Origin of the sequence: Janthinobacterium sp. LPB2021202312-11-4 (assembly GCF_037049705.1) — a bacterium.
Classification (GTDB): domain Bacteria; phylum Pseudomonadota; class Gammaproteobacteria; order Pseudomonadales; family Pseudomonadaceae; genus Aquipseudomonas.
Genome location: NZ_JBAGKV010000004.1, coordinates 1 through 57,671, shown reverse-complemented (window position 1 = coordinate 57,671; position 57,671 = coordinate 1). Strand labels below are relative to the sequence as shown.

Annotated in this window: 53 protein-coding genes (1 of these 53 running past the window's edge); 7 read left to right on the top strand and 46 right to left on the bottom strand. The window is 60.2% G+C overall.

Annotation, left to right across the window (positions count from 1 at the left end; translation table 11 throughout):
- The 42 genes from V5E99_RS05700 to V5E99_RS05495 all read right to left on the bottom strand — a co-directional run.
- Positions 1–110 carry the 5' portion of an ATP-binding SpoIIE family protein phosphatase gene (locus V5E99_RS05700; RefSeq protein ID WP_499801553.1) on the bottom strand. It extends 1,597 nt beyond the left edge of the window, so 110 of the gene's 1,707 nt are visible here — the first part of the coding sequence; its start codon is at positions 108–110; the stop codon falls past the left edge of the window.
- A 5-nt stretch (positions 111–115) separates the two neighbouring features.
- Positions 116–421 (bottom strand): STAS domain-containing protein, encoded by a 306-nt coding sequence (locus V5E99_RS05695; protein ID WP_499801552.1) that lies wholly within the window; start codon positions 419–421, stop codon positions 116–118.
- 177 nt (positions 422–598) lie between these two features.
- A complete protein-coding gene (gene fliJ, locus V5E99_RS05690; protein WP_499801551.1) occupies positions 599–1,048 on the bottom strand; it encodes a flagellar export protein FliJ in 450 nt (149 codons plus the stop codon).
- 6 nt (positions 1,049–1,054) lie between these two features.
- On the bottom strand, positions 1,055–2,413 hold the full coding sequence (fliI, locus tag V5E99_RS05685; protein WP_499801550.1) for a flagellar protein export ATPase FliI: 1,359 nt from the start codon (positions 2,411–2,413) through the stop codon (positions 1,055–1,057).
- Positions 2,403–3,233: a flagellar assembly protein FliH gene (gene fliH / locus V5E99_RS05680; protein WP_499801549.1), complete on the bottom strand. Its 831-nt coding sequence runs from the start codon at positions 3,231–3,233 to the stop codon at positions 2,403–2,405. The genes fliI and fliH overlap by 11 nt, the downstream gene beginning before the upstream one ends.
- A 7-nt stretch (positions 3,234–3,240) precedes the next feature.
- Complete coding sequence (gene fliG / locus V5E99_RS05675; RefSeq protein WP_092271459.1) at positions 3,241–4,260, bottom strand: flagellar motor switch protein FliG; 1,020 nt, start codon at positions 4,258–4,260, stop codon at positions 3,241–3,243.
- Positions 4,253–6,040 (bottom strand): flagellar basal-body MS-ring/collar protein FliF, encoded by a 1,788-nt coding sequence (fliF, locus tag V5E99_RS05670; RefSeq protein WP_499801548.1) that lies wholly within the window; start codon positions 6,038–6,040, stop codon positions 4,253–4,255. Before fliF ends, fliG begins: the two co-directional genes overlap by 8 nt.
- A 15-nt stretch (positions 6,041–6,055) precedes the next feature.
- Positions 6,056–6,385: a flagellar hook-basal body complex protein FliE gene (gene fliE, locus V5E99_RS05665; protein ID WP_054049322.1), complete on the bottom strand. Its 330-nt coding sequence runs from the start codon at positions 6,383–6,385 to the stop codon at positions 6,056–6,058.
- A 240-nt stretch (positions 6,386–6,625) separates the two neighbouring features.
- Positions 6,626–8,005, bottom strand: a complete 1,380-nt coding sequence (locus tag V5E99_RS05660) for a sigma-54-dependent transcriptional regulator (protein ID WP_499801547.1) — start codon at positions 8,003–8,005, stop codon at positions 6,626–6,628.
- 5 nt (positions 8,006–8,010) lie between these two features.
- Entirely contained in the window at positions 8,011–9,222 is a 1,212-nt protein-coding gene (locus V5E99_RS05655) for a sensor histidine kinase (RefSeq protein ID WP_499801546.1), read from the bottom strand.
- Positions 9,223–9,332: 110 nt separating this feature from the next.
- The gene (locus V5E99_RS05650) at positions 9,333–10,808 is read right to left on the bottom strand and encodes a sigma-54 dependent transcriptional regulator (RefSeq protein ID WP_499801545.1); all 1,476 of its coding nucleotides are present in this window, start codon (positions 10,806–10,808) and stop codon (positions 9,333–9,335) included.
- A gap of 169 nt (positions 10,809–10,977) precedes the next feature.
- Complete coding sequence (gene fliT, locus V5E99_RS05645) at positions 10,978–11,274, bottom strand: flagellar protein FliT (RefSeq protein ID WP_499801544.1); 297 nt, start codon at positions 11,272–11,274, stop codon at positions 10,978–10,980.
- Between the two features lie 10 nt (positions 11,275–11,284).
- Positions 11,285–11,680, bottom strand: coding sequence for a flagellar export chaperone FliS (gene fliS, locus V5E99_RS05640; RefSeq protein ID WP_499801543.1), 396 nt, complete (start codon positions 11,678–11,680; stop codon positions 11,285–11,287).
- Between the two features lie 131 nt (positions 11,681–11,811).
- Positions 11,812–13,233 (bottom strand): flagellar filament capping protein FliD, encoded by a 1,422-nt coding sequence (fliD, locus tag V5E99_RS05635; protein WP_499801542.1) that lies wholly within the window; start codon positions 13,231–13,233, stop codon positions 11,812–11,814.
- A gap of 82 nt (positions 13,234–13,315) precedes the next feature.
- On the bottom strand, positions 13,316–13,714 hold the full coding sequence (locus V5E99_RS05630) for a flagellar protein FlaG (RefSeq protein ID WP_499801541.1): 399 nt from the start codon (positions 13,712–13,714) through the stop codon (positions 13,316–13,318).
- 73 nt (positions 13,715–13,787) lie between these two features.
- Positions 13,788–14,639: a flagellin domain-containing protein gene (locus V5E99_RS05625; RefSeq protein WP_208671845.1), complete on the bottom strand. Its 852-nt coding sequence runs from the start codon at positions 14,637–14,639 to the stop codon at positions 13,788–13,790.
- Between the two features lie 243 nt (positions 14,640–14,882).
- A complete protein-coding gene (locus tag V5E99_RS05620) occupies positions 14,883–15,149 on the bottom strand; it encodes a DUF8042 domain-containing protein (RefSeq protein ID WP_499801540.1) in 267 nt (88 codons plus the stop codon).
- Entirely contained in the window at positions 15,146–16,438 is a 1,293-nt protein-coding gene (locus V5E99_RS05615) for a motility associated factor glycosyltransferase family protein (RefSeq protein ID WP_499801539.1), read from the bottom strand. The genes V5E99_RS05620 and V5E99_RS05615 overlap by 4 nt, the downstream gene beginning before the upstream one ends.
- Before the next feature lie 204 nt (positions 16,439–16,642).
- Positions 16,643–17,569, bottom strand: a complete 927-nt coding sequence (locus V5E99_RS05610) for a ketoacyl-ACP synthase III (RefSeq protein WP_499801538.1) — start codon at positions 17,567–17,569, stop codon at positions 16,643–16,645.
- Positions 17,570–17,798: 229 nt separating this feature from the next.
- Positions 17,799–18,851 carry a pseudaminic acid synthase gene (gene pseI, locus V5E99_RS05605; RefSeq protein WP_499801537.1) on the bottom strand — a complete coding sequence of 351 codons (1,053 nt, stop codon included), beginning with the start codon at positions 18,849–18,851 and terminating at the stop codon, positions 17,799–17,801.
- Positions 18,844–20,349, bottom strand: coding sequence for a UDP-2,4-diacetamido-2,4,6-trideoxy-beta-L-altropyranose hydrolase (gene pseG / locus V5E99_RS05600; RefSeq protein ID WP_499801536.1), 1,506 nt, complete (start codon positions 20,347–20,349; stop codon positions 18,844–18,846). The genes pseI and pseG overlap by 8 nt, the downstream gene beginning before the upstream one ends.
- Positions 20,346–21,053, bottom strand: a complete 708-nt coding sequence (gene pseF, locus V5E99_RS05595) for a pseudaminic acid cytidylyltransferase (protein WP_499801535.1) — start codon at positions 21,051–21,053, stop codon at positions 20,346–20,348. Before pseF ends, pseG begins: the two co-directional genes overlap by 4 nt.
- On the bottom strand, positions 21,050–21,670 hold the full coding sequence (locus V5E99_RS05590; RefSeq protein WP_499801534.1) for a pseudaminic acid biosynthesis-associated methylase: 621 nt from the start codon (positions 21,668–21,670) through the stop codon (positions 21,050–21,052). The genes pseF and V5E99_RS05590 overlap by 4 nt, the downstream gene beginning before the upstream one ends.
- A gap of 160 nt (positions 21,671–21,830) precedes the next feature.
- Positions 21,831–22,988 (bottom strand): UDP-4-amino-4,6-dideoxy-N-acetyl-beta-L-altrosamine transaminase, encoded by a 1,158-nt coding sequence (gene pseC / locus V5E99_RS05585; RefSeq protein WP_499801533.1) that lies wholly within the window; start codon positions 22,986–22,988, stop codon positions 21,831–21,833.
- A complete protein-coding gene (pseB, locus tag V5E99_RS05580; protein ID WP_499801532.1) occupies positions 22,985–23,986 on the bottom strand; it encodes a UDP-N-acetylglucosamine 4,6-dehydratase (inverting) in 1,002 nt (333 codons plus the stop codon). The genes pseC and pseB overlap by 4 nt, the downstream gene beginning before the upstream one ends.
- Before the next feature lie 30 nt (positions 23,987–24,016).
- The gene (locus V5E99_RS05575) at positions 24,017–26,944 is read right to left on the bottom strand and encodes a glycosyltransferase family 2 protein (protein ID WP_499801531.1); all 2,928 of its coding nucleotides are present in this window, start codon (positions 26,942–26,944) and stop codon (positions 24,017–24,019) included.
- Between the two features lie 51 nt (positions 26,945–26,995).
- Complete coding sequence (locus V5E99_RS05570) at positions 26,996–27,724, bottom strand: cephalosporin hydroxylase family protein (protein WP_499801530.1); 729 nt, start codon at positions 27,722–27,724, stop codon at positions 26,996–26,998.
- 30 nt (positions 27,725–27,754) lie between these two features.
- The gene (locus V5E99_RS05565; protein ID WP_499801529.1) at positions 27,755–28,420 is read right to left on the bottom strand and encodes an acetyltransferase; all 666 of its coding nucleotides are present in this window, start codon (positions 28,418–28,420) and stop codon (positions 27,755–27,757) included.
- Complete coding sequence (locus V5E99_RS05560) at positions 28,417–29,538, bottom strand: DegT/DnrJ/EryC1/StrS family aminotransferase (RefSeq protein ID WP_499801528.1); 1,122 nt, start codon at positions 29,536–29,538, stop codon at positions 28,417–28,419. The genes V5E99_RS05565 and V5E99_RS05560 overlap by 4 nt, the downstream gene beginning before the upstream one ends.
- The gene (locus V5E99_RS05555; protein WP_499801527.1) at positions 29,535–30,761 is read right to left on the bottom strand and encodes a methyltransferase domain-containing protein; all 1,227 of its coding nucleotides are present in this window, start codon (positions 30,759–30,761) and stop codon (positions 29,535–29,537) included. Before V5E99_RS05555 ends, V5E99_RS05560 begins: the two co-directional genes overlap by 4 nt.
- Positions 30,758–31,318: a dTDP-4-dehydrorhamnose 3,5-epimerase family protein gene (locus tag V5E99_RS05550; protein ID WP_499801526.1), complete on the bottom strand. Its 561-nt coding sequence runs from the start codon at positions 31,316–31,318 to the stop codon at positions 30,758–30,760. The genes V5E99_RS05555 and V5E99_RS05550 overlap by 4 nt, the downstream gene beginning before the upstream one ends.
- Positions 31,315–32,397, bottom strand: a complete 1,083-nt coding sequence (gene rfbG, locus V5E99_RS05545) for a CDP-glucose 4,6-dehydratase (protein ID WP_499801525.1) — start codon at positions 32,395–32,397, stop codon at positions 31,315–31,317. The genes V5E99_RS05550 and rfbG overlap by 4 nt, the downstream gene beginning before the upstream one ends.
- Positions 32,379–33,152, bottom strand: a complete 774-nt coding sequence (gene rfbF / locus V5E99_RS05540; protein WP_499801524.1) for a glucose-1-phosphate cytidylyltransferase — start codon at positions 33,150–33,152, stop codon at positions 32,379–32,381. The genes rfbG and rfbF overlap by 19 nt, the downstream gene beginning before the upstream one ends.
- A 252-nt stretch (positions 33,153–33,404) precedes the next feature.
- Positions 33,405–37,001: a glycosyltransferase gene (locus tag V5E99_RS05535; protein WP_499801523.1), complete on the bottom strand. Its 3,597-nt coding sequence runs from the start codon at positions 36,999–37,001 to the stop codon at positions 33,405–33,407.
- Between the two features lie 116 nt (positions 37,002–37,117).
- The gene (locus V5E99_RS05530) at positions 37,118–38,698 is read right to left on the bottom strand and encodes a flagellar hook-associated protein 3 (protein WP_499801522.1); all 1,581 of its coding nucleotides are present in this window, start codon (positions 38,696–38,698) and stop codon (positions 37,118–37,120) included.
- 13 nt (positions 38,699–38,711) lie between these two features.
- Entirely contained in the window at positions 38,712–40,754 is a 2,043-nt protein-coding gene (gene flgK / locus V5E99_RS05525; protein WP_499801521.1) for a flagellar hook-associated protein FlgK, read from the bottom strand.
- 24 nt (positions 40,755–40,778) lie between these two features.
- Positions 40,779–42,092 carry a flagellar assembly peptidoglycan hydrolase FlgJ gene (gene flgJ / locus V5E99_RS05520; RefSeq protein ID WP_499801520.1) on the bottom strand — a complete coding sequence of 438 codons (1,314 nt, stop codon included), beginning with the start codon at positions 42,090–42,092 and terminating at the stop codon, positions 40,779–40,781.
- 11 nt (positions 42,093–42,103) lie between these two features.
- Positions 42,104–43,219: a flagellar basal body P-ring protein FlgI gene (locus V5E99_RS05515; protein ID WP_499801519.1), complete on the bottom strand. Its 1,116-nt coding sequence runs from the start codon at positions 43,217–43,219 to the stop codon at positions 42,104–42,106.
- Positions 43,220–43,915 carry a flagellar basal body L-ring protein FlgH gene (gene flgH, locus V5E99_RS05510; protein WP_499801518.1) on the bottom strand — a complete coding sequence of 232 codons (696 nt, stop codon included), beginning with the start codon at positions 43,913–43,915 and terminating at the stop codon, positions 43,220–43,222.
- Between the two features lie 52 nt (positions 43,916–43,967).
- A complete protein-coding gene (gene flgG, locus V5E99_RS05505) occupies positions 43,968–44,753 on the bottom strand; it encodes a flagellar basal-body rod protein FlgG (RefSeq protein ID WP_499801517.1) in 786 nt (261 codons plus the stop codon).
- 46 nt (positions 44,754–44,799) lie between these two features.
- Positions 44,800–45,540 (bottom strand): flagellar basal body rod protein FlgF, encoded by a 741-nt coding sequence (locus tag V5E99_RS05500; RefSeq protein ID WP_499801516.1) that lies wholly within the window; start codon positions 45,538–45,540, stop codon positions 44,800–44,802.
- A 298-nt stretch (positions 45,541–45,838) separates the two neighbouring features.
- Entirely contained in the window at positions 45,839–47,398 is a 1,560-nt protein-coding gene (locus V5E99_RS05495) for a sigma-54-dependent transcriptional regulator (protein ID WP_499801515.1), read from the bottom strand.
- Positions 47,399–47,801: 403 nt separating this feature from the next.
- Between V5E99_RS05495 and phhA the strand changes: the two genes are divergently transcribed.
- From phhA to V5E99_RS05465, 6 genes are all read left to right on the top strand, one after another.
- The gene (gene phhA, locus V5E99_RS05490) at positions 47,802–48,593 is read left to right on the top strand and encodes a phenylalanine 4-monooxygenase (RefSeq protein ID WP_499801514.1); all 792 of its coding nucleotides are present in this window, start codon (positions 47,802–47,804) and stop codon (positions 48,591–48,593) included.
- A 101-nt stretch (positions 48,594–48,694) separates the two neighbouring features.
- Positions 48,695–49,051, top strand: coding sequence for a 4a-hydroxytetrahydrobiopterin dehydratase (locus tag V5E99_RS05485; protein ID WP_123509107.1), 357 nt, complete (start codon positions 48,695–48,697; stop codon positions 49,049–49,051).
- The gene (locus V5E99_RS05480; RefSeq protein ID WP_499801513.1) at positions 49,051–50,247 is read left to right on the top strand and encodes an amino acid aminotransferase; all 1,197 of its coding nucleotides are present in this window, start codon (positions 49,051–49,053) and stop codon (positions 50,245–50,247) included. The genes V5E99_RS05485 and V5E99_RS05480 overlap by 1 nt, the downstream gene beginning before the upstream one ends.
- A gap of 217 nt (positions 50,248–50,464) precedes the next feature.
- On the top strand, positions 50,465–50,596 hold the full coding sequence (locus V5E99_RS05475) for a hypothetical protein (protein ID WP_499801512.1): 132 nt from the start codon (positions 50,465–50,467) through the stop codon (positions 50,594–50,596).
- Between the two features lie 74 nt (positions 50,597–50,670).
- On the top strand, positions 50,671–50,853 hold the full coding sequence (locus V5E99_RS05470) for a hypothetical protein (protein WP_499801511.1): 183 nt from the start codon (positions 50,671–50,673) through the stop codon (positions 50,851–50,853).
- A gap of 103 nt (positions 50,854–50,956) precedes the next feature.
- Complete coding sequence (locus V5E99_RS05465; protein WP_499801510.1) at positions 50,957–52,156, top strand: MFS transporter; 1,200 nt, start codon at positions 50,957–50,959, stop codon at positions 52,154–52,156.
- Here the strand turns inward: V5E99_RS05465 and arfB are convergent.
- From arfB to V5E99_RS05450, 3 genes are all read right to left on the bottom strand, one after another.
- On the bottom strand, positions 52,153–52,566 hold the full coding sequence (gene arfB, locus V5E99_RS05460) for an alternative ribosome rescue aminoacyl-tRNA hydrolase ArfB (protein ID WP_007920134.1): 414 nt from the start codon (positions 52,564–52,566) through the stop codon (positions 52,153–52,155). The genes V5E99_RS05465 and arfB overlap by 4 nt on opposite strands.
- Positions 52,567–52,985: 419 nt before the next feature.
- Positions 52,986–53,675, bottom strand: a complete 690-nt coding sequence (locus tag V5E99_RS05455; RefSeq protein WP_499801509.1) for a DUF4225 domain-containing protein — start codon at positions 53,673–53,675, stop codon at positions 52,986–52,988.
- Entirely contained in the window at positions 53,668–54,168 is a 501-nt protein-coding gene (locus V5E99_RS05450) for an Hcp family type VI secretion system effector (protein WP_499801508.1), read from the bottom strand. Before V5E99_RS05450 ends, V5E99_RS05455 begins: the two co-directional genes overlap by 8 nt.
- A 267-nt stretch (positions 54,169–54,435) precedes the next feature.
- Here V5E99_RS05450 and V5E99_RS05445 point away from each other — a divergent pair, with 267 nt between their 5' ends.
- A complete protein-coding gene (locus V5E99_RS05445) occupies positions 54,436–55,278 on the top strand; it encodes an alpha/beta fold hydrolase (RefSeq protein WP_499801507.1) in 843 nt (280 codons plus the stop codon).
- 60 nt (positions 55,279–55,338) lie between these two features.
- On the opposite strand, the gene V5E99_RS05440 is transcribed toward V5E99_RS05445, so the two are convergent.
- A complete protein-coding gene (locus V5E99_RS05440) occupies positions 55,339–56,751 on the bottom strand; it encodes an amino acid permease (RefSeq protein ID WP_499801506.1) in 1,413 nt (470 codons plus the stop codon).
- Positions 56,752–57,671: the final 920 nt, after the last annotated feature.

The window sequence follows — 57,671 nt, the reverse complement described above, 5'->3', positions numbered from 1 at the left end:
GCCGTCAATACAGCATGGCCCTGACGGCGGACGATGCTCGACAGCAGCATGCGATCGGCCGCACTGTCTTCGGCGATCAGGATCGTCAGCGATTCGAACGACGACTGCACGGCGATCAAGCCACGTCGAAGATTTGTTCAAAGTTGGAGATCGCAAGAATCTTGCGCACATCGGCGTTGGCGTGGGTCAGCCTGATCTCGGCGTTCTCGCCACCGGCGTGATCGCGCAACAGCAACAACATGCCGAGCGCCGAACTGTCGAGGTACGTGGCGTCGCGCAGATTCACTTCGAAGGATTCGGGTTTTGGCTGAAGATTTTCGTAGGACTCACGAAATTCCTGATGCTTGGCAAAATCGAATCGTCCCTTGATCGAAATCGTCAGCTTTTGCCCATTTTGGGAGACTTCAGTAACGACTGACATTTAACGGCTTCCTTGTCATTGAACAACGTGTGTACAAGGTTTAGCACCTGCCGGGGAAGGCGGCAAGGCGGGAAACAGATCAAAAGATCGCAGCCTTCGGCAGCTCCTGCATTGGCCGAGTCGAAACCCGATTCCGTAGGAGCTGCCGAAGGCTGCGATCTTTTTCATATACAACGCTTAATAAGGATCATGCCGCGGCAACCGCTGGGACAGTTCATCCAGCAACTTCTGTTCACGCCGGTCTTCGAGCTTGCGCGCCTCGTCCATGTAGCGCTGGACCAGTTTGCGCAGGCCTTCGACCCGGGCAAACGCCTGCTGCCAGGATTCACGCGCCTTGTTCAGATTGTTTTGATGCCAGACCAGGCTTTGTCGCTGCTGATCGATGGCCGTGCCCAGTTGCGCCAGAAAGCCCTGATACCCCAGCAACCACTGGCCGGAAACGCCGCTGCTGCCGCGCACGATCCATTGTTCCTGGTAGTCGAGGCGAAAGGCTTCAAGGTCGGCAAGCTTGCTCTCGGCCAAGCGAACCTGGCCCTGAAAGTGGCCGAGGCGCTGGACCGCCGCTTTCTCAGCCTTTTCAGCCATTTCGACCACCGGTGCCAGACGCCCTGCGCGACTCTGGGCCATGACCGGTTAACCGCCGGCCGCAGGAGCGAAAATCGTGCCGAGGTAGGCTTCGCTTTCGCCCAGGCTGATGCTGTCGTTCAACCCCTGGCGCAGGTAACGGACCAATTGCGGTTGCAGGGAAATCGCCAGGTCGGTTTCCCGATCGCCACCGGCCACGTAGGCGCCGACGCTGATCAAGTCGCGACTCTGCTGATAACGCGACCACAACTGCTTGAAATACTGGGCGCGCATCATGTGTTCCGGCGTGACCACCGACGGCATCACTCGGCTGATCGACGCTTCGATGTCGATGGCCGGGTAGTGCCCTTCCTCGGCCAGGCGCCGGGACAACACGATGTGCCCGTCGAGCACCCCTCGCGCGGCGTCGGCAATCGGGTCCTGCTGGTCATCGCCTTCGGACAGCACGGTGTAGAACGCCGTGATCGAACCGCCGCCCTTCTCCGCGTTACCGGCCCGCTCCACCAGTTTTGGCAACTTGGCGAACACCGATGGCGGATAGCCTTTGGTCGCTGGCGGTTCGCCGATGGCCAGGGCGATTTCCCGCTGGGCCTGGGCAAAACGGGTCAGGGAATCCATGAGCAACAGGACATTTTTGCCCTTGTCGCGAAAATACTCTGCGATGCGCGTGCAATACATTGCGGCGCGCAGACGCATCAGCGGCGCATCGTCCGCCGGGGACGCGACCACCACCGAACGCTTGAGCCCTTCTTCACCGAGGATGTGCTCGATGAATTCCTTAACTTCGCGACCCCGCTCACCGATCAGCCCGACGACGATAATGTCGGCCTCGGTGAAGCGGGTCATCATGCCCAACAGCACCGATTTACCGACACCGGTACCGGCGAACAGCCCCAGACGCTGGCCGCGACCGACCGTCAACAAACCGTTGATGCAGCGAATGCCCACATCCAGCGGCTGGCTGATCGGGTCGCGCTTGAGCGGGTTGATCGTCGGGCCGTCCATCGGCACCCAGTCTTCGGCTTTCATCCCGCCCTTGCCGTCGAGCGCGCGACCGGCGCCGTCAAGCACCCGGCCGAGCATGCTCATGCCCATCGGCAACCGACCGGTATCGGCCAGCGGCACCACGCGGGCGCCCGGCGCGATGCCGGCGACGCTGCCGACCGGCATCAGAAAGACTTTGCTGCCGGAGAAGCCCATGACTTCGGCTTCGACCTGCACCGGGTGATAGCTGTCGTCGTTGATGACCATGCAGCGGCTGCCCATGGCGGCGCGCAAGCCTTCGGCTTCGAGGGTCAGGCCGACCATGCGCAGCAGGCGACCTTCCAGGATCGGCGCGCCTTCCAGTTCCGTGGCCTCGGCGTAGCCGCTCAGGCGCTTGGCGAAACTGGTGCGATCAAGGCGCATCGTCTGCGTCCGGGTCTTTGGCGATGGCTGGTTCTGGCTCTGGTTGCGGCTCGACCGCAGGCTTGGCCTCGACCGGCAATTCCAGGCTCAAGTCCGGCGCTGGCGGGTGCAAGGCTTGTTCGTGCAACTGATCGAAGAGCTTGTCCATGACCCGCGCCACGCGGGTTTCGACGGTGGCATCAATCCGGCTGTGCTCGGTTTCTACCCGGCAACCGCCAGGCAACAGTGCCTCGTCCTCGACGATACGCCAGGTTTCTTCATGGCGCTCGCGCAGGGCTTTGACCTGTTCGAAATCCTGCGGATTGATGTACAGCCGCACATTGCCCACGCCCAGCGGCAACAGCTTGAGCGCTTCGCGCATGACGCTTTCGATTTGCGACGAATCGATGGCCAGTTCGCGCTGGATCACCTGTTTGGTGATGTGTTGCACGAGATCGACCAGGGACTTTTCGATTTGCGAATCTTGCTCGGCGATGGGCTCGAACAAGTGGCCCATCAACTGTTCCAGGCTCGCGATCTTGGCGGTCAGGGCCACTTCGGCTTCCTGACGAACCTTGAGTGTGGTGCTGTGGAAACCTTCTTTCTCGCCGGTGGCGAAGCCCTCGTTGTAGGCCTCCTGGCGGATGCTTTCGAGTTCTTCGAGGGTCAGTGGCTGGACTTCGTCCAGCGGCACTTCTTCCATTTCCGGCGGTTCGGGCTCCGGTTCCGGCTCGGGTTCGGGCACATGCGGGTCGAAGCTGGGCAACGACCACACATCAAAACCACTGACCCCTTTGCCACGGATCAGGTCGGTGTTGGACTCATCATGTTTGGACGACATAGTGACCTTAGATCATCTCTTCGCCGCCCTTCCCGCCGAGAACGATTTCTCCGGCTTCGGCCATACGGCGGGCAATGGTGAGGATTTCTTTCTGTGCGGTTTCCACGTCGCTGACACGCACCGGGCCTTTGGCCTCGAGGTCGTCGCGCAACAGTTCGGCCGCTCGTTTGGACATGTTCTTGAAGATCTTCTCTTTGACGCCTTCGTCCGAACCCTTGAGGGCCAGCACCAGCACGTCGGAGGACACTTCGCGCAGCAAGGCCTGAATCCCGCGGTCGTCGACATCGGACAGGTTGTTGAACACGAACATGAGGTCTTCGATCTGACCGGACAGGTCTTCGTCGACTTCGCGGATCGAGTCCATCAACTGGCCTTCGATCGAGCTGTCGAGGAAGTTCATGATGTCGGCCGCACGCTTGATGCCACCCAGGGTGGTGCGCGAAGCGTTCGAGTTGCCGGAGAACTGCTTCTCGAGAATCTGGTTGAGTTCTTTCAGGGCCGCAGGCTGCACGGTGTTCAGCGAGGAGACCCGCAGAATGATGTCCAGACGCACCTTGTGGTCGAAGTTGCCGAGCACTTCACCGGCCTGGTCCGGGTCGAGATACGCCACGACGATCGCCTGGATCTGCGGGTGCTCGAAACGGATCACGTCGGCGACGGCGCGCGGTTCCATCCACTTGAGGCTGTCGAGGCCGCTGGTGTTGCCGCCCAGCAGGATGCGATCGATCAGGCCGTTGGCCTTGTCTTCGCCCAATGCCTGGGTGAGCATTTTGCGCACGTAGTCGTCGGAACCGACGCCCAGGCTGGTCTGGTCGCCGACGATGTCGACAAACTCGCTCATGACCTGCTCGACCTGCTCGCGGTGCACGTTGCCCATTTGCGCCATGGCCACACCCACACGCTGGACCTCTTTGGGCCCCATGTGGCGCAGTACTTGGGCGGCATCGGTCGAACCCAGGGACAGCAGCAGAATCGCGGCTTTATCGACCCGGGACAGTTTGGCGACAGCGGCTCGGTTATCACTCATCTGCGTTAATCCACTCTTTCACGACCTGGGCCACGCGACCCGGGTCTTCTGCCACCAAACTTTTGATTGCATTCAACTGTGCGTCATAGCCTTCGCTCGGGCTCGGCAACAGGATGCTTTGCGGGCCGCCGAGGCTGACGCGGTCGTTGGCCAGGTCGCCGTCCAGGCCGCCCATGCCACCCAACTCGACGTCGCTGCCCAAGCCGGCAAGCTGTTTGCCTTTGCCGCCACCGGTGATGTTGTTGAGCACCGGACGCAGCACGCCGAACACCAGCACCAGGATGAACAACACACCCAGCACTTGCTTGACGATGTCCCAGAACCAAGGCTGGGAGTAGAACGGAATATCGGCAATCACTTCACCGCGTTCGGCGGAGAACGGCATGTTGATCACGCTGACGCTGTCGCCACGGCTGGCGTCGAAACCGACGGCGTCCTGAACCAGGCGAGTGAAGCGCGCCAATTCGTCGGCGCTCCACGGTGCGCGAGTGGTTTCACCGTTGGCCGCATTGATCTTGACCTGGTCATCCACCACCACCGACACCGACAGGCGATTCAAACGACCCTGTTGCTGTTTGGTGTGACTGATGGAGCGATCAAGCTCGAAGTTCTTGGTGGATTGTTGACGCTTGTCCGCCGGGTACGGTGCCAGCATCGGCTGGCCGGTGGCCGGGTCCATGATTTGCTGACCGTTGGCATCGAGCAACGGCTGACCTGGCTGCACCATGCCGGCCGACGCAGTAGCGCCACCAGTGGTTTGCGGCGCCGAGGCCGGCGACGGTGGCTGGTTGCTCAGGGCACCCGGCACACCTTGCGGGCCATTGCTGGCGGTACGTTGTTCGTTGACCGACTGCTCGCTGCGCAACGCCGGTTGATCCGGGTTGAACTGCTCGGAGGTCGATTCGACGGCGCTGAAGTCCACGTCGGCCGAGACTTCGGCTTTATAGCGGTCGTTGCCCAGCACCGGTTGCAGGATGTTGTGCACACGCTGGGTCAGCATGCTTTCCATGCGACGGCTGTAATCGAACTGCTTGCCGGCCATGGTCAGTTCGGAGTTTTCCGCCTGGTCGGACAGCAGGTTGCCCTTCTGGTCGACGACGGTGATTTGCGACTTGCTCAGTTCGGGAACGCTGGTGGCCACCAGGTTGATGATCGCCAATACCTGGCCAGGCTCCAGGGAGCGGCCGGAATACAGTTCAACCAGAATCGATGCACTTGGCTTGCGCTCATCGCGCACAAATACCGAGCTTTTCGGAATCGCCAGGTGCACGCGGGCACCCTTGACGTTGTTCAGGCTGGAGATGGTGCGCGCCAATTCGCCTTCGAGGCCGCGACGGTAACGGGTCGCTTCCATGAACTGGCTGGTCCCCAACCCCTGGTCCTTGTCGAGGATTTCAAAACCGATGTTGCCGTCGCTGGGAGTGACACCAGCGGCCGCGAGCTTGAGCCGCGCGCGCGACACATCATCGGCCTTGACCAGCAAGGCACCGGAGTTGGGTTCAACGGTGTAAGGGATGTCAGCGGCGGCCAGGGTTTCCATGACCTGCTTGGCGTCCATACCGGCAAGGCTGCCGTACAGAGGCCGGTAATCCGGCTGCTGCGACCACAACACCACGGCAAAGCCAATCGCCACACTGGCAGCCAGGCCGACCAACAGGCCCACCTGACGCAACATGGTCATCTCGGAGAGGTTTTCCAGGAAGGACAACCCGAACAGCGGCGGTTTGCCGTCTATCGGAGTGGCCTTGGCCGGGACATTATCGGCGACTGCTTCTGCCATGACTCAATCTCGTCCTTAAACCGGCATCTGCATGATGTCTTGGTAAGCCTGAACCAGTTTGTTACGCACCTGGGTCAACGCCTGGAAAGACACGCTGGCCTTCTGCGAGGAAATCATCACATCCGTCAGATCAACGCCGCTCTTGCCAATTTCAAAGGCACTGGACAGCTGATTCGACGCCTGTTGGGTGTCGTTCACTTTATTGACGGCCTGACCGAGCATGTCAGCAAAGCTGCTACCGCCCAATTCAGGGACTGCGGCAGTCGATTTCGGCGCAGACATGGCATCCATTTGCATGGAGCGCATATCCAACATCAATCGATTAAATTCAATACCTTGGCTCATGGACTACTCTCTCTGGCGACCCGCAATTTTTTGACACTCACTCGGCGGGTAATGAGGTGTTAGCAACAAGGGTGCCAGCTCCGTGGCCTTGCTTCACAAAAGCCGCTCCGGGCCATGTTTTACTGCAAACCCAGTGTGGGAGCGGGCTTGCTCGCGAAGGCGGTGTGACAGGTACATAAATGCTGTCTGACACGACCTCTTCGCGAGCAAGCGCGCTCCCACATTTGTTTGCGTCAACTTTCAGGTGGCGAACAGATACGCTTCCACATCCATGCCGGCGTCGCGCATCTGCGCCAGTTTGTAGCGCAAGGTGCGCGGGCTGATGCCCAGGCGCTCGGCGGCCTCTTTGCGACGGCCGCGCTCGGAGCGCAAGGTGTCGATGATCATCTGGAATTCGTGACGGCGCAGGTCATCACCCAAGGCGTTGGCCGATTCGGCCTCAACCTCCACCGCCCGCACCGGCGTCAATGCAGGTAACGGTGCACAGGCAACCGGCCCGGACAGGCAAAAATCCTGGGGTTGGATCAAACCGCCCTGCTGCAGAATCAATGCACGCTGAATCGCGTTATCGAGCTCGCGCACATTGCCCGGCCACGGATAAGCGATCAGACAGGCCTGCGCCTCGGGGGACAGTCTGGCTGCGGCATGCTTCATTTTATTGACGTGCTTGGCCAAAAGACGCTCGGCCAGCGGCAGGATGTCGGCGGTGCGCTCACGCAACGGACGCCAGGCCAGCGGAAAAACCGACAGCCGATAGTAAAGGTCTTCACGAAACCGCCCCGCCGCCACTTCCCCGGCCAGATCACGGTTGGTGGTCGCCACCACCCGAATGTCGAGGCTGATCGGTTTACGCGCGCCTACGCGCTCGACTTCGCGCTCCTGCAACACACGCAGCAACTTGGCTTGCAGGCCCATGGGCATTTCGGAAATTTCGTCGAGCAGGATGGTCCCGCCGTCGGCCTGTTCAAACTTGCCGGCCTGGGCCGCGATGGCGCCAGTGAACGAGCCTTTCTCATGGCCGAACAGCGTGGCTTCCAGCATGTTGTCAGGGATCGCCGCGCAGTTGATCGCAATGAACGGCTGACTGGCGCGATGGGAATGCTGATGAATGTAACGCGCCAGCACTTCCTTGCCGGTGCCCGACTCGCCGGAAATCAACACCGTGGAATCGCTGCGCGCCACTCGCGCGGCCAGTTCGAGCAATTGCGCACTGGCCGGCTCGAAGGCAATCGGCCCCTCGTTGTCGGTCGCACCGAGACTGCCCAATGCGTGACGCGCCACCAGATCGAGCAAAGCCTTCGGCTCGAACGGCTTGACCAGATAGTCCGCCGCGCCTTGGCGCATGGCATCGACCGCCCGCTCCACCGCGCCATGAGCTGTCATCAGCAACACCGGCAATTGTGGCTGCCGCGCCCGGAGCAATCCGAGCAACTGATGACCATCCATGCCCGGCATGTTGACATCACTGACCACCAGGCTGAACGACTCACCACCGACCGCCGCCAACGCTTCTTCCGCCGAACCGACGGCCTTGTAATCGTGTCCCGCGAGCAGCAGCGTATCGGCCAGCGCTTCGCGTAACGCGCGGTCATCCTCGACCAGTAAAACCTTGATTGCCATGCCTCTCACTCCGCATCCGATGCGCTGGAAAACAACGGCAGGGACACCAGCGCACAGGTGCCGCGACCGAGCCGCGAGCGCAACTGCAATTCTCCCTGATGCGCACGGGCCACTGCCTTGACCACGGTCAGGCCCAGGCCAGTGCCGGTGGTCTTGGTGGTGAAAAACGGCTCACCCAGACGCGCCAGTACGGCCTCTTCGATGCCGCTGCCGCTGTCGCTCACGCACAGGCGCAGGTTGTTGCCACGGTTGTAGAGGTGAACCTTCAGGCGAACCGCGCCGCCGCTGGCCTGAATCGCGTTCTCGATCAGGTTCAGAATCGCCCCGACCAGGGTGTCGCGATTGCACAGCAACTCCCCGGAATGACTGTCGCACTGCCAACGGATCGGCAGTTCCTGAACATGGGTCAGCGCCGCCGCTTGCAGCGATTGCATCAGCTCACTGGGGGTCATGCGATTGGTCAGCGGCAACTCGCCGCGCGCAAACACCAGCATGTCGCGCACTTGGTGCTCCAATTCGTGCAGACGCTCTTTCAAACGACCGGCAAAGCGCTGCTGGGTCGCTACCGGCAGCTCCTGCTCAGTCAAATGACTGGCGTACAGCAACGCGGCGGACAGTGGCGTGCGGATCTGATGGGCCAGGGATGCCACCATGCGCCCCAGGGACGACAGGCGTTCATGACGGGCCAGTTGATCTTGCAGGTGACGGGTTTCGGTCAGGTCGTTGAGCAAGACCAATTGACCGGGCTCGGCATCCAGCGAGCGAGTGGCGATCGACAGGCGCCGACCGTCCTTGAGGGAAATTTCGTGACCGTCATCTTCACGGGGGGCAAAGCAGCGGGCAATCACCTGGCGCCACAGTTCGCCTTCGAGAGGCAGACCGAGCAACTCGCAGGCCGCCGGATTGGCTTCGCGCACCATGCCCTGGGCGTCGATGACGATGACGCCGCCGGGTAACAGATCAAGGAGGTTTTGCAGGCGGTTGGCCAGGCGTTCTTTTTCCGCCAGTTCCTGCATGCGCTGAGCGCTGACAACGGCCAGCTCGCCCTTGAGCTCGGTGACCCGGGCTTCGAGCATGCTGTAGGAGTCAGTCAATTGGCTCGACATCTGGTTGAACAGGGCAAACGCCTGCTCGAGGCCAAGCCGGCTTGCCTGCTCTACGGACGACGGTTGCCCCGAAGCGTCAGGGACAGGAGACATCTGGGCGGCTTGGGGCATCGTGCTCTCTCGCTTGGCTGACCGTCAGTGAAACGGAACGTTGCAAGAGATGTAGCAATACCCGTGCCTAAAAAAAAACCCTTATAAATGAAGCCCTTGAAAAACAGGCGTCAATCATCCGCCTGTTCATCACCGTCACGACGACTCATGCCGTACTTGCGCATCTTCTCCACCAGGGTGGTGCGACGAATACGCAGACGTTCGGCGGCACGGGCAACGATGCCATTGGCATCATCCAGCGCCTGCTGAATCAGCCCCTGCTCCAGACCACCGAGGTAGTCCTTCAGGTCCAGGCCTTCCGGCGGCAGCAGTGCGTTGGCGGAGAAGTCCGGGGTATGCCCGTTGATGGCCACCCGCTCTTCAAGATCGCTGCGCAGGCTGTCAACCAGTTGCTCGTCTTCATCATCGACGTAGCGGAATTTCTTCGGCAACTCGACCACGCCGATCACCCCGTACGGGTGCATGATCGCCATGCGCTCCACCAGGTTGGCCAGCTCGCGGACGTTGCCCGGCCAGCCGTGACGGCACAGCGACATGATCGCGGCCGAGTTGAAACGGATCGAACCCCGCTTTTCGTGCTCCATGCGCGAGATCAACTCGTTCATCAGCAACGGGATGTCTTCGACACGCTCGCGCAGCGGCGCCATCTCGATCGGGAACACGTTCAGGCGATAGTAGAGGTCTTCGCGGAAAGTGCCGATCTCGATCATGCTTTCGAGATTCTTGTGGGTCGCGGCAATGATGCGCACATCGACGCTTTGGGTCTTGTTGCTGCCCACGCGCTCGAAAGTGCGTTCCTGCAGGACGCGCAGCAGCTTGACCTGCATCGGCAGCGGCATATCGCCGATTTCATCGAGGAACAGCGTGCCGCCGTTGGCCAGTTCGAAACGCCCGGCACGACTGGTGATCGCCCCGGTGAACGCTCCTTTTTCGTGGCCGAACAGTTCACTTTCCAGCAACTCGGCCGGGATCGCCCCGCAGTTGACCGGAACGAACGGCGCATCACGACGCTTGGAGTGGTAGTGCAGGTTACGCGCGACCACTTCCTTGCCGGTGCCGGACTCGCCGAGGATCAGCACGCTGGCGTCGGTATCCGCCACTTGCTGCATCATCTGGCGCACGTGCTGAATCGCCCGGCTGGTGCCGACGAGGCTGCGGAACAGATTGGGTTCACGGTGACGGCCGCGCTCGCGGGCCTGGTCGTACATCTCGCGATAGACCTGGGCACGGTGCAGGGAGTCGAGCAATTTGCTGTAGCTGGGCGGCATTTCGAGGGTTGAAAGCACTCGACGACGCTGGTCGTCCGGCAGGTCAACGGAAGAATTATCGCCCATTAACAAAACCGGAAGGAACTCATCCCAGGTTGAGAGTGTCTTTAGCAAGCCTAAAAGCGCGCCAGGAGCATTGACCGTCCCGACCAACACGCAAATGACTTCACGACTTGATGCCAAAGAGCCGACCGCCTGCTGCCAGTCATGGCTGCCGCAGGGTAAATTTTCTTCGCCGAGAAAATTTAAAATCACCGCCAAATCGCGGCGACGGACGCTATCGTCATCAATCAGCAGAATTTTGGTTTCACGCCACATGCAATAGCAACTTCCCTAGTCAACTCAATGCCCGAAATGAGGGGGCAAGCTAGACGCTTGCAGACATGTTATGCCTGTAGACGCCTGAAATCTGGAACCAGCCACTAGTTAAGTCAAAAAACCGTGCACAGTCAAATTTATGGCGCACTATGTTTGGATTAACCGGGGATTAACCAAACAGATGGTAAACCTTTGCGGCGTTCTGTGCTTGATGGATCTGAGACATCTCGTCGACTATCGCTTGTCTCTCGCCCATCGCCACCTCAAGAAGCTGCTTGTAAACCCCCAGCAACTCCTCAAGATTGTCACGCAACGCCGCCTCGTCCAACGAAGCCTCACTCAAGACATCTTCCATGCAGGAACGGCAATCCAGGTCCAGTTGACCGATTGCCTCCCAGTTGCGCTCGGCCAGTGCCCCGACCAACGCCTCACGGGTTTGTTCGATTCGCTGCAATACAAGACTCATGGTGATCTCCTTAGAACTGAGGGCCTGGCGCGGCAATGGCATCCCAGCCTTCTTTGACCGTACGAAGCAAACCAGCGACTTCGTCGAGAATCCGCGGATCACTCTTGATGTTCGCCTCAGCGAGACGCTTCATCATGTAAGCGTAGAGACGATCAAGCTCACCAACGGTTTCAGCAGCCTTTTCAAGATCAAGGCCTTCACGCAAACCGCCGATAATCCCGATTGCCTTGCCGATCGACGTTCCTTTACCCGGAATGTCCTTGCGCTCCATGGCGCCTTTGGCCTGGGCGATGCGATCCAGGCCACCTTCCATCAGCATTTGCACCAGACGGTGCGGGCTGGCCTCGGACGTCTGGGCTTGCGCCCCCACCTTCTGGTATTGCCGAAGGGCTAACATCGGATTCATGTTTTACCTCTTTGCCACTCAATGACTCGTATGACCAGTGTATCGCCTGCGAGCCTGAAAACTTTAGACCAGAAGACAAAAACCCGGCGCACGCCGAAAAGCGGAGCCGGGTTTTTGTCGCCAGCCCATGACTACTTGGCGGACTGCTGAGCGTTCAAGGACGCAAAGAAGCCGGTGATGTTGCTGGCGGTGGCCTTCATCTGGCCGACCAACAGGTCCATCGCGTTGTACTTGGCGGTCAGGGACGCCGTCAGGTTGGTCACCCGCAGGTCCAGCGCCGTCTGCTGAGTGCTCAGATCCTTCTGGACCTTGCTCAGGCTGGTGTTGCGCTGATCGAGGATGCCACCGGTCTGGGAATAAGGGGTGATCGCGGCAGACATGCGCGCTAGCAGACCATTCTTGGTATCAGTCCCCGTAAACAGGTTCTGTACCGAGCTGCTCATCCCCGGGGTCGCCATGGCCTTGGCATACTTCGTCGCATCAATGGTCAGTGCACCGGTCTTCTGATCGGTCTGAACACCCAACTGCGACAGCACCGACAGTTGACCGCCCGCACCCGGAGCCACCAGTTCATTGCGCACGGCAGTGATCAGGTTGCGCGGCAGGGAATCACCCGTCATCGCCGCCGAGATGGTCGGGTTGCCGTCCTCATCCAGGCTTGGCTTGGTCAGCGTGGTCAGGGTATTGATCACGGTGTTGTAGGCATCAACGAACGACTGCAGTGAGGTTTTCAGGCCGTCTGAGTTGGTGCCGACGGTGACCGTAACCGGCGACGTATTGGCCGCGACCAGGGTCATGTTGAGACCACCAACCGCCTGGCTGATCGTGTTGCTTTTGCTGGTGACGGTCAAACCATCGATCGTGACTTTTGCATCCGTCGCCAAACCACCGATGTTGCCAGAGGCCCCGGCCGCTGGAGTGCTGCCCAGGCTATTGGTCCCATCGATTTCCAGGCCGGCAATACCGCTGACGCTCAGATCCGAGCCCGCGCCCGTCACCGTGGAACCAATCACCAGTCGCGAACCATTGGAGTCGGTCACGATGTTGGCGGTGATGCCTTTGCCTTGCAGCGTGGTGTTGATCGCGTCACGAGTGGTCTGCAGGGTTGCGCCCGCAGCAATGGTCACCGGGTAATCAATACCATTTTGACTGATTTTCAATGTACCAGTCGGAATGGAACTGGTAGGGCCGCCGGCAAACGCCGCACTGGCCACTTTCGAACCGGTTGCCAGGTTGTTCACGACAACGCTGTAGCTACCGTTCACCGCCGTGTTATCCGAGGTGACGGTCAATGTCGTCGGCGCGCTTGAAGTCGCGGTAAAACCCGAAAACGACGGCGCATCACGCTTGCCGAGGTTGGTCATGGCAGTCTGGAACGCGGCCAGGGCCGATTTCAACGAACCGGTAGCAGAAATCTTGGCCGTGTTGATAGTCGTCTGATTGGTGATCAGCGTCTGCTTGGCCGATTTGTCGGAGTTGACCAGCGCGGTCACGATCGCACCGATGTCGAGACCGGACCCTAGACCCGAACCCGGTAGAATTGGACTTGCCATGTGCATCTCCCTATCTGTGTGTCGCCGGTCTTTTGACCACTAAGCGCGGACAATGATCGTACAAACACGTTTCATGCCAGTGTCAGGCCTTGGCATCGAACAAAACGTTACTGGCATTGTGCAGGCTTTCAGCCAGTTTCATGGCTTCAGCCGAAGGAATCTGTCGAATCACTTCACCGGACTCGCTGGCAATCACCTTGACGATGACCTTGCCCGACGTTTCATCGATGGAAAATTCGAGGTTACGCTTGACCGATTGAACGAACTTTTCGATCTCCTGAACGGCCATTTTCAACTTATCCGACTTATCCGAGTTATCCGAGTTATCCGAAGTGTTCGAACTGTCCGAATCCGAGCTTTTGGCGGTTGCCGTGACAGCCTGGAGACTTTCAGTGCGAGGCGTTTCCGCCGGCTTATCGGTAGTACTGACCGCCGGTTTCGCGGCCGGGTAAGACAAGTTCAGCTTTACGCTCATGTCCATGACCATCACCTCTTAAAACGGAAAAAGCGAGAGAGCACGCAAGCGCACTCCCCCGCCAAAACTCAACCCGATATTACTGAAGCAGCTTCAGTACAGCGGATGGCAGCTGGTTAGCCTGGGCCAGAACAGCGGTGGAAGCTTGTTGCAGAGTTTGCTGTTTGGTCAGGTTAGCGGTTTCTGCGGCGAAGTCGGTATCTTGTACGCGACCTTGAGCAGCAGTAACGTTTTCAGTGATGTTTTGCAGGTTGGAGATGGTGCTGGTCAGACGGTTCTGCGAAGCACCCAGGTTTGCACGGGTTGCACCGATGGAAGCGATTGCAGCGTCGATTGCGGTGATCGCGTTATCGATGTTGCTCATGGCCGCGGCACTGGTAGCACCGGTCAGAACTGCAGTACCGCTACCAACCGACAGGCTGACGGCGTCGAACTTGGAGCTCAGGGTCAGGTCGATGTGGTTGGCAGTACCAGTGTTCGAACCCACTTGCAGGGTCATGGTGCCAGCCGAACCGTCCAGCAGTTGCTTGCCGTTCAGGTTGGTCGAAGCCGCGATACGGGTCAATTCGTCAGACATCTGAGCGAATTCAGCGTTGGTTGCGGTCTGGTCAGCAGTGCCGTTGGTGCCGTTACGTGCTTGTACAGCCAGTTCACGCATACGTTGCAGAATGTTGGTCGATTCTTGCAGAGCGCCTTCAGCGGTCTGAGCCATCGAGATACCGTCGTTGGCGTTTTTAACCGCTACGTTCTGGCCGCGGATCTGGCTGGACATACGGTTGGAGATCTGCAGGCCGGCAGCGTCATCTTTAGCGCTGTTGATTTTCAGGCCGGAAGACAGACGAGACATCGAAGTCGACAGAGCGTCGGAAGCGCGGTTCAGGTTTTTCTGAACGTTCAACGACGTGGTGTTGGTGTTTACTGTTAAAGCCATGACGAATTCCTCGTTGGTTGGGTACTGCGGCTTCCGGCCCTGGCAACCGCCGGGTATGGCCTAGAGAACCTTCGTAATAGTTATCGTCGGGAATGCAGGTTGCTTGAGGGCTTTTTTGAAAAATATTGCCATCACACTGCCACCCCCTAGAAAACAAAGGCTTAGCGCCCTGCTCCCCGCGAAAAAATGACGTCATAAAACCGTCCGACACCCAAACATCCCAACCAGAGCGATCACTGGCCCTCAGGTCTGAACGCTTTGCAGCAAATCAATCAGCTCGTATTCCATAAAGTCGGCAAGCCCCAGCCAATCCTGACGCTCTTGGCAGGCCAGCATCTGCGTCAGTAGCTGCGCCCAGTGCAACTGGACGTCTTGAGGTACCGTTGCCAATAGCTGCTGCGCTTCATCGAAGAGGTCAACCATGGTCAACGCCGCCTCGACATCACGCCCCAGGCGAAACAACCCTGCGCACCGTCGGCACCCATTGACGCATTGCTCAAGCGCACTCACTGCACGAACTCCTGATTGAACTGCGTGCCGGCGATCATCGCGCCCGCCCGACTGCTGTTGAAGAACGGCACCTCAGGGTGCCCGGCGATGTAACGCTCCAGCTCACACAAATAGCTGCGAAAATTCAGCTGCGTCCTGACCCGCTCGCCATGCCCGTCGCGCACCCAGTGCCGCGCAAGATTCACCCCGGGCCCCAGATCACCGTCCTCCCAACCGGCGTGAGTCTTGTTCATCGGGAAGGCAAAATCGGCGCCAAACAGGGTGATGCGCCCTGCTCCCATCTTTACAGCCAGGTCCACGGCGGGATGGATCACACTGCCGCCCACGTACAACTGCGCCCTGGCGTGCTGGCGGCGCAACGAGGCGTAGATCGGACTGGCCGAGTAACCGCCATAGCGCTTGCCCTTCCAGGCCTTCAACACCTGTGGATCGCTCATGGGCAGGTACACCAGCGGGATACCGTCGGAGTCCTCAAAGGGCAAGTGCCGCAAGCTGATGCGCTGATCGATGCTCACCACCAGGTCAGGCTTGATCCCGTGTTCGCGCAATGGTCGATAGGCCGTGTCGACAGAGATGAAAAAAGGCCGCTGCGCCTGCCCACGGATCGCCGCCAATTGCTCGAAATGGTTTTCAAGGCTTGGTCCGGTGCCAATCACATAGATGTCCCGCCCCGCGCACGTACCGAACAACTGCGCGACATCGTCGTCGGCCAGCAGCACTTCGAGGCTGTCCTGCAAACGCTGGAGAATCACCGGCGACTGCGGATCGAATTCACGGTTGTTGAAACTCAGGTGCACTTCGCTGACCAGCCGATCACGAATCTTCGCGTTGAAATCGTCCGCCAGCACCATCTCGGAGGGCAGCGCGAAAAACGGTGTATAGATGTCCGCTTGATCGCCGGCATACAGCAATTCAACTCGGGGATCGTCGAGCCATTGCCGCTGATCGAGCAACTGCAACACCAGCGCGAACAGGGCGCCGTTGAGGATGTGCACATACAACCGCTCAAGCTCGCCGCGCTCGAGCAGGACCGTCGGCAAATCACCGAGGCCGGTGCCATAGACATGCAACTGCGCCTTGTCGGCCGGCAGACTGGCGGCCTGTACGCGGGCCTCAACGACACGGTCATGGCGACTGGTGAGCTGAATGCCGCCAATGCTCAGCGTCGAGCCCAGCCCCTCGGTCAGCTCCGCCTGGACCGAGCTGCTGTCCTCCAGCATCAGCCGCGTATACAGCGCCGGCCAGCGCCGCTCGATCACCTGAGCATTGTCTTCAAAGCATTCGCTCATACAGCCTCGCTTTTCATACAGGCAAAAAAATAGCGTTCAAGGTTAACCCTTGAACGCTATTTTTGTATCGGGCTAATGGCCGCGAGCAACCCCGGTAGGAGCTGCCGAAGGCTGCGATCTTTTGATCCTGTTTTTCGGCGCCCCTGAAAAAACAGATCAAGATCAAAAGATCGCAGCCTTCGGCAGCTCCTACCCGGGGGTGGGTCAAGGACGATAGATGATCGCCGAACCCCACGACAGCCCTACACCAAAACCGCTCAATGCCACGCGCTTCCAGCTGGAATCAAGCACGTGTTTTTCCAGCAGCAACGGAATGCTCGACGACACGGTGTTGCCGGTCTCGACCATGTCCTTGATGAACTTCTCCGGCTCGCCTTCGAACCGCCGGGCCACGGCGTCGACAATCGCCGCACTGCCCTGGTGGATGCAGAACGCATCGATATCGTCAGCCTTCAAGCCAGACTCATCGAGCAACTCATGCAAATGCGCCGGGACTTTAAGCAGCGCGAAGTTGAAGACCTGCCGACCGTTCATATAGAACACGCCATCGGTGACCTTCAGATGCGGTGCGCCGGAACCGTCGGTGCCAAACTTGGCCTTGCCCAGCTGCCAAGGCGCGTCTTCGCCCATCCAGGTTGCAGTGGCAGCATCACCGAACAGCATGGTGGTGTTACGGTCTTCCGGGTCGACGATCTTGGAGTACGGATCGGCGGTCACCAGCAGGCCATTCTTCAGGCCTGCGGCCTCCATGAAGCCCTTGATCGCGTAGATGCCGTAGACATAGCCCGAGCAGCCCAGGGAGATATCGAACGCGGCCACGGTGGTCGGCAGGCCCAGTTTGTCCTGGACGATGGCGGCGGTGTGCGGCAGGCCTTCTTCGTCACCGTTCTGGGTGACGACGATCAGCACGTCGATGGCTTCACGCTTCAAATCAGGGTTGTTGGCGAACAGCGCGTTGACTGCTTCGACACACAGGTCCGAAGTTTCTTGCCCGGCGTCTTTACGCGGCAGGAAGGCCGAACCGATCTTGCCCAGGATGAACTCTTCATCCTTCTCGAATTTTGCACCTTGTGCGTAATTGTCCACGCCGGCTACAGGAACGTAGCTCGCAATGCTTTTTATGCCAATCATTACGGCTTCCCAATAATAAACAGCCCAATACCACCGCTCGCAAGGATTCGAGGGGCGCCGACATACAGAGATTTTCAGCCGCCCGCGACGGACGACAGCGGAAAGCGTAAAGGGCTATCACTGGACCCTATAAGGGGTCAGGCGCCATCTTCCCGGTCAATACAATACAGTGAAGATGCGCGTTATGACTCACAGGTCACGCTATTTTGCCGAATCAGCCCGACAAGGGTTATTCGACCAACGACCAGTCCAGCGCTGTTCCGCGCTTGATGGCCAGGCGAGCGCGGCAGCCCAGCAGGGTTTCAGCGTGTTTGGGGGCCAGCCCCAGCCCTGGACGAATGGCCCGCAGATTGGCAGCGGTGAAGGGTTCACCGGCGACCATATCCTGAGTGACGTAAAGCGAACGCCGGTACACCAGCGACTTGCGTTCGGCCTCGGTCACGCCGTAATGCACCTGCCCCATGGCCTGCCAGGCGCGCTCGGTTTCGATCACCAGGCTGGCCAGTTCTGCCGGCTCCAGGGAGAAACTGGCGTCCACGCCACCGGCAGCCCGATCGAGGGTGAAGTGTTTTTCCACCACCGTCGCCCCGAGTGCCACGGCGGCGACGGAAACGCCAACGCCCATCGAGTGGTCAGACAGGCCAACTTCACAGCCAAACAATTCCCGCAGGTGAGGAAGGGTCCGCACATTGCTGTTAGCCGGTGTCGCCGGGTAAGTGCTGGTGCACTTGAGCAGCACCAGGTCCTTGCAACCAGCCTCGCGGGCGGCGCGCACGGTTTCGTCAAGCTCGGCGATGCTGGCCATGCCGGTGGAGATGATCAGCGGCTTGCCGGTGGCGGCGACCCGGCGAATCAGCGGCAAATCGGTGTTCTCGAAACTGGCGATCTTGTAGGCCGGCACGTCGAGGCTTTCGAGGAAGTCCACGGCGCTGTCATCAAACGGCGTGGAAAACGCCAACATGCCCAGCGCTTTGGCGCGGGCGAAAATCGGCGCATGCCACTCCCACGGCGTGTGGGCCTTCTCGTACAACGCGTACAACGAAGTGCCGGCCCAGAGGCTGTTGGGGTCCTTGATGAAGAATTCGCCCTCATCGAGGTCCAGGGTCATGGTCTCGGCGGTATAGGTTTGCAGCTTCAAGGCGTGGGCGCCGGCCTTGGCGGCGGCGTCGACGATTTGCAGGGCCATGTCCAGGGACTGGTTATGGTTGCCGCTCATCTCGGCAATGATGAACGGCGGCGCATCGGCACCGATCAAACGCTCGCCAATCTTGAAGCTAGTCATTGCGGTGATCCTTTAGAACGCGGGTAAACGCGCAAGCACTCTGGGTGAAACCGGCGTCGCGAAACAGGCTCAGCGACGGCTGGTTGGCGGGTAACACCTGAGCGGTGAGGGTTTGCAATTGCGGCCAATGGGCCGTCACGAACGCTTCGCCGCGCGCCAGCAGCGCCCTGCCCCAGCCCAGTCCGAAACGGCCCTCGAACAGATAAATCGAGACTTCGGCGCTGACCCCGTGAAGGTCGTAACGCAGCACGCCGACCGGACCGTCCCCCGCCTCGGCGATCAACAGCAACCGCTGCGGGTTGCCCAGACTCGCCGCCAGCCAGGCCTGATGGGACGACCCATCGATGGCCCGGGTATCCAGCGACCAGCGCCGCGCCGCCTCGGAATTGCGCCCGTCCAACAGCAATCGCGCGTCATCCAGGGTGGCCTTGCGTAACGGCAACACTGCGCCGACCAGCGCCGCAGCCACCCGCTGCGCACCACGGCCATCGACCAATTCTCGGGAACGCTCGGCCAGGCTCTGACGCAAGCCCTGATTGCCCGCGACAAAACCAATCGCCTGGCGCAGCTGTTCAACGCTGACCTGCTCCCGAGCACCAAGGAACACATGGCTTCCCGAGGTCGCCATGACCTCGCCGTTGGCCTGCTGATTATTCGACACCGCAATGCAAATCGTCGGCAGTCCCATGGCCGCCCGCTCCCAACTGGTGCCGCCACCGGCGCCGATAAACAGGTCGGCTTCGGTCATCAAGCGATAAAAATCGCTGACAAAACTGTGCAAACGCCAATTCGGCCGATCCGCCGCCAGCGCCTGCATCTCGTCCCAGGCCGGGTTGTCGGCACCGGCGACGAAATCGACCTCCAGCCCGGAAAAATCCGCCAGCGCGAGCATCGCGTGATGAGTTTGCCGTGCTGCATCGAAGCCGCCGAAATTCACCAGCACCCGTTTGGCCTGGGGTTTGATTTCAATCGCCGGGCAGCAGAATTCATCGCGCAGCATGGCAAACCGTGGCCCGAACAAGGTCCGGCAATGAGCGGTCAGCAGCCCGGCGTATGCCTCGGGGGTGCCCGACAGATTCTGGTTCAGCAGCAGATCGACGCTGTAGCGGCGCGTGGCCAGATCATCCACCGCCGCGATCCGTGGCGCCCAGCGTCGGGCCGCGCTCTGCCAGTGATGATCGAGGCCGTAATGGTCGACGATGATCCAGTCGAAGGCGGGATGGTTGTCCAGGGCCTGGTCCAGCGCGGCAATGTCCGCCTGCCATGGCAGCATCGATTCGATGGCTTGCTGCGGGTCTTCGTCGGGATAGCGATCCGGCAGTGCAAAGGTGTCAAAGCCCTCGGCCGCCAGACTGTCGAGCCGATGGCCCGGCAACTGGCGACAGGCAAAAGCGACGTGCGCGCCTTGCTGGCGTAAAGTCCTGGCGAGCGGCAGCAAACGAGCGATATGGCCGCTGCCGATGGTTGGTGAGGCGTCGGAACGGATCAGCACCCTCATAGCACTTCACCGCCCGCCTTCAAGGCAGCGTACAGGTATTCGGCGCGTGTCCAGTCTTCGGGTGTGTCGATGTCCTGCACCAGATAGCGCGGCAGGATCACTGGCAGGCTTTTCGGTGAATACAGCACGTCACTGCGCAACCAGGCGTCGCAACGGCCCCAGTAGAACTGCCCGGCGTCCTGATAGGCCGGCGGCAAATCCTGGGAGCGCGTCTCGCGAAACTGAGGGTACAACGCGGTCAATGCGCCCTGCTCGTCGAGAGTCAGAGCCCGCTGCACCGGAAAGCCGAAATCGCAGACCGAGAAGGCGAAGGACTTGTCCGGATGCTGCTCCAACAGGTTCAACCCCTGCTGCAAAAATCGGCGCTGCAACAGCGGCGCCGTGGCATAGATGCAACAGGCCAATTCAAAGTCGTGGCCTAGTCGCTGTAACGCTTCCAGGGCATGGGCAATCACCGCTGCGGTGCCGGTGAAATCATCGGCCAGCGTCGCTGGACGCATAAACGGCACCTGCGCACCGCAAGCGCGGGCCAGCTCGGCAATTTCCTCATCGTCGGTGCTGACCACCACCTGGGCAAACAACCCCGAGTCGAGGGCGGTTTGAATGGAGCGGGCAATCATCGGTACGCCGTCGAACGGCTTGAGGTTCTTGCGCGGTATGCGTTTGCTGCCACCACGGGCCGGGATGATTACGACGCTGTTCAAGGGCGTTTTTCCAGCAGGAACCAGGTGATGTCATCCACCGGGAATTGCGGGTCGCGGTGATAGCCGAAACCATAGTCCAGCAGTTGCAGGTCGGGGTAACGATCAAGCATTTCACCGGCAAAATCGCGCTTGAACAACTTGCCGCTGTTACCGCGATACGACACCTCGACTGGCGCCGGGTTGTAGTACTCGGCGATCAGGATGTAACGCTGGCTCAAGGCATACAACTGGTCATACGCGGCCGCCAGCAACTCGGGCGCCAGATGGATCAGCACGCCTTTGCTCAGGGTCAGGTCAAAGCTGCGCTCGCGGGGGAAATCGAACAGCGAACCGTGCCAGATCTGCGCGATGTCCAGCGCCTGGACCTGGGCGCAGGCACTGGCATTGATCTCTACGCCGAACAGTTCGCAGCGGGGCAGCAGTTGATGCAGCGCCTGCAAATTGTTGCCGGCGTTTGTACCGAGTTCTACCAGGCTTTCAATCCGCCCGGCTCGCGTCAACGCCTTGGCAAACAACGCCAGGTTGGCCGCCACCAGCGGTTGCCCGACATTGCGGTCGACGTACTGATTGCCGAAGTCGCCTTGCCAGAATCTTTCCTGCTCACTCAGTTCACGCATTGCACAGTTCCCATTCACTCATCACCAAGGCCTGGTGCTACCCCTGTAGGAGCTGCCGAAGGCTGCGATCTTTTGATTTTTCAATATTGCCGAAAAACAAGATCAAAAGATCGCAGCCTTCGGCAGCTCCTACAGGAGGGCCAGCAACCTTTGAAGGTATTTATTCGGTCAACCGCCGCAGTTGCTCGACCACGTAATCCTGTTGCTCATCGCTGAGCAACGGAAACAGCGGCAAGCTGATGGCCTCGGCGTAATAACGTTCGGCCTGTGGAAAGTCGCCCTCGGCGAACCCCAGGTCGCGATAGTACGGCTGCAGATGCACCGGAATATAGTGCAAATTCACACCGACCCCGGCCGCCCGCAACCCTTCAAACACCTGACGATGGCTCAGGTTGATGCGCTCAAGCTGCAAGCGCACCACGTACAGGTGCCACGCCGACTCGGCCTCTGGCTGAGGGCTGGGCAAGGTCAGCGGCAAGTACGCCAGCAAACGGTCATAACGCGCCGCCAGCTCCCGACGGCGTCCGATGAAGTCATCGAGTTTGCTCAACTGCGACAGCCCGAGGGCCGCCTGCAAATCGGTGATCCGGTAATTGAAGCCCAGTTCCACTTGCTGGTAGTACCAGGGACCGTGGCTGGGTTCGGTCATCTGCGCGGGGTCGCGGGTCATGCCGTGGCTGCGCAGCCGTTGCAGGCGCTCGGCCAGCTCCCGGCGATTGGTCAGGACCATGCCGCCCTCGGCGCTGGTGATGATCTTTACCGGATGAAAGCTGAACACCGTCATCGCCGCGAACTCACCGCAACCCACTGGCCGCCCGGCATAAGACGCGCCGACCGCGTGAGAGGCGTCCTCAATGATCGTGAAACCATAACGCTCGGCCAGTTCGGCGATCATCCGCATGTCGCAGCTCTGCCCGGAGAACGCCACCGCCACCACTACTTTGGGCAGCGTACCGTTGTCTTCCGCTGCTTCCAGTTTGACCTTCAGCGCATAGGCATCGAGGTTCCAGGTCAGCGGGTCGATGTCGACGAAATCCACTTGCGCGCCGCAATAGCGACCGCAATTGGCCGAGGCCAGAAAGGTATTGGGCGTAGTCCACAACCGGTCACCTGGCCCGAGGCCAGCCGCCAGGCAAGCGATGTGCAACGCCGCCGTGGCGTTACACACCGCCACCGCGAAATCGGCCTGGCACCGTTCGGCCATGGCTTGTTCGAAACGCTCGATGGTCGGTCCCTGGGTCAACCAGTCGGATTGCAGCACGCCGACCACCGCATCGATGTCGGCCTGATCGAGGCTTTGCCGACCGTAGGGAATCATGCCGACAGGTCCGCGTGCAGGTCGGCAATCTGGCCGACCGACAGGTAATGCGGATTGGTGTCGGAGCGGTACTCGAAGTCCTCACTGACCGGTTTGCCCTGCTCGCCCAGCCTGTCCACGGCAAAATCCACATCGACGCTGGTAAAGCGGATCGACGGCTGGATGGTGTAGTGGTCGGCAAACTCCAGGGTCATGCGCGCATCGTCCAGCGGCACCATCAGCTCATGGAGTTTCTCCCCCGGACGAATCCCCACGTGTTTGTGCGGCAAGTGCTCGGCCATGCCCCGCGCCAGATCGACGATGCGAATCGACGGGATTTTCGGCACAAACACTTCGCCACCGTGCATCCGGGCAAAGCTGTCGAGCACGAACTGCACGCCGTGATCGAGGGTGATCCAGAAGCGCGTCATGCGTTCGTCGGTGATCGGCAGTTCGGTGGCGCCTTCGTTGATCAACTTGCTGAAAAACGGCACCACCGATCCCCGGGAGCCGGCCACGTTGCCATAGCGAACCACGGCAAACCGGGTTTGCTGTTCGCCGGCAATGTTATTGGCGGCCACGAACAGTTTGTCCGACAGCAGCTTGGTGGCGCCGTACAGGTTGATCGGGCTGGCCGCCTTGTCGGTGGACAGCGCGACCACTTGCTTGACGCCATTGTCGATGGCGGCGGCGATGATGTTTTCCGCGCCGTTGACGTTGGTACGAATGCATTCGGTCGGGTTGTATTCGGCGGCCGGCACTTGCTTCAGGGCTGCGGCATGGACCACGTAATCGATGCCGCGCATGGCCTGGCGCAAACGCTCGGCATCGCGCACATCACCGAGGAAGTAGCGCATGCACGGTGCATTGAACGTCTGCTGCATCTCGTACTGTTTGAGTTCGTCACGGGAGAACACCACCACGCGCTTGGGCTGGTATTGCTCCAGCAAGCGGCGGATGAAGTTGCGCCCGAACGACCCGGTGCCACCAGAGATGAAAATCGATTTACCGTTGAACATGCCTTGAGTCCTTGTACCTGTCAGCCAGGCTTATGCGAGCAACTGCGCCCAGTTCACCGAGGCGCTTTCACCCAGGGCAAAACCTTTACCGGTCGATGCCAGGTTGGCGTTGTAGGCCTGATCCTGGGCAAACGCGGCGGACCATTTTTCACGCAAGGCGTCGAGCACTTGCGGCCCTTGTGGCACCACGCCCGAATGAATCACCTGGACCTGCGGCGTCCACACGATGAGGTACCCGGCCTGACCGGCCTTGAGGCACAGGTCGACATCGCTCAAGCCATCGGCGAATGTCGCGTCATCCAGGCCACCCAAGCCGTCGAACAGTTCTTTGCGCACCATCAGGCACACGCTCGACACCGCCGAGTAGTTTTGCTCCACCACCAACCGCTGCAAGTAGCTGTTGTCCGCGTCATAGCGCTCACCAACGAAGGCAGAGCCGACGCCGCCATTGAGCCCCAGAATCAGCCCGGCCTGGGTGACATTGCCGTCGCGGTCAACCAGCTTGGCGCCGACAATTCCCACTTCCGGACGCTGGGCGTGGTTGAGCAGCGCCTCGATCCAGTTCGGGTTGACCACTTCACTGTCAGTCGCCAGCAACACCAGGTACTCGCCTTGCGCTTCTTGACTGGCGGCGTTGTACAGCGCCGTGTCGTTGAGCGTGCGGTTAGCGTGCAGCACGCCGACCTTGGCATGCTGAAATGTACCAAGCCAGTCCTTGACCTCGGCCGACTGATTCGGGTTAACCGCAATCAGCACTTGGTACTGGGTGTAACGAGTCCGCAGCAGCACGCTTTGCAGGCAGTGTTGCAGCGCCGGCAGGTCATCCCCGGCCGGGATGATGATCGACACCAGCGGACGCTCGGTGTGGCGATAATCGACCTGGTAGGTCCCAGGCACAGTCGAGGTGATTTTGGCCTTGTAGCCACGGTTGCCCAAGTGGCGCGACAACGCCAGGCGCTCGTGAGTGTTTTCCGCAAGCTCCGGCGCGTGGGTGATCAGCAATGGCTCATCCAGATGCGCCAGCCCGCTCAGGCCGCCCTGCTCGATGATGCGCAGCAGCAGGTCGAATTCCAAGGCCTTGTTGAAGTCGGCCTGATAACCGCCGACTTCGTTGAACACGTCTTTGCGAATCAACCAGTGCCGCGCCATCAGGGCCGGCACGCTTTGCAGCAGATCAAGGTTGAAGCCCGGACGGAACACATCCACCAACGCCCCCTCGGCGTCGCGCTGGATTTCGTCGGTGGCGACGGCACGGCAATCGGCGGCGGACATCAGCTCCAGGCTGGCGCGCAACAGGCCGCCAGCGGTAAAGGCCTCGCCCACTTCGGCCAACAGCAGCCAGTCGCTGGTCGACTGAAGCGCGAGCTGGTTCAACTTGTCGACATAGTTGCCCTGGGTGACGCGCACGAAGTGCAGCATGTTTTGCGCGGTGGTTGCCGCTGGCGGTTCGCCGGTGGTGAAGACCACCACTTTGAACGCCTTGCTGTGACCTTCGAGCAAGCTGTCCAGGGTGATCTGCAATTTGTCGACGTTGTGGTCCAGATCGAGCAGGAAAATCCCGAATTGCGGACCGCCGGCATTGGCCGCCAGGTGTTGGGCGATCGCTTCGGCCTGTTCGGCGCTCGGCTCACGGGGGGCCAGCCATTGAAGCAAACGGCCGGACCGCATTTTGTCGAACAGTTGGCGATTGTCGTCGAGGGACACTTCGTCCAGGCGGGCAACCCAGGCGTGCAGCTTCTGCGCCTCTTCTTCCTCGCCCAGGGTATCGAGTTGCGCGGCCAGGCGTTTAATCACGGCGCGGTTGAACACGTTGCAGTCGTGGGCCTGCCACAAGCGATCGACCACGCTTTCGGGCGTGTCGTTGTTGTGTGCGCGCATCAGGTCTTGCTGGCGGGTCCAGATACCCTCCAGCCCTTTCAACTGAACGCGACCGGCCGGCATGGCGTGCAACAGGAATTCGAATTGGGCCAGTTGATCGAAAAACGCCTGGTTGTAGAACGGCATTTCGACGTACTGCTTGGGACCAAAACGGCGCTGCGGACCCGCGTCGACGTTATTCCAGCCCGACTCGAAAATCAGCTCGGCGGTCAGTGCCCGACCGTTGCGCAAGCTATCGACCAACGCCGCGAAGCTTTCCAGTACGAACTGCTTGCCTTGCTCCGGGTTCAGGCCCTGGATTTGCGTCGGCAGCCCGGCCAGGAAACCGGCAAAGGCTTCACGCTCGGTGACCGACTTGGTGTCGGTGAACGCCAGCGAGTGAAAAATCTCGGTTTTGTGATCCGATTGCTCGTAGTTGATTTCACGCACGACGTAGGGAATCGGCAGAATCCGCGCCTTGCCCCGCGCCAGCATGTAATAGGTGTGACCGACTTCCTGCCACTGGAAGATCGTGTCTTCAGGCATGACCCGGTACCAGTCCTGCAATAGCTCAGTGCGCTGAACGGCATAAAACGGCGGCAGGTACTGGCTCATGTAATCGAGCAAGCGGTCCTGGGCACGGTCCGCCGAATAGTCTTCACAGACTTTCTTGTCGCGGCGGTAGTAGCTGACGCTGTTGGCCAGCGCCAGGTACATCATGCTGTAGCCGTGGCACAGGCTGTAATCGGGGTTGGCCTCCATGAAGGCAACGGCTTCGTGCAAGGCGCCATGCACCAGGAAGTCATCGTCGGCGGCGAACACCATGTACGGCGTGGTGAGTTGCGCGACGCCATAGGCCAACTTGGCGCGAATCCCCCAGTAACCGAATTGCGGCAGGTGCTGATAATCCACATTCGGGAATTGGCCGGCCATGGCCGGCTGCGCGACGGCCGAAGAGTCGAGCACAAGAATCCTGCAGGGCAAGCTACTGTAAAAACGTACCGCCCTGCGCAAAAACGCCGGCCGTTCGTGAGATATCAGCACCACGGTCAACTGTTCGTTGAGTGCCAACCCTTGTTCAGAAACGTTCTTGCCTTGCATAAATTTCCCCACAACCGGCCAATGGCCAAAAGAACCCGACGATGTTGTTGATTAACGCACGCGACGCAGATAGCCATCCGGCGCGACGGTGATCAGCAATTTGCTGTGAATGGCCTGGTCGATTTCAAAATCGCGGTTTTCTTCCAGATAGGCCCACACAGCGGTTTTCGGGTTGTCGCCCTTGCCCCACGGACGGTCCGGGAACGCGTCTTCCGGCATGTCTTCAACCACGGTGTCCATCACCACGCAGTAGCTGCCCACCGACACCATCGGCGCGTAGGCCCGCAGCTCTTCGAGTACGTGCTCATGGGTGTGGTTGGAGTCCAGCACCACCAGCACTTTTTTACCTTCGATGCGCTGGCGCACCTGATCGACGATGGCCGGGTCGATGCTCGAGCCCTGGATCATTTCGATCCGTTTGAACATCGGGTGTGCCTCGATCGCTTCGCGGTTGTGCTGGCGAATATCGATATCCACGCCCAGCACTTCGCCATGGCCGATCAGCTCCAGCATCGAGGCGTAGAACACCAGCGAGCCGCCGTGGGCGATACCGGTTTCAACGATGATGTCCGGACGCAGCGACCAGATGATCTCCTGCATGGCGACCATGTCCTGGGGGAACTGGATAATCGGGCGGCCCATCCAGCTGAAGTTGTAGGTGTACTTGTGCTTGGCGGTGGTGCCAACCCAGTCCAGCGACGTGGCTTGCAGGGCTTTGTCCTGTTGCAGGCCTTCGATGTTTTCTTTTACTTCTTCACGAAACTGCTCATGAGGATTCATTACAAACGCTCCAGAAATTAGCCGCGGTGGTTACTTGAAAACCCGACCGTCTTGAAAGGAAACAGGGTTGGTCTTGATGGTCCTGGCGGGACTGCCCACCACGACCGCGTAGTCAGGAATATCGTTGATCACCACGGCGCCCGCGCCGATGGTGACCCAGCGGCCGATGCGCAAACGCGGCAGGATCGTGGCGTTGGTGCCGATGAAGGTGCCATCGCCGATCTCGACACAACCGGCGATGCAGACCCCGGGCGCCATGAACACCGAGTGACCGATCTGCCCTTCGTGGCCGACCACGCTACCGGCGCTGATGCTGGTGTTATCACCCAGGCTGACTTGCGCCTGCATGATCACACCCTCTTGCAAATACGTACCGACGCCCATGGTGATCATGGTCAGGTCGATCCCCGGGTGGATAAAGTTGCCCAGGGTGCCGCCGGCCTCGACGATCTCGCGGGTGGTCTGATAGCGCAGCGCCGTGCTGCCGGTGATCAGGTTGACGAACCGCGTGTCGGAGCCTTTCAGCTCGGCCACTTTGTCGGTGCCGCCCACCACCGGCACGCCATGGAACAGCGTGCCTTGCTTCGCCGGGTCGTTATCGAGGAAGGCGAATTGCACGTGCGGCTGGCTGCGTTGCAGGGTCAGGATCATCCGTACCGCTTCAGGATTGGCCGCCCCCAGCAAGTACACCTTCATAGCTGCGTCCTTTTCAGCAACAACGTGCGCAGCACCTCAATGACACGCTGCTGATCGTCATCGGTCATGTCGTGGTAACTCGGCAGATTGATCGCCCGCTCCGGCAGCGCATACGCCACTGGCGAGTCCGCCGTGACATCGCTGAACATCGGCAAGGACGACAGCGGCCAGAAGAACACCCGCGCATCGATGTCGGCCGCCTGGAACGCGGCCATCAAGATCTCCCGAGTGATCCCCAGTTCACGGTCAAACACCACGGTCGGCATCCAGTAACCGTTACGCCCATGCTCGGGCTCAGGGTTCATCGACACGCCGGGCAAGCCTGCCAACGCCTGGGCGTATTGGGCGAAGATCGCCCGTTTACGCTCGATCAGTTCCTCGATCCGCTCAACCTGGGCGCAGCCGACGGCCGCTTGCAGGTTGCTCATCTTGTATTTGAAGCCAATGAAATCCGGCCAGAACTGTTTGCTGCTGCCGGCCACCCGACCATGGTTGGACAGGGTCAGCACCCGCTCATACAACGCCTTGTCCGAGGTGACGAAAATCCCGCCCTCACCGGTGGTCATGGTCTTGGTGCCGTGGAACGAAAACGCCCCGAACGCGCCCAGCGACCCGGCGGCGTGGCCACGCCATTGCGAGCCGATGGCTTCGGCGGCGTCTTCGATCACCGGCAAGCCGAACTCGCGCCCAATGGCCAATAACTCGTCCAGGTCGCAAAGGTTGCCGTAGATATGCACGGCCAGAATGGCTTTGGTCCGCGGCGTGATCGCCCGGCGTACCTGTTGCGGGTCCAGGCACCAGCTATCCGCCAGCACGTCGACAAACACTGGCGTCGCGCCGAGGTAGGTAATCGGCGCGGCGGAGGCGATCCAGTTGGTGTCGGCGAGTATCACTTCGTCGCCGGCGCCGATGCCCAGCGCAGCCATTCCCATGTGCAGTGCACCGGTGCAACTGGAGGTGGCAATCGCGTAGGTCGTGCCCACGTGTTCGGCGAAGGCTTTTTCAAAACGCGTGAGGTATTCGTAGCAGCGCTCGCCCCAGCCGTTCTGCACGGCATCGAGGGCGTATTGCGCTTCCAGTTCACCGACGCTGGGCTTGGTGTAATGAATTCGGCTCATCGAATAATCAACTCAGGAATGGCGATGACAAAACGACCGTCCCAGGCACGAATACCGGCGAACGCCTGGGTGATTTCATCCAGCAGGTTCCACGGCAGCACCAGCACGTAATCGGGTTTTTCGATTTCAATGCGTTCGGGCGACACAATCGGAATGCGGCTGCCCGGCAGGAACTTGCCCTGCTTGTGCGGGTTGGCGTCGGCCACCCACGCCAGCAAATCCGGCTTGACCCCGGCGTAGTTGAGCAACGTGTTGCCCTTGGCGGCGGCGCCGTAACCGACCACGCGCTTGCCTTCGGCTTTGGCCTGCAACAGAAAGCGCAGCAATTCGTGCTTGATGCGTTCAGCGGCCGGCGCGAGGGTCGCGTAGTACTCGGGGGTTTTCACGCCTGCTGCCAGTTCGGCTTGCAACTGTTGCTGCACCGCTGGCAGAACATCGCGTCGCTCGCCGTCGAGACGCTGCACGAAGACTCGCAGCGAACCGCCGTGGGTCGACAACTGGCTGACGTCGAACACTTCCAGGCCATTGCGCGCGCACAAGGTCTGCACGGCGGTCAGGGACAGGTAGGAATAGTGCTCGTGATAGAGCGTGTCGAACTGCTGGCCGGCCATCAGCGTCAGCAGTTGTGGAAACTCGAAGGTCGCCACGCCGGTCGGTTTGAGCAACGTCGCAAAACCGCCGAGGAAATCATTGATATCCGGGACATGGGCCAGCACGTTGTTGGCGGCCATCAGGTCGGCGGACCAGCCGTCAGCGACCAGTTGCGCTGCCGTGTCGCGACCGAAAAACAGCTCGCGAATCTCCAGGCCTTTGTCCCGGGCCGCTTGCGCGGTGCTGCGGGTTGGCTCGACGCCCAGGCACGGAATGCCGCGCCCGGCGACGTACTGCAACAGGTAACCGTCATTGGCGGCGATTTCCACCACGCGGCTGTCAGCGGTCAGGCCGAAGCGCTCGACCATCTCGGCCACATAGCGCTCGGCATGGGCCAGCCAGGTGCTGGAGAACGAACTGAAATACGCATACTCGGCATCGAACAGGCTATCGGCGCTGGTGTAATCCTCGGTCTGCACCAACCAGCAGTGCTGACACACCGCCACTTTCAACGGCACCCACTGCTCGGCTTGTTCAAGCTGATCGGCACGCACGTAAGCGTTGGACGGCGGCGAAGTGCCGAGATCGATCAGCGGCAAGGCCAGCGGCGTAGCGCAACCACGGCAGTTCATAGACGCACTCCAGCAAAGTGTTCATCGAGCACGGGATGGCTGGCGTCCCGGGCCGACAGATTATTGACAGGCAACGGCCAGGCAATCGCCAGCCGTGGATCGTTCACCGACAAACCGCCCTCGTGCGCAGGCGTGTAGTCGGCGCTGTGCAGGTAGAGCAATTCGGCATCGTCGGTCAGGGTCTGAAAACCGTGGGCGAACCCGGCCGGGATCAACAGGCTGCGACCGTCGCCTGCGCGCAGGTGTTCGGCGTGCCAGTGCAGGAAGGTCTCGGAGTCGGGACGCAAATCCACCGCCACGTCCCAGACCTCGCCGCGCAGGCAGGTGATCAATTTGGCTTCCGGCGCGTTGGCGTCCTGGTAATGCAAACCGCGCACACTGCCGCGTTCGCGGGTGCAGGAATGGTTGATCTGACGGATATGAAACGCCTGGCCGAACGCACTCAGGCTGCCTTCGCAAAACAGCCGGGCGAAGTGCCCGCGATCGTCTTCGAAGCGTTTGTGCTGCACGCTGAACAAGCCGTTCAGCGGCAGCGCATTCAACAGAAATTCGCTCACAGCGCGCCTCGGTATCGGTTCAACTGGCCGAGGGTGATGGCGCGCATGTCATCGCCGTTCCGCCAGGCCAGGTGCCAGTCCAGGGTCTGGGTCAGACATTCTTGCAACGACCAGCGCGGTTGCCAGCCGAGCAATTGCCGGGCGCGGCTGCTGTCCAGGCGCAACAGGCCAGCCTCGTGCAGGTCACTCGGTTCGATGCGCAACCCACGGGCTTGCGGCCAGCGGCTGGCGAGCAGTTCGACCACTTCGCCGACGCTGCACATATCCGCGTCGCTCGGGCCGAAGTTCCACGCACCGGCGTATGCCGGGCCTTGTTCGTAGAGGCCGGCGGCCAGTTGCAGATAACCGGCCAACGGCTCCAGCGCGTGCTGCCAGGGGCGCACCGCTTGCGGGTAGCGCAGTGTCACCGGTTCATCGGCGGACCAGGCCTTGAGCACGTCCGGGATCAAACGCTCCGGGGCGAAATCGCCGCCGCCCAGGACGTTGCCGGCGCGGGCCGTGGCCAGTGCCAGGCCGTGCTCTTCATAGCGATCGGCCGCGAAGAACGACGCAGCGTAAGACTGCGCCAGCAATTCGCAGCAGGCCTTGCTGCTGCTGTAAGGGTCGTGGCCACCGAGGGCTTCGTCTTCGCGGTACGGCCACAGCCATTCCTTGTTGGCGTAGACCTTGTCGGTGGTCACCAGCACACAGGCACGCACGCAGCCGACCTGACGAATCGCTTCGAGCAGGTTCAGGGTGCCCATGACGTTGCTGGAGTAAGTGCCCAGCGGGTCGCGATAACCTTCACGCACCAGCGGCTGGGCCGCCAGGTGCAGGACGATCTCCGGTTCGGTGTCGGCAATCAGTTCCAGCAAGGCGCCGAGGTCACGCAGGTCGCCGCGCTGATCGTTGATGCCTTCGTGCACCCGCGCCAGTTCAAACAGGCTCGGCTCGGTGGACGGATCAAGGGAAAACCCGCTGACCTGGGCCCCCAGGCTTTGCAGCCACAGCGTCAGCCAACTGCCCTTGAAACCGGTGTGCCCGGTGACCAGCACCCGTTTGCCGCGCCAGAATTGCGGGCTCAGTCCCATTGCTTCCATGGGGCCTCCCCGGTCTGCCACAACGCTTCGAGGTGATTCTTGTCGCGCAGGGTGTCCATCGGCTGCCAGAAACCGTCGTGCTGGTAGGCCATCAACTCACCGCGTTCGGCCAGGCCATCCAGCGGACCGGATTCCCACGACGTCTCGTCGCCCTCGATCAACGGCAAGACCTTGGGCGACAGCACAAAGAAGCCGCCATTGATCCAGCCGCCGTCGCCACGGGGTTTTTCGGTGAAGCCAAGGACGCGATCGCCATCGCGATTCAGCGCGCCGTAACGGCCCGGCGGCTGTACGGCCGTGACGGTGGCGAGCTTGCCGTGATCGAGGTGGAAATTCACCAGCGCGCTGATATTCAGGTCAGAGACGCCATCGCCGTAGGTAAAGCAGAACGCTTTTTCGTCTTCGACGTAACGGCGGGCCCGGCGCAAACGCCCGCCGGTCATGGTTTCTTCGCCGGTGTCGATCAAGGTGACGCGCCACGGTTCGCTGTAGTTCTGGTGAACATCCATGCGGTTGTTGCGCATGTCGAAAGTGACGTCAGAGGTGTGCAGGAAGTAGTTGGCGAAGAAGTCCTTGATCGCGTAGCCCTTGTAGCCAAGGCAAATCACGAAATCGTGGATTCCGTGCGCGGAGTACTGCTTCATGATGTGCCAGAGAATTGGCTTGCCGCCGATCTCGATCATCGGCTTGGGCTTGAGGTGCGACTCTTCGCTGATCCGCGTGCCCAGGCCACCCGCCAAAATAACTGCCTTCATCCTCTTCCTCTCTTGTTCGTCACAGAGCCCGGCCAAGCTGTATCAAGCTTTTACAGGCCTTCTGGATAAAACGCTGAACGCCGCTCATGGCACTGCCGGCAACGCCGCCAGTGCTCGTTTTATGGCGATATAAAGGAGGACTTGCAGGAAACGCGCCAGCTCTATCCCCCGAGGGTAAGTGCTGGCGCGCGCACAAAAAAACAGGCGACTCGTGAGTCGCCTGTCTGGGAAGGGATGCTGCCTGGGGGGTGATCAGTCGGCTAACCAGCCATTTTCCCAGTAGCGCAGGTTGTCGCCGCGCAGCATGTAATCGCGCAGCACAATCTCGCGCAATTCATCGCCCATGCGGTAACTGGCGTCCGGGTCGGCCAGGTGCATGCGGATCGCTTGCAGCCATTCATCCGTGGTGTTGGTCTTGACCCGGGTGCACGGCAGATAGCCGCGATAGGCTTCGGTGTCGGTGCAAATGACCGGGTAGCCGCACGCGCCGTACTCCAGCAGGCGCAGGTTGCTTTTGCAGTCGTTGAAAATGTGGAATTCCAGCGGTGCCAGTGCCAGGTCCAGGTTCAGACTGGCCAGCTTCGCCGGGTAGACGTCGAGCCCGATCACCCCATGGAACTCGTGCATGTAAGGGCGCAGATCATCCGGGCACATGCCGAAGAAAACCCAGTCCACTTCGTTGGCCAGCTCGCGGACCACCTCGGCGATTACCGCCAGGTCGCCGTGGTGACTGGTACCACCGCCCCAGCCGACCCGTGGTTTTTTCGAGGTGCGGCGCTGGCTGCGCAGCGTGCTCCACAAGTGGGTCGCCAGCATGTTCGGGACGACGCGAATGTCGTGGTGCATGTCGGACAAGGCGTTGCCCAGGGGCTCGGTCGACACCACCACCCGATCACACATGCCGATGGCACGACGGACCAGTTTCTCCATATCGTCCTTGCCCGGCATGTTGCGGATGTGCGCATTGCGATGGGGAACGTTGATCACGAAATCATCGAGCTCGTAGATCCGCCGGGCACTGGAGTATTTCTGCAGGCCAGGAATTTCGCTGATCGGGCCCTCGGAATAACGTCCTTGCAAGACAATCACGTCAGGCGAATAACGCTCGACTTCAATCAGCGTCGGCAAGCTGTAATGGATGCGTCCGTGGGCCCTGCCCGCGGCTTCCAGCTCGATCAGCGGCTGCGTGACCCGATAGTGTCCGATGGCCGATGCGTTGACCGGCAAGGCAAGCACTTTCGGCAGCTGCGCCTTGGAAAAGGGACTCCAGCCGGAGCGCAAACCTGGCTCCAGACTGAAACTCGCACCGCTGATGCCCTGCAACGCCAGGTTCGGGTTGTAGGCCGGATCGCGCGCAACGATCGGCAGCCAGCGCTTGTAGAACACCTCTTGCTCCTGGCTGATCAGCGCTTGCTGATCGATAAGCTCGACACTGGCCGGTTGCGACCCGAGCGCCAGTTGCGCATAAGGCGTCCAGACCACCAGGTAACCGTCCTGACCGATCCGCAGGCACAGGTCGGCCTCATGAAGGGTGCGCGGCAGGTCTTGTTCATCCAGCCCACCGACGCTGTCAAACAACGCCTTGCGAACCATCAGGCAATCGCCGCCGACAGCACTCAAGTCCTGCACCACCTGCAACCGGAACATGTAGCCGGGGGCATGCAACGCGTCGCCGAAAAACGGCAAGCCGGTGGGGCCGCGCAAGCCGAGAATCAACCCGGCATGCAACACCCGACCGTCCGGGTTAAACAGCTTGGCCCCGACCACACCGACTTCAGGTCGCTGGGCCTGATTGAGCAGTTCGTGCAGCCAGTCCCCGTGGGTAATCACCGTGTAAGGGTTGAGGATCAACACGTACTCGCCACGGGCTTGCCCGACAGCGAAATTGCGCACTGCCGCCAGGTTGCCCTGGGGTGCATATTCCAGCACCCGTACCCGGTCCGAGCCCAATTGCGCCATGCTCGCCAGCCAGTTTCGGGCCTCGACGCTTTCGCTGCCGTTGTCCACCAGCAGCAATTCAAATTCGCTGTAAGCGGTTTTTTCCAGCAGGCTTTCGACACAACGTTGCAAGGCAACCGTCTGGTCTTTGCTGACGATGATGATCGAGACCAGCGGCCGGCTCTCGTGCACATAGTCGATACGATTGAGCAGCGACACACTGCCGCTGCGCATCTCATGCGCAACGCCCATGCGCAGCAGATGCGCTTCTATCAGCGCCGCATTGCCTTCCAGCACCTCGGGCAGCGCCAGCCACTGGGACAGGTTGTGCGCCGACTCCAGCAGAATCTCTGCGACGTGCTCAATGGCGTTCGTACCCTGGGTCTCGACCAGGCGCCAGAGCACATCGTGAGGGGCAAGCTCGCCGCAACTTGAGTCGAAGCCGCCAAGGGCCAGGAAACGTTCACGCTCGAACACCAGCGCGCGCCCGACGTAGGGGTAACTGCGCAAGAGGTCCAGATTGAAATCAGGCTTGAAGGCCGGCTCGGTCGATTCGCCCAGCAGCAATCCGCCTTCGTCGCTGTAGATGCACGCCACGCTGTCCGAGACAGCAATGCGCTCCGCCAGGATCAACAGCGCCGGCTCCACCAGACGATCGCCGGCCCGCAACAAATAGAACCAGTCGGCCCCGTCCAGTTGCGGCAACAGCTCGTTGATCTGCTGCTGCCAGTCGTCCTGCAACGGCAGACGGAATACCCGGCCCTCCAGCGCGGCCTCGGTGCAGGTACTGGACAGCACCAGGGTCAATTCCGGCGCATAGAGCTGCCCGGCGAGACTCTCCAGGGTCAGTTCCAGGTGGGAACGGCTGCCGTGTTCATCAAGGATGATCGGCACGATCTTCGGCTGCCGGGGCCAGTTGGCCAGGGTGTCCGGCAACAGCAAGCGCTGCGGTTCGGTCAGCGTGCGGCAGGCCAGCCATTGCGCGTACAACTGAGAGAAACTGACGCTGTCGATGCCGACGTGCCACTCCTGAGTGCTTTGCTTGGTGCCCAGGGTTCGGGTCAACGGCAGCTCTTCCCAGACCCGCGGCGACTCGTCGAGACGGGTCACCGGCAGGTAGCGAACCCAGCCCGGCGCCGGGGCGGATTCGCCACTGCGGGCCTTGAGCATTTGCACCAGCCATTCGCGCTCGGACGTCACCAGGTCCTTCATCATCTGCTGACCGCTCAGACGCTCCGGATACAGGCGCTCGACGCTCAGGACGTGATTGAGGATGACCACGTTGCCCCGGCGCATCAAACACACGAACAAGGCGAAATCGAGGGTCGCGACAAAACAATGACCTGCCTGGGTCAGCGCCGGCAGCAGCTCGAGCATGTCCGCACGACGGAACATGGCGTTGCTGAAGCCGCCCAGGATATTGGCCGGGAAATTCTCGAACAGCGCCAGCAGGTCGTCACCCTTGAACAGCCCGCACAACGGTGACAGCGGCGTGTTCTCCAGGCGCGACGGCAACTGCATGTCATCGGCGTCCCAGAACAAGCGCTGGGCCAGCACCAGATTGACTTCGGCCCGCGCGGTCAAGATGTACGCCTGACGCTCGATGCACGAGGAGAACAGTTGATCGTCGTCGCACAGGAACTTGATGAACTCGCCCTGAGCCTGTTCCAGGCAGGCGTGCAGGTTACCCACCAGGCCAAGCGTCCGCGGGTTGCGCACGTAACGCACGGCCACACCGGTTTGCTCGACCACCCGATCGACCTGGTCCTTGATCTCTTCGCCGCGACTGTCATCGCACACAATGATTTCAAGATTGCCGTAGCCCTGCGCCACCGCCGAGTGCAATGCACGACTGAAAAAGCGCGGGTTGATGGCCGGGATGACAATGCTGACGAGAGGAAGTGAATTCACGGCGGGCTCACAAGCGGCGCGAGCGCGCCCAGGAAAGCGAGCCCTTTGAAACCGCGAAAAAAGACGATAGGTATTGAAGGGTCAGGGCCAGCGGGCGCCGGGGCGCCCGCCATCCGTCAGATCTTGTTGAACAGGCCCAGCTGCGTGATCTTGCTGAACGCCAGTTGTGCCGCTTGCAGCATGGTTTGCTGCAGGGTCAGGCGCGTCATCACTTCGGCAGGATCGGAGTCGCGAATCGAACCCTGGGTGGCAGTGTTCGCCAGACTCAGGCTCTGGTTGGTCGTGGATTGATCATCCAGCGACTGACCGCGCGCACCGATCGAAGTGACCGCCGTACCGATCTGGTTGCTGGCGCTTTCCAGGTTCGCCAGGCCGGAATCCATTGCCGCCTGGAACTGCTGCTTGGCAACGGTATTACCGTCAATTGGCTGATTCATCGCGGTGATCATGTTGCCGAGGGTATCGAGCACGTTCTGGGTCTGGTGACTGTTGGACTGCACCGAAAACTGATCGCCCGTGGCCGGCGTGCCGCCGCCCAGGGCGAAGGTCACGCCCGCAGCGGTGGCCGTGGCCGGTGTGCCGGCCGCCACGGTGCCCGACGACACCGGGCGGCTGTCAGCGGTCACTGGCGCGGCGTACAGGTCGAATGCGGTGGCGCTGGTGAACTTGAGAATCGCCCCGCCCGCCGGGAATGCAGCGTTGTACGCCGCCGCGTTGGTCACGGTGGAACTGGTGATGACTGCAGTCGACGGGTTACCGGCGCTGCGGGTCGCGTTGAACGTGTCCGGCGTGGCCGCCAGCGTGAAGCTGTGACCGGCAATGACCGCGTCAGGGTTGGTGTCACCGGTCTTGAGGTTGATGTTCAGGTTCATGTCGACGCCACGGAAGCTGACCACCTGGTTGGCGCCGTTGCTGTTGGTGAACGCACCGTTCTGGCTGGCCTCGGTGGTCACGTCGTTGCCCAGCGCATCGGTGATTTTCAGCTGGGTGCTGCTCAGGAAGCTGACGGTGTACGGCTGGCCGCTGGCGAACTTGGCGTCGTAGGTAGCGCTGTTACCGACCTGACCGCTGGACAGGACCACGCGACCATCATCCACCGCCGGAGCGGTCATGGTGGTCTGGGTGCGACTGGTGTTGATGGTCTGCTGGAACGCGTCCCAGCCGGTGGTGTTGGTGGCCACGTTCAAGCCATCGCCGATGCCCAGGTTGATGCTGCTCTGGTCGCCGTTGTAGGTGTAGGTTCCGTCGGAATTCTGCGAGTACGGCGGGGTGTCGGTTTTCGAACCGGAAAACAGGTAATTGCCGGCCGAGTCCTTGGAGTTCATCAGGCCCAGCACTTGTTGCTGGATCTGGCCCAATTCCGAAGCATAGGCTTTACGGTCGGCGTCGGTGGCAATGCCGTTGTTGGCGCTGAGGGCAATTTCCTTGGCGCGCTGCAATGCGGTGCCGATGGAATCCAAAGTGGTTTCCTGCAGGCTCAACGAACTCTTGGTGGTGCTGATGTTGCTGGTGTACTGATCCAGCATCGCGCTCTGCTGACCCAATTGCAGCAAACGTCCGGCACCGAGCGGATCATCGGCAGCGGTGTTGATGCGCGTCAGGCTGCTGGCTTCATTGCTGGTCGCGATCGCCTTGTTGAAGTTGCGCTGGTAGTTGGCAGCGGTTGTCTCGTAATACTGGGCGGTAGAAATGCGCATGAATTACGACTCCTTAAAGGCTGTTGATCAGCGTGCTGAAAGTTTCCTGCGCAGCTTTGATGATCTGCGAAGAGGCGGTGTAGTACTGCTGATATTTGACGAGGTTGCCGGTTTCCTCATCCAGGTCGACCCCGGAGAGCGAATCGCGGGCACCCTTGGCCTGGGTCAGGATCGCCGTGGTGGCGTCGCTGTCCGACTTGCCCTGGGCCGCTTTGGTCCCGACGTTGGTCACCAGCGTGTTGTAGGCGTCGGTCAGGCTGATGCCCTTGCTCGCCGAACCGGTGTCCACGGTTGGTTTGGTTTGCAGCGCCACCAGGGCTTGAGCGTTGCGGTTGTCCGAGGACGCCGCGCCGGTCAGGGACATGGTGAAGCTTTCGCCGGTCTTCGGCGCGCCGCCCACGGTGGTCTGCACGGTGAAGGTTTTCTGGACCGGCGGGGTGCCGCCGTCCGTGATCGGGTTACCGCTGGCGTCGACCATGCCGACTTGCAGGTTCAGGGTATTGCTCTGGCCCGGAACGATGGTGCCGCTGCCCAGCGAATGGCCTTGGGCGTCGGTCAGGGTGTAGGTCTGGCTGCCACCGCTGGCGGCACCGAACGTCAACTTGACCGGCGTCGAGTTTTTCAGCGCCGACTGCAATTCCGCCTGGGATGCCGGGTTGTAGATGTCCAGGGTGGTGCTGAGGGTTGGCTGGGTGTAGGTGCCGGTGTTGCTGGCGCTGGCGAGGCCGGTCAATGGCGCCGCAGCGGCAATCTTTTTCGGGTCGGTCAGCACAGTCTGGATGCTGGCCGCCGCACCGCGAGTCGGGGTTACCTTGAAGGTGTCACCGGCGCTGAGGCCGCCACCGTTAAGCGACAGGCTGAAGCCGTCAATCACCGGCGCCGGGCTGGTCGTGGTGCTGAAGCTGCCCATATCAGTGCCATCGGAACGCTTGACGCTGTAGTCGGTGGCGCTGGTGAAGGTCACCTGGTAGTCGCTGGTGGTCAGCTTGCCGGTGTCCTTGATGGTGACATCCAGGTTGCCCGAGCCGGCGCTGTTGCCTGCCTGGGCAATGCTGCGCTGACTGATCAGTGCGGCGCTGTTGATGTTGTTGAAAATCGCCGAACCGAAATCACCGTTCTTGTCGATGCCCTGGGCTTGCTGACTGTTCATTTGATCAGCCACTACCAGTGCCACGCGCCCCAGTTCGTTGAGCGACGGGTCGAGCACTTCCTTGCGATAGGTGAGCAAACCACCGATTTCACCGCCGCTGATCACCGACGTGATGTCGATGGTGCTGGAGCCACGGTTCATCTGCAGCCCCATGCGCGACGGATCGTCTTTGCTCGGCACGGTTTCCAGGGTGTTGGTGGTGTTGCCCATCACCAATGGCTGGCCGCTACCGACGTAGATGTCGTAGCTGGTGCCGCGCTCGACGACCTGCGCACCGACCATTTCGGACAGTTGGCGCACGGCTTCGTTACGGGTATCGAGCAGGTCGTTCGGCTGGCCGCCGCTGGTGGAGATTTCACCGATTTTCTGGTTCAGGTTGGCAATCGAAGTCGCCAGTTTGTTCACCTGCGACGCCATGTCCGCCAGGCTGCCATTGACGGTGGTGTTCTGGTCGTTCAACTGCTTGGCAATGGTGTTGAAACGACTGCTCAGCGCCTGCGCACCGGTCAGTACCGATTGGCGCGAAGTGTCGTCGGTGGCCGAGGACGAAACACCCTGCACCGACGTGAAGAACTTCTGCAACACGCCGGTCAGGCCGGTGTTGGTGTCGGAGAGTGTCGAGTCCAGCGGGGTGGCCTGGGCCAGGTACGAGGCCGCTTCGCTGTTGAGCGAGGTTGCGGTCTGCAATTGGGAGTCGAGGTAGGCGTTATACACCCGGCGAACGTCCGCCAGCGTAGTGCCGGTGCCGATGAATACATTCCCGTACTGCTGCGAGGCTTTGGTGCCCTGCACGGTTTGCTGACGCGAATAACCGGCGGTGTCGACGTTGGCAATGTTGTTGCCTGTCACAGCCAGGGAGGATTGGCTTGCCGCCAGACCCGACATCCCGATATTGAGCAAACTCATGGTTCAGACCTTATGCCTTGTGCCTTATAAAGGCGTGGTGGTAACGCCCGCCGCAGCGTAGTTTTGGTAACTCGTCATCTGCTTGGCTATCTGCGAAATCTTGTTCGCGTAGTTCGGGTCGGTTGCGTAACCGGCCTTTTGCAACTCACGCACAAACTGTTCTGGGTTATCGGCCGACTTCACGACATCTTGATAGCGATTGTTGGTTTGCAACAAAGTCACAAGGTCATGGAAGCTGTCCTTGTACGAGGCATAGGAACGGAACTCGGCCGTCTCCTTGACCATCGCGCCATCGCGGAACTCGCTGGTGATCGCCCGCGCCGAATCGCCGGTCCAACTGCTGCCGGCCTTGATGCCGAACAGGTTGTGACTGCTGCTGCCATCCTGGGCGCGCATAACCGATTTGCCCCAACCGGTTTCCAGCGCGGCCTGGGCCACCAGGTAACGCGGATCGACGCCAATGCGCGCGGCGGCTTCCTTGGCCATCGGCAGCATGGTGTTGACGAATTCATCCGCAGAACCGAACGCTTTCTTCGCCGGCGCCAGCGGAATCTGCGCCATGGCGCGACCGTAAATCTGCATCTGCCCGCTCGACGCACCCGCCGTTTGCGAGGCCAGCCAATCGCCGTTGTACAGCGGGCCGGAACCGGTCGTCGTGGTGGTGGTGGCGCGGTCAGGCAACAGGGTCTTGTTGAGCGCCGCAGCGGTCGTGGCGCTGGTCGTGACTGACGGCACCAGGCCGGCGAGCAAACGGTCGGCCAGTTTCGGCGGCAAGGCAAGGCGCCGCTGATTGAGCAGCGCCACGTCATTGCTGTGAGCGGCCGTCGCGGTCGGTGCCTTGACCCCGCGTGAGGCCCACAATGGACGCTCGCCGTTAAGGCGCGACAACGGGCCGTTGGTGGCGACCGTGCCGGCAGCCACCGGCGTGATCACCGCCTCGGCCTTGGCTTTCGCCGCGTCCTGCTTGGCCGCCGAGTTGGCCGCCGCTTCACCCGGCGCCAACGGTTTGTTCTTCGACATCTGGCGCATCAACACATCTGCCAGACCAATACCGCCGCCCTGACGGGACATGGAAACGGCCATCTGCTGATCGGACATTTCCTGGTATTGCTTGGCGGCCGGCGTGTTGAGCGGATTGTCCTTGCCCAGCTCTTCGGTGGCCGAGCGCATGGACTTGAGCATTTCCCCCAGGAACAGCGATTCGAACTCCTGCGCCACCTTGCGCATGTTCGCATCGCTGTTCTTGTCGCCGATCTTGAGCTGGTTCAAGCGATTGAGGTCTGAGTACGAACCCGAATCGCCGGTGCCGACCAAGGCGCCTTTGCGCATATCCACCATGGTCGTCGTCCTCAGATCACGATCAGGTCGGCTTGCAACGCGCCGGCCTGTTTAAGTGCTTCAAGGATCGCCATCAAGTCACCCGGCGCCGCGCCGACCTGGTTCACCGCACGGACGATTTCGTCGAGGGTGGTGCCCGGGCCGAATTTGAACATGGGCTTGGCTTCCTGCTGGGCGTTGATCCGCGAGCGCGGCACGACGGCGGTCTGCCCGTTGGACAGAGGGCCGGGCTGGCTGACGATCGGGTCTTCAGTGATGGTCACGGTCAGGCTGCCGTGGGTCACGGCGGCCGGGGACACTTTCACGTTCTGGCCGATCACGATGGTGCCGGTACGGGAGTTGATGATGACTTTCGCCACCGCCTGGCCCGGATCGACTTCAAGGTTTTCGAGGATCGACAGGTAATCAACACGCTGGCTCGGGTCCAGTGGCGCGGTGACGCGGATCGAGCCGCCGTCAATGGCCTGGGCCACGCCAGGGCCGAGCAGGTCGTTGATCTTGTCGACCACACGCTTGGCGGTGGTGAAGTCCGAACGATTGAGGTTCAGGGTCAGGCTGTTGCCCTGGTTGAAACCACTCGGCACCGAACGCTCGACCGATGCACCACCCGGGATGCGACCGGCCGACGGAACGTTGACGGTGATCTTCGAACCGTCGCGACCTTCGGCGTCGAAACCGCCGACCACCAGGTTGCCCTGGGCGATGGCGTAGACGTTGCCGTCGATACCTTTGAGCGGCGTCAGCAGCAAGGTGCCGCCGCGCAGGCTCTTGGAGTTACCGATCGACGAAACGGTGATGTCCACCAATTGACCGGGCTTGGCAAACGCCGGCAGATCAGCACTGATCGACACCGCTGCAACGTTCTTCAACTGCACGTTGCCCGAACCCGGCGGCACCTTGATGCCGAACTGCGAGAGCATGTTGTTGAAGGTCTGCAGGGTGAACGGGGTTTGCGTCGTCTGGTCGCCGGTGCCGTTAAGCCCGACCACCAGGCCGTAACCGATCAATTGGTTGGTCCGCACGCCGGAAATGCTGGCGATGTCCTTCAGCCGCTCGGCTTGAGCACCGAAGGCTGCGGACAACAACAGGGCAGCCACCATCAGGTGTTTAAGATTCAACGTAGCCACCTAGAAAGGGAACAGCGGGCTGAGGAAGAAACGGTCGAACCAGCCTGGCTGACTCGCATCGGCAAATGCACCGGTGCCCGAATAGGTGATACGTGCATCGGCGACCCGGGTCGACGACACGGTGTTGTCGGTAGCGATGTCATCGGCGCGAACCAGGCCGGCAATCCGTACCAGCTCATCACCCGAGTTGAGGGTCATCCACTTCTCGCCCCGCACGGCGATGATGCCGTTGGGCAAGACGTCGGCGACGGTCACAGTGATCGAACCGGTCAGGCTGTTGCTCTGGCCGGACTTGCTGGCGCCGTTGGTAGCCCGGTCGCCGCTGTAGCCGGCACTGAGGCTCAGGTCGCCACTGCCCAGCGGGTTGTTGGTGTTGGGTACCGCTCCAAAAAGCGACGTCAAGCCGATGCCGGTCTTGCTGGTCTTGTCGATCTGCGAGTTGGCGCCTTTGCTGGCCTGGGTCTTCTCGTTCAGGGTGATGGTGATGATGTCACCGACCCGGAACGCCTTGCGGTCGCTGTACAGGTTCTGTTCGAAACCGGCCTGGTAGATCGAGCCATTGTTGGCGGCAGCCGGCAGCGGCGTGCGCGGCAACACCGGGGCGTAGTAAGGGTCATTGGGCTTGGGCGTCGGCGCGACGCAGCCCGCGAGCGCGACCACCCCACTCACTGCCAGAACAGATACAAAGCGATTCATGACCCTACCTCACGGTGTTGCAGGCGACCTCATGGTCGCCTCATAGACTTGGTTACAGATTCTGCGTTACGAACGAGAGCATCTGGTCGGCGGTGGAGATCACCTTGGAGTTCATCTCGTAAGCGCGCTGAGTGGTGATCATGTTGACCATCTCTTCAACGGTGCTGACGTTGGAGCCTTCCAGGGTGTTCTGCAACGTGGTGCCGAAACCGTTCAGGCCCGGAGTGCCGACTTGCGCCGCGCCGCTGGCGGCGGTTTCCAGGAACAGGTTGTTACCCACCGCTTGCAGACCGGCCGGGTTGATGAAGTCGGCGGTTTGCAGGTTGCCGATCACCTGGGAGGCCGGGTTGCCGGGAACGGTGATGGACACGGTGCCGTCCGTACCGACGGTGAAGGTCTGCGCGTTGTTCGGGATGACAATGGCCGGTTCCAGAGCGAAACCGCTGGCGTTCACGATCTGGCCGTTGGAGTCGAGGTGGAAGGTGCCGTCACGGGTGTAGGACGTGGTGCCGTCCGGCTGCAGAATCTGGAAGAAACCACGACCGTCGACCGCCAGGTCCAGCGGCTGCTCGGTGGTTTGCAGGCTGCCGGCAGAGAAGTTTTTCTGGGTGCCGACGATGCGCACACCGGTACCCAATTGCAGACCGGACGGCAGTTCGCTGTCCTGGGTCGACTGGGCGCCAGGCTGGCGTTTGATCTGGTACAGCAAGTCCTGGAACTCGGCGCGGTCACGTTTGAAACCCGTGGTCGATACGTTCGCCAGGTTGTTGGAAATGGTGGTCAGGTTGGTGTCCTGGGCGGACAGACCTGTTTTGGCAACCCATAGAGCCGGAAGCATTTCGATTCTCCTCGTGCGCCTGTTTTACGGCGCGACGTTCTGATAATTAGCTGATCTGCAAGACCCGAGCCATGGCCTGGTCATCGTCTTTGGCGGTGTTCATCATCTTGATGTGCAGCTCGAATTGCTTCGACAAGGCCAACACCGAGGTCATTTCTTCCACGGCATTGACGTTGCTCGACTCCAGGAACCCGGACACCAGTTTGACGCCCGCATCGGCTTGCGCCGGCTTGCCGTCCTTGGTGTGGATCGAACCGTCCAGGCCTTTGGTCATGTTCTTGAGGTCAGGGTTGACCAGTTTGATGCGGTCGATTTCAGCCATCACCCGCGGGCCTTCGCCCATCGAACGAATGCTGATGGTGCCGTCCTCGCCCACTTCGATTTTCTGCTCGGGCGGCACGGCAATCGGCCCGCCATTGCCCATCACCGGCATGCCGTTGCCGGCGCGCAACACGCCCAGGGCGTCAATGTTCAGGCTGCCGGTGCGCACGTAGCTTTCACTGCCATCGGGGCTCTGCACCGCGATCCAGCCGTTACCGGTGACTGCGACGTCGAGGTCACGACCGGTTTCCACCATCGAACCTGGCGAGAAGTCGGTGGCAGGACGTTCACTCATGGCATAGGCACGCGCCGGAAAGCTGTCACCAAACACCGGCATCGAACGGGCCTGCTCCAGGTCCTTCTGAAAACCGTTGGTGGAGATGTTCGCCAGGTTGTTCGCATGAGCCTTCTGCGCCAGTGCATTCTGGCTGGCGCCGGTCATTGCCACATAAAGGTACTTGTCCACACTCAATCCTCTGCATGCCGGACGTTTGCCGCCCACCGCTGTACTGCTGAGCCTTAAGCAATTTGCAGACCAACTTTTTTCTGGCGGCCCGGGGCCCAGCAAACACAGGGGTTGGGAGATTTGGAGGGGATGAGGGAATTGTGTCGAAGTCGAAAAACCGGCGGTGTTATGCCGCTTCGCGGCAATAGATCGAAAGATCGCAGCCTCGTTGCACTCGACAGCTCCTACAGGGAATGCGCGATCCCCCGTAGGAGCGGTAGGAGCTGTCGAGTGAAACGAGGCTGCGATCTTTCGATCCTCAGACGCGGTCCTTGCCAACATCGTACTCACGCAACTTGTTGGCAATGGTCGTATGCGAAACCCCCAACCGCTTACCCAGTTGCCGACTGCTCGGATGCTCGGAATACAGCCGCTCCAGCACCGCTTTCTCGAACCGCCCGACAATCGCATCCAGCCCGCCCTCCAGCGAGAAATCGCCAAGGGGCTGACGCACGCCGTAATCCGGCAGGCGAATGTGTTCGGCCTTCACGGTGCCGCCCTCGCACAACGAAACCGCCTGGAACAACACGTTTTCCAACTGCCGGACATTGCCCGGCCAGTGGTAATGACTGAGCCGCTCCATCGCCGCCGGTGCCAGTTTCGGCAACGGGCAACCAATCTGCCGACTGGCCTGGTCGAGGAAGTGCTCCACCAGCGGCGTCAACCCATCGAGGCATTCGCGAAGCGGCGGGATGTGCAACGACAGCACGTTCAAGCGGTGATACAAATCCTGGCGAAACTCGCCGCGTGCGCACAATTCGGACAGGTCCACCTGGGTCGCGCAGATCACCCGCACATCCAGATAAACCTCCTCATCACTGCCTACACGACGGAAGCATCCGTCCTGCAGGAAGCGCAGCAATTTCACCTGCAAGCGCGGGCTCATTTCCCCGACGCCATCGAGAAACAACGTACCGCCGGCCGTCAGCTCCAGCAGCCCGAGCTTACCCTCGGCCCGCGCCCCTTCGAAGGCACCCGGGCCATAACCGAACAGTTCAGTCTCGGCCATGGACTCCGGCAGACCGGCGCAGTTGAGCGCCATCAGCGGCGACTGACCGCGCGGGCTGGCCAGGTGACAGGCCCGCGCCAGCAACTCTTTGCCGGTACCGGTTTCGCCTTCGATCAAGAGCGGCGCATCCAGCGGCGCCATGCGCCGGGCCTCGCGGACCACCGCCGCCATCACTTTTGAGCTCTGGAAAATGCTGTCGAAGCCGCGCAGTTCCTGTTTACGGACGTTATAGATGCGCTCCCCGACCCGGTCCGCCCGGTGCAGCGTCAGTACCGCGCCGGCCATGGCTTCGCTGTCATCGTGCTCCGATTGCAGCGGCGCGATGTCGGCGAGAAACACGTCGCCCTTCACCTTCACCCGCAAACCGTTGATCCGCGATTTGTTGGCGCGCACCAGTTCCGGCAAATCGAAATCCTCGGCATAACGGGACAACGGAATCCCCGGCACCTCGTCCACCCGCACCCCGAGCAACTGCGCCGCCGCACGGTTGGCCGCGACGATGGAGCCGCCCATGTCGATCGACAGCACCGGAAACTCCAGGGCGCCGAGCAACGCATTGAGCTCCATGTGCCGACGCTCGCTGGGCATCAGCCCTACACGCTTGACGCCGAATACCCCGCCAATCGCCTCGAATTTCGGACGCAAGGCCTGGAACTGGATGTTGATCAGGTTCGGGCAGTGCAGGTAGATCGCGTTGCCATGTTCACCGCCGACCTCGCCGCGCGCGACGTTGATCCCATATTCCACCAGCAGGTTGAGGATGTCGCGCAGGATGCCGATGCGGTTTTGGCAGTGGACTTTGATACGCATATAAAAGGCCCGAAAAAGCGGTGAGTGAGTTGAATGCCTGGCGCCTCCCCCTGTGGGAGCGGGCTTGCTCGCGAAAGCGCCGGCACATCCAACATCAATGGGTCAGACAGTTCGCCTTCGCGAGCAAGCCCGCTCCCACAAGGGGTTTGCCGTGTCCTTGGGAGTATTTTTCTGCCAAGGCCCCAAGTTAGTCGTCAAGATTATGTGACAGCTAGAGGGCTTTTCAAACCCGGAAATCTCAATACCTGCGCGACGACGGCCAATCCGTAACGAAAACTTTACAAAACAGACCGATTTTTCCTACTCATGACCCAAACCACCTGCTGCATCAACCCACGCCTTGGGGTATCTCTAAGTCCATAGCTGGACATAACAAGAACGAATCCCCTAGCAGGAGAGCAGCATGAAGCAGACGCAATACGTGGCTCGCGAGCCCGATGCGCAAGGTTTTATCGACTACCCCGCCGAAGAACACGCGGTGTGGAACACGCTGATCACCCGCCAACTGAAAGTGATCGAAGGGCGTGCGTGCCAGGAATACCTGGACGGTATCGAAAAACTCGGTCTGCCCCACGACCGCATTCCGCAACTGGGCGAGATCAACAAGGTCCTCGGTGAAACCACCGGTTGGCAGGTTGCCCGCGTCCCGGCGCTGATTCCCTTCCAGACTTTTTTCGAATTGCTCGCCAGCAAGCAGTTTCCGGTAGCGACGTTTATTCGTACCCGCGAAGAACTGGATTACCTGCAAGAGCCGGACATTTTCCACGAGATCTTTGGTCACTGCCCGCTGCTGACCAACCCCTGGTTTGCTGAATTTACCCACACCTACGGCAAACTTGGCCTACAGGCCACCAAGGAAGAACGGGTTTATCTGGCGCGCCTGTACTGGATGACCATCGAGTTCGGCATGGTCGACACCCCGCAGGGCCTGCGCATCTACGGCGGCGGCATTCTGTCCTCGCCTAAAGAAACCGTGTATTGCCTGTCGGACGAGCCGGAACATCAGGCCTTCGATCCGCTGGAATGCATGCGCACGCCGTATCGCATCGACATCCTGCAGCCGCTGTACTTTGTGCTGCCCAACCTCAAGCGCCTGTTCGACGTGGCCCATGAAGACATCATGGGCATGGTCAAGCAAGGCATGCAGTTGGGCTTGCATGCACCGAAATTCCCACCCAAACCGAAGGCCGCGTGAACCGCGACTTTTACTGACAAGTGAGTCTGTCAGTCGTCGCGGCTTTGGTTTAGCGTGACGGCACTGACGACCGATATAAAAAACCGATACAGGAAACAGACATGTCCACTTTGAACCAAGCCCACTGCGAAGCCTGCCAAGCTGGCGCCCCTCAGGTCAGCGACGAAGAGTTGCCGGTACTGATCAAACAGATCCCGGACTGGAACATCGAAGTTCGCGACAGCGTGATGCAGTTGGAAAAGGTTTTCCTGTTCAAGAATTTCAAGCACGCCCTGGCGTTCACCAACGCGGTGGGTGAAATCTCCGAGGCCGAAGGTCACCACCCGGGTCTGCTGACCGAGTGGGGCAAAGTCACCGTGACCTGGTGGAGCCACTCCATCAAGGGCCTGCACCGCAACGACTTCATCATGGCCGCACGCACTGACGACGTGGCCAAGGACGCCGAGGGCCGCAAATAATGCATTTCGACGCCATCGGCCGAGTACCCGGCGACCCGATTCTCGGCCTGATGGAGGCCTATGCGCAGGACCCCAACCCGCGCAAATTCGACTTGGGCGTGGGGGTCTACAAAGACGCCCAGGGCCTGACGCCGATTCCGCAATCGGTGAAACTCGCCGAAGCGCGCCTGGTGGATCGCCAGACCACCAAGACTTACATCGGTGGTCACGGCGAACCGGCGTTCGGCAAAGTCATGAACGAACTGGTGCTGGGCGCTGACTCGGCGCTGATCGCCGAACAACGGGCCGGCGTCACCCAGACCCCGGGCGGCACTGGCGCCCTACGTTTGAGCGCCGACTTCATCGCGCACATGCTGCCGGGCCGTGGCGTCTGGTTAAGCAACCCGACGTGGCCGATTCACGAAACGATTTTCGCCACCGCCGGGGTCAAGGTCAGTCATTACCCCTACGTGGGCAGCGACAACCGCCTCGACGTCGAAGCCATGCTGGCGGTGCTCAACGAAGCGCCCAAGGGCGATGTGGTGTTGCTGCACGCCTGCTGCCATAACCCGACCGGGTTCGATTTGTCTCACGACGATTGGCGCCGGGTGCTGGACGTGGTTCGTCGTCGGGAGCTGCTGCCGCTGATCGACTTCGCTTATCAAGGGTTCGGTGATGGCCTGGAACAGGACGCCTGGTCGACGCGGCTGTTCGCCGACGCGTTGCCGGAAGTGCTGATCACCAGCTCCTGCTCGAAGAACTTCGGCCTGTACCGCGACCGCACAGGCGCGCTGATTGTTTGCGCGAAAACCGCCGACAAACTGGTGGATATCCGCAGCCAACTGGCCAACATCGCCCGCAACCTGTGGTCGACGCCGCCGGATCACGGTGCCGCCGTGGTCGCCACCATCCTTGGCGACCCGGAACTGAAAAGCCTCTGGGCCGACGAAGTGGAAGCCATGCGCTTGCGCATCGCCCAACTGCGCAGCGGTTTGGTCGAAGCCCTTGAGCCCCACGGCTTGCGTGAGCGGTTTGCGCACATTGGCGTGCAACGCGGGATGTTTTCCTACACCGGCCTGACCCCGGAGCAGGTGAAGCAGTTGCGTGATCATCACAGCGTGTACATGGTCAACTCGGGCCGGGCCAACGTCGCGGGGATTGATGCGACGCGTCTTGATCTGCTGGCCGAGGCGATTGCTGAGGTGTGTCGCCCTTAAAAGATCGCAGCCTTCGGCAGCTCCTACAGGATGTACATCCTTCCAATGTAGGCGCTGCCGGAGGCTGCGATCTTTTGCTTTTCGCCCCCCTGCGGCCATTGGTCGCAGAAATCCGAGATAAAAGTCTGATTGTCATTTGACCTGCTGTATCCTGCCCAGGCTTTGTAAAAGCGCGGATCTACCAGATCTATCAACAGACTTTGCGAGGAGCGCGAACATGCACGAGATCCCTAATCTCCCCTTCCCAAGCCTGCACGAAACTGAGCAGACAACCCCGCAACAAGCCAGTGCCCAACAGCCTGAGCCGAAAGCAGCCACTGACAGTCGCAAGGCTGACAGCGAAGACTGAAACACCTGCAATGCCAGACCGTGTGGAAAGCGCTAACATGCGCTTTCCACACCGCCTGAAACCCGAGCCACGCCATGACCGACAATTTCAGCGAAACCCAGGCCAGCGTCCTGATCGGCACCGCCGAGAAAATGATCGAGATCTGGAATCGCCTCTCCCCCGAAAAACAAGCCGCCCTGCTGGCCCGTTTCGGCAGCGAAGAAAATGCGCTGGCCGCTCTGGTCACCACGCAACTGGTCGCCCCCGCCAAACCCTGATTCAGCCCGCCCGGCAAATAGTTTTACTTTTCCACGACCGTCGGCCACTCACGCCGCTATCATAAGCAGCCTATCTATCCTGCTGCCCCGTGGACCTTTACCCATGTCAGAAAACCAGCGCCCCCTGGCGGTCACGCTGCAAGTCGTCTCCATTGTCCTGTTCACCTTCATCGGTTACCTCAATATCGGCATTCCCCTCGCCGTATTGCCGGGTTACGTCCACAGCGACCTGGGTTTCGGCGCGGTCATCGCCGGCCTGGTGATCAGCGTGCAATACCTCGCCACCCTGCTCAGCCGCCCTTACGCCGGGCGGATCATCGACAACAAGGGCAGCAAACTGGCGGTGATCTACGGCCTCGCCGGTTGCGGCTTGAGTGGCGTGTTCATGCTGATTTCGGCCTGGACCCAAAGCCTGCCGATGCTCAGCCTGATCAGCCTGCTAATCGGCCGATTGGTGCTCGGGAGCGCGGAAAGCCTGGTGGGCTCGGGCTCGATCGGTTGGGGCATTGGCCGGGTCGGCGCGGCGAACACCGCCAAAGTCATCTCCTGGAACGGCATCGCCAGTTACGGCGCCATCGCCATCGGCGCCCCGCTGGGGGTGTGGCTGGTCGGTGAATTGGGCTTGTGGAGCATGGGCGTGAGCATCGTGCTACTGGCCGCGCTGGGCCTGGCGCTGGCCTGGCCGAAAACCGCCGCGCCGATCGTGGTCGGTGAGCGCCTGCCGTTCATGCATGTGCTGGGGCGGGTGCTGCCCCACGGCTGCGGCCTGGCGCTGGGCTCGATCGGTTTCGGCACCATCGCCACGTTCATCACCTTGTATTACGCCACGCAGCATTGGTCGAACGCAGTGCTTTGCTTGAGCCTGTTCGGCGCCAGTTTCATTGGTGCACGCCTTCTGTTCGGCAACCTGATCAACCGCCTCGGCGGGTTTCGCGTGGCGATTGCCTGCCTGTCGGTGGAAACCTTGGGGTTGTTGCTGCTGTGGCTGGCGCCGGACGCCCATTGGGCATTGGCGGGGGCGGCGCTGAGCGGTTTCGGCTTCTCGCTGGTGTTCCCGGCGCTGGGCGTGGAAGCGGTGAACCTGGTGCCGGCCTCCAGTCGCGGCGCGGCGGTCGGGGCTTACTCGCTGTTCATCGATTTGTCGCTGGGGATTACCGGGCCACTGGCCGGTGCGATTGCGGCAGGGTTTGGCTTTGCGTCGATCTTTCTGTTTGCGGCCATCGCGGCACTCAGCGGTTTGATGCTGAGCATTTATCTGTACCGACAAGCGCCTAAGTATCGCGAAGAGCGCGACGCCCGCTAGAAGTCCACCTTGCCGCGCCCAGCCTTGATGCTGCCGCGCTTGGTCTTCGACTCCAGCCGACGCTTCTTCGAACCGAGGGTTGGCTTGGTCGGGCGGCGTTTCTTCTCGACTTTGGTGGCGCTGAGAATCAGCTCAACCAGCCGCTCCAGCGCATCGGCACGATTGGCTTCCTGCGTGCGGTATTGCTGAGCCTTGATGATCAACACACCGTCGCTGGTGATGCGACTGTCCCGCAGCGCCAGCAGCCGCTCCTTGTAGAACTCAGGCAAGGACGAGGCCGGAATGTCGAAGCGCAAGTGCATCGCACTGGAAACCTTATTGACGTTCTGCCCACCGGCGCCCTGGGCGCGGATGGCGGTCAATTCGATCTCGGCATCCGGCAGGTGCACGTTGTTGGAAATTACCAGCATGGAAAAGCGTCCGGGTTTTAGGGTGTGCAGGATACCGCGAATGACGAACTGAATATCAGATGCTCATTGAAACAGACGAGCTTGCTGAGCTATTCACTAGCACAATCAATAAGCCTTAAAAATAGTTGCTTTGATTCGACTAATCTTACTAACCTAACGCCTCACATCAATGAGGTCTCGCGATAATGCTTCTTGAGAAGATTCGATATCACCTTGCTGTCACTCTTCTAGTCCTAGGATGCTCTGGATTACCCTCTGGACTGATTGTATTCGGCATAAGAAAAATAATTCACATAGATGAAAAATATTTAAACAAAGCTTACTTAGCATCATATGCAATCGTCGTTTTTTTTGGGTTGATCATATACATCCCAAGAATGCGCGGAAAAACATAACCCTCCCGCAATAGCTTTTTATTACTAGCCCGAACCCTCTTGTGATCGAATTATCTTTATCGTTAGAAAATCAACCAGAGCCTCAAAGGCCAACGCCAGTTTTCCCGTTTGTTGGTAAGCTCTTTCGTAATTGATCGGATCTCGCCTGAAAAGCTCAAAAGTTTCAGGCCTTGGAACTCTCCTAATAACTCCATACGCCGACAATGCCAAGTCCAAGGAGTAATAAGCCGTATCCCCCCTATAATCATCAAATGCTGTTCTATAGAGCCACCTAACGGGCCCAACAGTACTGGAGGCTTCCGACCCATAGTAGATATTAGCCACCCCTTCATAAATGTTATTCGCTCCATGCCCAACCATCAGCGCTCCCGGAACAACACCTACCACACCTGCCCCCGGTGCAGTAGCGATTGAAACCCCCGTTTTAATCTGCATAACACCCGCCGCAACCCCAATACCGTTTTGAAGGTAAAACCGCGCCTTTGACGACAACCCTTCATACTCAGCCCTGATCTCCTGAACCCCTTCCCATGCACTGATCAGCCCTTCGTCAACCGCTTGGATGACCTCATTGGCATAGGACGAAATAATCGAGCCAAATCGCAGCCGCATAAGACCGTCAGGAAAATGCGTCATACCAACTTGGCATCCAACAGCAACCAGATCAGAAGCCGCTCGCGTTACATCATAAATATCACAAGCCTCTTCATTCACTCTCCTCACCCCAAGAACTATAAGCACTTGTAGCGGCGGTCACGTGCGCCCAGGCAATCTCTCTATACCGAATAGCCACTTGCTCTTGCGGCTCCGCATCATTCATTCGAATAGCGTGGGGTATTTGTTGACTGATATGTGCAATGCGCGCACCGGAAAGATGTATTGAGTAATAGCGTTCCTGCCCTCCAGCCGAGGCTGTACGGTAGAAATTGATCGTGCACTCCACCTCTTCGCCCTCATGCAACGCGCTCGCCAATAAAGGCGAGGATTTATCAATTGCTTTGGTAATGATGACAGGCATGTGCTTGCCGCGACCATCTGCAACACCGCCTTCACTGCCCGTAGTCATATCATGGGAGCACGCCAAAACCATGATTTCGTCTTCGTGATCAATCTGGCATTTGTTACCAATAGAGCTATGCCCTGAACAACCCGCAGAGATAAAACCTTGTCGTTTACCGGTAATCGTCATGTAGCTGTTACTGGCCATATCCGCCGCTCTTTCATGTTTTTGGAGAGCCAGCCTATGACAAAAATTATCAGGCGGGTTGTAGGCAACTTCCGAATTAACGCGCTTTATTCTATTTTCCGAAACCCCTGTAGTACGTGGCAACCGCCCATGTAGGAACCAGACTGCAGAACATTACAACGCTATCCGCAACATGACTTTAAACACCAAGACCTGGCCTTCTGACGACGGCCTTCTACGCTAAAGCATCCCGATCACACCGATCAGGCCTTTTGAATGGAGACACCTATGCCCCGTCGCTTACTTGCCGCTTTTTGTGTCCTTCTGTCATTCAACATCGCTCATGCCACCGAGCGCTGGGAAACGTTGCCTGCAACCCCGGCCCCGATCACCAGTGCGAAAACCGGCCGTGCCGACGTCAACGGCATCAAGCTCTATTACTCGATTACCGGCCATGGCTCTCCCGTCGTGTTACTGCACGGCGGTCTGGCCAACTCCGATTACTGGGGCCATCAGGTCAAGGCCCTCTCGGCGAAGCACACCGTCATCACGGTAGACAGCCGTGGCCACGGTCGCAGTTCGCGGGATGCCCGACCATTCGGCTACGACCTGATGGCCGACGACGTCATCGCGCTGCTCGACAAACTGAAGATCGAACGCGCCGACATCGTCGGCTGGAGTGACGGCGCGATCCTCGGGCTGGACCTGGCGATGCGCTACCCGCAGCGCACCGGCAAGGTCTTCGCTTTCGCCGCCAACACCCAGACCTCGGGGGTCAAGGAAGGTGTCGAGAAGAACCCGACGTTCGCCGCCTACATCGAACGCGCCGGCAAGGAATACGTGAAGCTGTCGCCTACCCCCAAGGAGTACGACGCGTTCGTCGAGCAAATCAGCCATATGTGGGCGAGCCAGCCGAATTGGACGACCGAGGACCTGGCGAAAATCAAAAGCCCGGTATTGATCGTTGACGGTGACCATGATGAAGCCATCAAGCGTGAACACACCGAGTACATGGCGTCTGCCATTCCCGGCGCTGGCCTGCTGATCCTGCCGAATGTCAGCCATTTCGCCTTTATCCAGGACCCGGATTTTTTCAATGCGTCGGTGCAGAGCTTTCTGGACCAGAAATAACGCCTGACGCAGAAACGACAAACCCGGCACATGGCCGGGTTTGTCCTGCTGCCTGCTGTGTTACTTCACGGCAGTCTGCAGTGCGTGTTGAGCGCTGCGCTTGTTCTTGATGCCGTAGCAAATCCACATGAACGCCACCCACACCGGGATCGCGTACACCGAGATCTGAATCCCCGGAATCAGCAACATCACACACAGGATGAACGCCACGAACGCCAGGCAGATGTAGTTCCCGTACGGGTACCACAGGGCCTTGAACAGCGGCGTTTGCTTGGTCTTGTTCATGTGCTGGCGGAACTTGAAGTGCGAGAAGCTGATCATCGCCCAGTTGATCACCAGGGTTGCTACCACCAGCGACATCAACAACTCCAGGGCGTTTTGCGGAATCAGGTAGTTCAGCAGCACAGCGATCAATGTCACTGCCGCCGAGGCCAGGATCGAACGCACCGGCACGCCACGCTTGTCGATCTTCGCCAGTACCTTCGGCGCATCGCCCTGCTCGGCCATGCCCAGCAGCATGCGGCTGTTGCAGTAAGTGCCGCTGTTGTACACCGACAATGCAGCGGTCAGGACCACGAAGTTGAGGATGTGCGCAGCGGTGCTGCTGCCGAGCATCGAGAACACTTGCACGAACGGGCTACCGCTGTAGGAATCGCCGGACGCGTTCAGGGTCGCCAGCAGGCTGTCCCATGGGGTCAGCGACAGCAGAATCACCAGGGCACCGATGTAGAAAATCAGAATCCGGTAGATCACCTGGTTGATCGCTTTCGGGATCACGGTTTTCGGTTTGTCGGCTTCGGCTGCGGTGAAACCGAGCATTTCCAGGCCGCCGAAGGAAAACATGATGATCGCCATGGCCATCACCAGACCGCTCACGCCGTTCGGGAAAAAACCGCCGTGGGACCACAGATTGCTCACCGAGGCTTGCGGGCCGCCGTTGCCGCTGACCAGCAAATAACTGCCCAGGGCAATCATGCCGACAATCGCCACGACCTTGATGATCGCGAACCAAAACTCGGCCTCGCCAAAGACTTTGACGTTGGCCAGGTTAATCAGGTTGATCAGCACGAAGAAACCGGCTGCCGAGACCCAGGTCGGAATATCCGGCGCCCAGTAGTGGATGTATTTACCGACCGCCGTCAGCTCCGACATGCCCACCAGGATGTACAGAATCCAGCAGTTCCAGCCCGACAGGAAGCCGGCAAAACCGCCCCAGTATTTGTGGGCGAAGTGGCTGAAGGAACCGGCCACCGGCTCTTCGACGATCATTTCGCCGAGCTGGCGCATGATCATGAAAGCGATAAAGCCGCAGATGGCGTAGCCGAGGATCATCGACGGGCCGGCGGATTTGAGGACGCCCGCCGAGCCGAGGAACAGCCCGGTACCGATCGCGCCACCGAGGGCGATCAGTTGAATATGGCGATTTTTCAGGCCGCGTTTCAGCTCGCCTGAATGCGAGTTTTGTCCACTCATGAAAAGGGTCTCACGCAAGGTTTGATGATGTTCAATAGACGTTGCTGCTCGGTTGCAATTTCAAGCAGCGCCGATCAAACCCCAGCGCAAGCACCAGGAGTTCAGCGTATTTACAACGGTCATGCGTCACCTGTTTGTTTTTATCTGTGACGAAATCGAACCCGACACGCTTGTGGCGCGACGGAATGAACAAGACGGGTAGCCTTGAAGTTTGCGCAGGTGCGCAGGAGGTCACAGTTAAAACGCGGCGCATTGTACACCGCTAACCCCCTGCTGCCAGACACCGCTGGATCAGCGTGTCGGTTGCCGGGATTGCCTGTGTCCGCCTCGAAGGTCGAGGGCGGCTGCAAAAATGAGGTCAGACCTTTGCGGGTCATCGACGCAGGCGCTCGGAAAATCGGCCCACGGGGAGAGATGGAAATGAGTCACGGCGTTCATTGCGCCTCCTTCTTGTTATGCACCTGCACGACAGGCATGGCACGCATCTCACCCTTCCAGAGACGCTGAAACAAGCGCGCCAGAGCCCTGCAGCCCGTGCAACCGAGAGGATTTCGGAAGGTTTTCCTTACAGCCTTGTCCAGGCAGTCATCCCACGGGGTTTGGTCGCGAATATCGTCAGCATTCCTTTACAAGGCGTAACGAAAATTTGCCAAATCAGATCCTGCTGTAGGACGACTGCAAATTGACGTTAGGAAGCTTCCTAAGGAAAAGGTCGAGTTAGTTTTTTGTTTTTAATTAAGAAATCCCCGCTCAAAAAATGGAATAAATAGTTCAAATAAATCTTATTTAATTATTTTATTGCGCTTTAAAAACCTGTGAACTAGGTTTTCAGCGACTTGCCGAGCCGCATCGACCGACAAGTTGGCGGGTTATTCACTGATTGAAAAACACGTCGCTGTACTTACTCAAAAGTCATCTAG

What these genes read in the sequence shown, in the direction of transcription:
- V5E99_RS05610 (WP_499801538.1), bottom strand. Translation starts at nt 17,569, where the DNA reads ATGATTGGCATAAAAAGCATTGCGAGCTACGTTCCTGTAGCCGGCGTG.
- fliT (WP_499801544.1), bottom strand. Translation starts at nt 11,274, where the DNA reads ATGAGTCTTGTATTGCAGCGAATCGAACAAACCCGTGAGGCGTTGGTC.
- V5E99_RS05695 (WP_499801552.1), bottom strand. Translation starts at nt 421, where the DNA reads ATGTCAGTCGTTACTGAAGTCTCCCAAAATGGGCAAAAGCTGACGATT.
- fliH (WP_499801549.1), bottom strand. Translation starts at nt 3,233, where the DNA reads ATGTCGTCCAAACATGATGAGTCCAACACCGACCTGATCCGTGGCAAA.
- fliI (WP_499801550.1), bottom strand. Translation starts at nt 2,413, where the DNA reads ATGCGCCTTGATCGCACCAGTTTCGCCAAGCGCCTGAGCGGCTACGCC.
- fliF (WP_499801548.1), bottom strand. Translation starts at nt 6,040, where the DNA reads ATGGCAGAAGCAGTCGCCGATAATGTCCCGGCCAAGGCCACTCCGATA.
- V5E99_RS05565 (WP_499801529.1), bottom strand. Translation starts at nt 28,420, where the DNA reads ATGAAGGTGTACTTGCTGGGGGCGGCCAATCCTGAAGCGGTACGGATG.
- pseG (WP_499801536.1), bottom strand. Translation starts at nt 20,349, where the DNA reads ATGAGGGTGCTGATCCGTTCCGACGCCTCACCAACCATCGGCAGCGGC.
- V5E99_RS05445 (WP_499801507.1), top strand. Translation starts at nt 54,436, where the DNA reads ATGCCCCGTCGCTTACTTGCCGCTTTTTGTGTCCTTCTGTCATTCAAC.
- flgG (WP_499801517.1), bottom strand. Translation starts at nt 44,753, where the DNA reads ATGCTTCCGGCTCTATGGGTTGCCAAAACAGGTCTGTCCGCCCAGGAC.
- V5E99_RS05575 (WP_499801531.1), bottom strand. Translation starts at nt 26,944, where the DNA reads ATGCAAGGCAAGAACGTTTCTGAACAAGGGTTGGCACTCAACGAACAG.
- fliS (WP_499801543.1), bottom strand. Translation starts at nt 11,680, where the DNA reads ATGAATCCGATGTTAGCCCTTCGGCAATACCAGAAGGTGGGGGCGCAA.
- flgJ (WP_499801520.1), bottom strand. Translation starts at nt 42,092, where the DNA reads ATGGTGGATATGCGCAAAGGCGCCTTGGTCGGCACCGGCGATTCGGGT.
- V5E99_RS05450 (WP_499801508.1), bottom strand. Translation starts at nt 54,168, where the DNA reads ATGGCCAGTAACAGCTACATGACGATTACCGGTAAACGACAAGGTTTT.
- pseB (WP_499801532.1), bottom strand. Translation starts at nt 23,986, where the DNA reads ATGTTCAACGGTAAATCGATTTTCATCTCTGGTGGCACCGGGTCGTTC.
- V5E99_RS05555 (WP_499801527.1), bottom strand. Translation starts at nt 30,761, where the DNA reads ATGAACTGCCGTGGTTGCGCTACGCCGCTGGCCTTGCCGCTGATCGAT.
- V5E99_RS05590 (WP_499801534.1), bottom strand. Translation starts at nt 21,670, where the DNA reads ATGCGTGAACTGAGTGAGCAGGAAAGATTCTGGCAAGGCGACTTCGGC.
- V5E99_RS05465 (WP_499801510.1), top strand. Translation starts at nt 50,957, where the DNA reads ATGTCAGAAAACCAGCGCCCCCTGGCGGTCACGCTGCAAGTCGTCTCC.
- fliG (WP_092271459.1), bottom strand. Translation starts at nt 4,260, where the DNA reads ATGAGTGATAACCGAGCCGCTGTCGCCAAACTGTCCCGGGTCGATAAA.
- V5E99_RS05470 (WP_499801511.1), top strand. Translation starts at nt 50,671, where the DNA reads ATGACCGACAATTTCAGCGAAACCCAGGCCAGCGTCCTGATCGGCACC.
- arfB (WP_007920134.1), bottom strand. Translation starts at nt 52,566, where the DNA reads ATGCTGGTAATTTCCAACAACGTGCACCTGCCGGATGCCGAGATCGAA.
- V5E99_RS05660 (WP_499801547.1), bottom strand. Translation starts at nt 8,005, where the DNA reads ATGGCAATCAAGGTTTTACTGGTCGAGGATGACCGCGCGTTACGCGAA.
- flgK (WP_499801521.1), bottom strand. Translation starts at nt 40,754, where the DNA reads ATGAGTTTGCTCAATATCGGGATGTCGGGTCTGGCGGCAAGCCAATCC.
- pseC (WP_499801533.1), bottom strand. Translation starts at nt 22,988, where the DNA reads ATGATTCCCTACGGTCGGCAAAGCCTCGATCAGGCCGACATCGATGCG.
- V5E99_RS05625 (WP_208671845.1), bottom strand. Translation starts at nt 14,639, where the DNA reads ATGGCTTTAACAGTAAACACCAACACCACGTCGTTGAACGTTCAGAAA.
- V5E99_RS05630 (WP_499801541.1), bottom strand. Translation starts at nt 13,714, where the DNA reads ATGGACATGAGCGTAAAGCTGAACTTGTCTTACCCGGCCGCGAAACCG.
- V5E99_RS05615 (WP_499801539.1), bottom strand. Translation starts at nt 16,438, where the DNA reads ATGAGCGAATGCTTTGAAGACAATGCTCAGGTGATCGAGCGGCGCTGG.
- V5E99_RS05530 (WP_499801522.1), bottom strand. Translation starts at nt 38,698, where the DNA reads ATGCGCATTTCTACCGCCCAGTATTACGAGACAACCGCTGCCAACTAC.
- fliE (WP_054049322.1), bottom strand. Translation starts at nt 6,385, where the DNA reads ATGAGCCAAGGTATTGAATTTAATCGATTGATGTTGGATATGCGCTCC.
- fliD (WP_499801542.1), bottom strand. Translation starts at nt 13,233, where the DNA reads ATGGCAAGTCCAATTCTACCGGGTTCGGGTCTAGGGTCCGGTCTCGAC.
- rfbG (WP_499801525.1), bottom strand. Translation starts at nt 32,397, where the DNA reads ATGGAAGCAATGGGACTGAGCCCGCAATTCTGGCGCGGCAAACGGGTG.
- V5E99_RS05655 (WP_499801546.1), bottom strand. Translation starts at nt 9,222, where the DNA reads ATGCCCCAAGCCGCCCAGATGTCTCCTGTCCCTGACGCTTCGGGGCAA.
- V5E99_RS05485 (WP_123509107.1), top strand. Translation starts at nt 48,695, where the DNA reads ATGTCCACTTTGAACCAAGCCCACTGCGAAGCCTGCCAAGCTGGCGCC.
- V5E99_RS05560 (WP_499801528.1), bottom strand. Translation starts at nt 29,538, where the DNA reads ATGAGCCGAATTCATTACACCAAGCCCAGCGTCGGTGAACTGGAAGCG.
- V5E99_RS05650 (WP_499801545.1), bottom strand. Translation starts at nt 10,808, where the DNA reads ATGTGGCGTGAAACCAAAATTCTGCTGATTGATGACGATAGCGTCCGT.
- phhA (WP_499801514.1), top strand. Translation starts at nt 47,802, where the DNA reads ATGAAGCAGACGCAATACGTGGCTCGCGAGCCCGATGCGCAAGGTTTT.
- V5E99_RS05480 (WP_499801513.1), top strand. Translation starts at nt 49,051, where the DNA reads ATGCATTTCGACGCCATCGGCCGAGTACCCGGCGACCCGATTCTCGGC.
- V5E99_RS05570 (WP_499801530.1), bottom strand. Translation starts at nt 27,724, where the DNA reads ATGAATCCTCATGAGCAGTTTCGTGAAGAAGTAAAAGAAAACATCGAA.
- flgH (WP_499801518.1), bottom strand. Translation starts at nt 43,915, where the DNA reads ATGAATCGCTTTGTATCTGTTCTGGCAGTGAGTGGGGTGGTCGCGCTC.
- pseI (WP_499801537.1), bottom strand. Translation starts at nt 18,851, where the DNA reads ATGACTAGCTTCAAGATTGGCGAGCGTTTGATCGGTGCCGATGCGCCG.
- V5E99_RS05475 (WP_499801512.1), top strand. Translation starts at nt 50,465, where the DNA reads ATGCACGAGATCCCTAATCTCCCCTTCCCAAGCCTGCACGAAACTGAG.
- rfbF (WP_499801524.1), bottom strand. Translation starts at nt 33,152, where the DNA reads ATGAAGGCAGTTATTTTGGCGGGTGGCCTGGGCACGCGGATCAGCGAA.
- V5E99_RS05440 (WP_499801506.1), bottom strand. Translation starts at nt 56,751, where the DNA reads ATGAGTGGACAAAACTCGCATTCAGGCGAGCTGAAACGCGGCCTGAAA.
- fliJ (WP_499801551.1), bottom strand. Translation starts at nt 1,048, where the DNA reads ATGGCCCAGAGTCGCGCAGGGCGTCTGGCACCGGTGGTCGAAATGGCT.
- V5E99_RS05495 (WP_499801515.1), bottom strand. Translation starts at nt 47,398, where the DNA reads ATGCGTATCAAAGTCCACTGCCAAAACCGCATCGGCATCCTGCGCGAC.